Origin of the sequence: Autumnicola musiva, assembly GCF_031846585.1 — a bacterium.
Taxonomy (GTDB): Bacteria; Bacteroidota; Bacteroidia; order Flavobacteriales; family Flavobacteriaceae; genus Autumnicola; species Autumnicola musiva.
The window spans coordinates 230686-288356 of record NZ_JAVRHK010000004.1 but is presented as its reverse complement, the minus strand read 5'-3'; the positions used below and the strand labels follow the sequence as shown (position 1 = coordinate 288356).

Below are 57671 nucleotides of genomic sequence, written 5' to 3'. Positions count from 1 at the left end.
TTTCGCATAGAAGGGCGCTATACCAGTCCAAATTTCACCATGAACTATTTTGGTGCGGGTAATGAAACTGAATATGACAGGTCTGAAGTAGAAAGAGACTTCAACAGAACACGTATTCAACAGCGGGAAATAGCTCCATCACTAGTTTGGCGTGGCAATAGCGGCGGCAGTTTTTATTTTAAGACGATGGTGCAGTCTATGGAGGTATCACACGATGATCATCGGTATATAGGACAAATTTTTTCAGAAGAAAATGATGTTTTTGACGAGCAATTTTATGCCGGTGCTGAGGTGAATTACAAGTACCTCAACCAGGACAATCCCGCATATCCAATGCGCGGAATGCGGATAGGACTAACTTCTGGTTATAAATCCAACATTGATGACCACAACAACCGGTTTGGATACTTAAGGCCATCATTTTCTATAGATTACCCATTGCATCCCAGTGGGATTGCTGTATTAGCCACAAAAGTAGCCGGAGATATTATTTTTGGCGATAATTATGAATATTATCATGCTGCCCGAATTGGCGGAAATGAAAGTTTACGGGCCTATAGAAACGAACGTTTTTATGGAAAATCAGCCTTCTATCAAAGTACCGATTTAAGAGTCGGACTAAGCAGGTTCAGGACAAATTTTGTTCCCATACAAATGGGCGTGAGCGCAGGTTTTGATTATGGCCGGGTATGGACAGAATTTGAAGATTCTAATAGGTGGCACAGCAATTATGGAGGTTCGCTTTGGGTAACTGCATTTTATGCCTTAACAGGTAACCTTGGTTTTTACCACGGCGAAGACGGCAACCGTGTAACATTCACAGTCGGTTTTAAATTTTAGGTCTACAAAATCAGAAAAACCGGGGACAGGCCACGAGGTGTGATTCAGGAAAAGAAATTCGAGTTAAGCCCCGGGGATTAACAGAAGTTTTAAAATATTTTTCATTATGAAATTTGATGCTATTGTTATTGGTTCTGGACAGGCGGGAAATCCTCTTGCAGCCAGTCTTGCTAAAAATGGGAAAAAAGTAGCCATAGTTGAAAAAGGCAAATTTGGAGGCACTTGTGTAAATACCGGCTGCACTCCCACCAAATCTTATATTGCCAGTGCAAGACGTGCTTTTGTTACAAAAAACAGCTTAAACCATGGTGTTGAAGTTCAAGGTGATATAAAGATTAACTTAGATCAAATCAAGAAGCGCAAAGATGAAATCATCGGTGAATCCAGGACAGGCATTGAAAAAATGCTGAATGAAAATGAACATATAACTATTTACCGGGGAACGGCAAAATTTAAAGACAACCACAGCCTGGAAGTTAACGGCGAGATGATTTCTGCAGAACGGATTTTTATCAATACCGGCGCACGCCCCAGAATTCCTAAGGTTTTCAAAGATATAGCTTATCTCACGCATGAAACGATGCTGGAACTGGAAGAAATCCCGGAACATTTAATTATTGTGGGCGGCGGTTATATAGGGCTGGAATTTGCCCAAATGTTTAGTCGATTTGGGAGCAAAGTAAGCATAATAGACCATGGTAGCCGCCTAATGAAGCAGGAAGACAAAGATATTTCAGAAGCCATTAAAAAAATTCTTGAAAAGGAAGCTATTCAAATTTATTTTAATGCTGAAGTTATAAGTGCAGAAGCATCAGCAAACAAGGCTGAAATCAGTATTAAAACTAATGGTTCCGAAGAAAAGATTGAAGGCACTCACCTGCTCGTGGCCACTGGCCGAATTCCAAATACACATAATTTAGGGATTGAAAACACAGATATTCAGCTGGATGAGAAAGGATACATAAAGGTAAATGAAGAGCTGCAAACTTCTGTTCCACATATTTGGGCTTTGGGAGATTGCAATGGCGAAGGTGCTTTTACCCACACGTCCTTCAACGATTTTCAGATAGTGAATGATCATCTCTTCGGAAGCAAGAAAAGAAAACTATCAGATCGCTTTACCTGCTATGCAGCATATACAGATCCTCCCCTGGCCAGGGTTGGAATGAATAAAGCCATAATAAAAGAAAAGGGATTAAAGGCTAAAATTGCCAGTATGCCAATGAGCAAGGTTGCAAGGGCAAAGGAAATGGGAGAAACAGATGGAATTATGAAAATTTACATCGAAGCTGAAACCGATAAAATTCTTGGCGCCAGTTTTCTGGGAACAGGAGCCGATGAATACATTCATGCCATTATAGATGCAATGTATGCCGGTACTCCTTACACTACCATAAGGAATGCCGTTCATATTCATCCAACTGTGAGTGAATTGATTCCCACCATGCTGGAATCCCCTGAAGAATTAGAGCTATAATAACAGTTTTTCGGCTAAAGTCGTGACAGAGGCTACCTGCAAATCGGGTTTTTCAGCTAGAGGATAAGCACTTTTTCCCGCTCTTTCAATAAAAGCCGTTCTCAAGCCAGCGCTTTTTGCACCTGCAATATCCCAACCATGAGCTGCAACCATCATCGAGTTTTCTGCGGAAGTACCTGTTTGCTCAAGCACATAATTATATGTAGCCGCATGCGGTTTATATTTTTTAACTACTTCCACACTTAAGATCAGTTCAAAGAACCGGTCAATATTGGCAAATATTAGCTGGCCTTCTGCAACCTCAGGTTTACCATTGGTGAGTGCGACAAGAATTACATCTGCTTTTTTCAATTTTTCCAGTCCCTTCGGAACATCGGGGTAAGGAGGCAATTTTTTCACCGGCTCCAGAATTTTTTTCATTTCTTTTTCGGTATAAGAAAACCCCCATTTTTCAGCTAACATTTGAAGGCTAGCTGCGGCTATTTCAGAAAAGTCGTGATATTGCCCGGTTATTGTTTCAACCAGGGAATACTGTAGCAGCATGGGAAACCAAACATCAAAAGCATTTTCATTTTGAAAAGCAGAATTCACAGATTCCTTCAGCGGATTCATATCCAGAAGGGTTTCATTTACATCGAAAATAAGTAGTTGCGGTTTTTTATTCATTATTTTGTTCTTTTAGTTTTATTGAAGAATTCCAGTCTTTATAGAATCTTTTTAGGCTATCGGCTGAAAAACCAATGTGGTACAAACCTACCAGGAACACATCGAGAAAAAACTGCTTCACGGGCCCGGCTTCCACAAATCTTCTTGCTGAAGTTACCACTCCCACTGGTAATTTTACAAATTTCCCTTCCCTCTTTAAACGAAACTGAATTTCTATATCTTCCATAAAAGATAAAGGTTTATAGCCTTCAATCTTCTTAAAAACCGAATTACGTATAAAAATAGCATGGTCTCCGTAAGTAAAAAAGGAACTGTTGATTTTGCTAAGTCCGGTGTAAAATGATAAAATCCAGTGTTTATGATCAAACTTCAGGAAAAAGCTACCGCCCACGAGTGATTCTTTTTTCATAACTGCCATAATTTTCAGAAGTGAATTATCTGGCAGGAAAGTGTCGGCATGCAAAAAAAGGAGAATTTCACCCTTGGCTAGCGCCGCTCCTGCATTCATCTGGTGGCTTCTTCCCCTAACCGAACTACAGGTTTGCACTACAGGAAAAGAATCCACAATTTTCATAGTTTCGTCCTCAGAGCCCCCGTCTACCACAATAATTTCAAAATCTCCAGCCAGAGAAAGTGTATGGTTCAGCACCTCTTTAATATGGGAAGCTTCATTAAGTACCGGAATAACAATAGAAATCATCTTTTTCAGAATTTATAAAATTCGCGGACGAATTTCTTCATCCATTGTTTCAGGTCCTTTAATATCCTGTTACGAAAAAGGATTTTATGCATATTCGCCGCCGTAGGATAAGGATAAATTTTATCCATGAGCTGCTTTATTGAGATTCCGGCAGAATTTGCCAATACCAGTTCCTGAAAAATCTCCCCGGCACCGGGAGCCAATATGCTCCCTCCCAGAATTTTAGCCGCACCGGAATTATACTTTTTTTTCTCAATAAACAACAGGATTTTTGCATCCTCAAAACCGGCGGTTACTGCACGGTCACTTTCAGAAAAATCACTTTCCAGCCGTTCGTAAGAGATACCTTTTTCCTTTAGTTGCTCTTTATTCCACCCGAAGGTGGCAACTTCAGGATCGGTAAAAGTCACCCAGGAAAAATGACTAAAATCAAGTTTCTTCTTCAGTGGAGAAAGAAAATTATTCAGCAATAACATATTATTCATTTCAGCCGCATGGGAAAATTTCATATTGCCGGCCGCATCCCCACTTACAAAAACATTTTTATTCGTGGTTTGTAGCTTTTCATTCAGCTTAATTCTGTTTCCATCCATTTCTATTCCCGCGGCTTTTAAATTAAGATTATCAAAATTTAATTCCCGTCCCAGCCCCATAAAAATGGCATCAATAGGAATTTCTATTTTTTCTCCTTCTGCCGTTTTTATAACTGCCACAGAAGAGGAAAGGATTTCTTCAATTTCGGCATTAAGAATGAACCTAATATCCTCTGCCTCGAGCTTTTGCTGGAGGACATTGCTGATAAAGGGATCTTCTTTTTTCAAAATTCTTTCTCCCCTGTCAACAATGATAACTTTAGAACCCAACCGGGAAAAAGCCTGTGCAAGCTCAATACTTATAGAGCCTGCTCCTATGAAAATAAAATTTTCAGGCTGGGAAGAAATTTCAAAAATATTTTCATTTGTATAGCAATCGGTAAATTCCAGGCCTTTTATATTAATCTTTCTGGGAGAAGAACCGGTTGCAACAACAATATTTTTGGCGCTGTATTCTTTTCCATTCACCTCAACAGTTTTTTCTGAAATGAATTTTGCCGTGCCTAAAATTACATGCAATCCCTGTTTTCGTAAATAACCGGCATTTTCATGCTCCCTGATAACTTCCTGTTTTTGTTTTACATATTCCAAAATCTTTAAAAAATCGGTTTTACCATTAATTTCCAATCCAAATTCCCTCGCTTTTCGTGCTTCCTGAACAATTTTTGCCGCATGTAAAAAACTTTTACTGGGAATACAACCGGTATTAAGACATTCGCCGCCAATTTTTTCCGCAGATTTATCTACGAGTAAAACCTTAAACCCAAACTCCAGCATACCCAGCGCAATTCCCAGTCCGCCGGAACCCGAACCAATTACAATAAGATCAAATTGCTTTCTATTCATTTTAGTTTATGATAAAAATGCGCGTTTATAAAAAGAAACAAAAAAGCCGGCTTTTGAAAGAAACCGGCTTTAACTTATCTTCTTCAAAATAAATTAATTATTGGGCATCACGATATTCGAACTTTTGTCCCCCTACAGAAATTTCTATCATAGCACCGGCTTTGGGCATGGTTACTATAGCTCTTCCTTCTTTAAAATCTATACTTTTAGCTTCACCCTTTTTAATAATAACCGCGGAAGCACTTCCGGAAAGACTATACTCCCCATCCTTGAATTCTTCCAGCTCCTCCTGGGTTTGGAAAAGGATAGCCTGCCGGTAAGCCTGACCACCAAACTGGAGGCCTATATCTACCTGGCGCAATTCTGCATATCCCTGAATTTCTCCATTTTCATAAAGCACCCCATTACCGGCAGCTCCTCCCAGTATATAAGCTCCGGCTCCTACATTGGGAAAAATCACATAGCCTGCTGCTTTTTGAAAAAGATCATTCAGATCCTTGCTGTTTTCAATAAAAGCGGCTTTGGATTCGTTGGCATCATTAATTAGTTCATCTCTCTTTTCCTGATCTACAATGGCTTCAGATCCATCTTCTTCATAATCATCATTTGTTTGGGCTATAACTCCTCCCGTAAACAAAATGAAGCTTAACATCAGTAAATTCCTGTACAGTTTTTTTTCAATTGTTCTCATTATAACTCGTTTTAGAATTTCAATTCAAGTTAAAAATCCAGAAAATAAATTGCTGTTAAGCTTCTGTTATTTTAGAAATAGGCTGGAAAAAGACCGCATTGGGAATAATGCAGCCATATCATTTTCTTTCTAGTGTTGCTGGCCAAAGTTTTCTCTTTTTTACCAGCTCAAATTTTAGAACTATATTGTAAACCACAATATTTCAATTTCTTGTAGAATATTTTGATAAGGTAATCTTCTTTTCTCCGGGTTCATTTTATTAATATGAGCATAAAATATAAATCTTTATTTCTATTTATATTCTGTCTTCAGTCTTTTCTGAAGTTACATGGGCAGGCTTATACTGTTTTTGACAAAATTGATAATTCAAATGGGCTTTCTAACGGCAGGGTTACAAGTATTGTTAAAGATGCCGGTGGTTTTGTGTGGATAGCTACTAAAAACGGACTTAATCGTTATGACGGTTTTGAAAGTAAGGTTTACACCAGACAAAACAGCAGTATTAGTTCCAATGACATTTCTGATCTTTTCCTGGACAGTAAAAACCGGCTTTGGGTGGCTACACTGGGTGGCGGACTTAATTTTTATAATGCTGAGCTGGATAAATTCCAGGTATTTAAATCTTCTGAAAGCCCTACCAGTATTGCATCAAATCAGGTAAATACTATTTTTGAAGATGCCAAAGGTTACATTTGGCTTGGTACTGAAAATGGCCTTTCCTTATTTGACGAAGCCAGGGGTAAATTCTTCAATTATCACCATTCCAAGAATAAAAACAGTCTTAGTCATAATAGCGTTACAGGTATTTTTCAAACTGAAGAAGGAACGCTTTGGATAGGAACTTTTGGTGGCGGTTTAAATAAATTCGACATCAAAAATCAACAATTTCAGCATATAAATTCCGGCGAAACTTATTTTTCTTCCTTTATCTACACAATTTATGGGCGGGATAAAGAGAACATATTATTAGGGACCAGCGGTGCTGGCCTGCTCATGTACAATATCAAAAGTGGAAAATTTTCAGATTATCTGCAGGATTTAGGTGTAGAAAAAGATGTGAATATTGTTAGGGCAATTACCCGTGACCGTTGTGGAGACTTGTGGATTGGAACTGATGGTAACGGACTTTTCAAAATTGAAGGAGAAGCTGAAAATGTACCAAAAATTCAAAATTCTCTATATAACTTTCAGTTACGTTCCTCTTTATCGGGTAATGCCATCTATGAGATAATGGAAGATAACAAGTCCAATCTTTGGATTGGAACTGCCTGGAATGGTATTAATATATTGGTAAATGACAAAGATTATGAGTTACTCTTTAGCGATATAAAAGGAGAAAATCCTTCGCCGGTGCTTTCGGTATTTAAGGATAAAACCAGGCTTTTCTTAGGGCTGGACGGGAATGGACTTACAGTTTATAACGCTGAAGATAATAAGGTTTCCTATTTTAATAAGGAGAGCGAAAACTATATTGGCGGGAGCTATTTCCAGCATATCGTGAAGAATAGTACCGGCAATAAACTGTGGCTTGGTACTTTTGCTAATGGCCTCATTTCCTTTAATCCGGAAAATGGCAATTTTCAGCAGTATACCCATGAATCGGAAAATTTAAATTCTCTCAGTTATAATGACGTTCGGTATATAATTCCTGAAGAAAACGGTAATTTATGGATTGCCACCTGGGGAGGCGGACTCAATTATTTTGATCATCAAACTGAAAGCTTTAAAAGGTTCAGGGCCAGTGAGAGCAACACCAACGCGTTAAACAGTGATAACATACTTGCGCTTCAGAAGCAAAAAGAAAAATTATGGATTGCCACTTTTGGCGGCGGGCTGGCATTATACAACCTCAAAACTGAAAAATTCCAACATTTCGAGTTTAATGAAGAAAACAGTAATTCCCCCTCCGGTAATAACCTTTTTTCATTATTACTGGATTCTTCACAAAAACTTTGGATAGGAACATCTGGCGCAGGAATAAATATATTTGATCCTGAAACTGGAAAGTTTAACAGGTTTCCTAAAGAGGAAAATTTAAGATATGCCACCGTTACTGCAATAATTGAAGATAATAATTCCAATATCTGGTTCAGCACAAAACAGGGAATATGGCAATATAACAGGAAACAGCAGGAGTTTAAAAGCTTTCCCGGGCTGAATGGGGAATTTCATATCAATTCTGCGTTTAAGGATGCTGAAGGACTGCTTTATTTTGGAGGAATAAATGGAGTGGTAAGATTTGATCCCGCAGAGGTACAATATTCCAGTAATGCCCCGGCTGTGGTACTTACCAACTTCAAATTATTTAATAAAGAGCTTCCTGTTGGTGAGAATGAGGTGCTGGATAAAAATATAGCTTCTGAAGAACAATTGGTGCTAAAGCACAATGCCGATGTTATTACTTTTGAATTTGCCGCCCTGAAATTTCCATTTTCAGATAATTGTGAATATGCCATCAAAATGGAAAATTTTGATGAAACCTGGCGTAATATTGGTAAGGACAGAACGGCCACTTTCACCAATCTTGCTCCCGGGGAGTACACTTTTAAGGTGAAAAGCAGGGAAACCTGGGCTGAATGGGGAGAAGATTATGCTTCCATAAATATAACTATTCTTAAACCTTTCTGGCTTCAGTGGTGGGCATTTTGTATTTATATTTTACTTATTCTTGCGCTGTTTTATCTCTTTAGAAGATATATAGTTGCCTGGGAGCAAATGAAGGCAAACCTGCGCCTGGAGAAGTTTACACATGAAAAGGATACCGAACTTTATACCTTAAAACAGCAGTTTTTCACCAATGTTTCCCATGAAATCCGTACACCGGTCACGCTTATTTTGGGCGCTACCAATCGTCTTATGGAAAAAGGTTCTTTTGTAGGTAAAAAGGAATCTGCGCCGGTAAAAACAATTCATAAACACGGTAAGCATTTGCTGCACCTGGTGAATGAATTGCTGGATTTCAGAAATCTGGATTTGGAAAGTGTAAAATTAAAAGTAGCTGAAGAGAACTGGATAAGTTTTTGTGAGGAGATTTTTCTTTCTTTTACCGAAAACGCACAACAAAAGAAAATCGATTTAAAGTGGGAAACTTCTGCTGAAAAAATATCGCTATGGTTTGATGCCAACCAGATGGAAAAAGTTTTATACAACCTGCTTTCCAACGCCCTAAAGTTCACTCCGGAAGGTGGTAGCATAAAAATGGGAATTTTTATACATGAGGAGGAAGCGGTGCTGAAGGTGAGCGATACCGGTATTGGAATTGGAAAAAAGCAGAGGGATAAAATTTTCCGAAGGTTTTATCAGACGAAGAAATCGAGGGAATTTAATGAAACCGGATTTGGACTGGGTTTATCTATTTCTAAAGAAATTATAGACTTGCACAAAGGTCAATTATACGTAGAAAGTCAGAAAGGTAAAGGAAGTACCTTTATCCTGAGGCTGCTGAGAGGGCGGAAACATTTTAAGAAAGATCAGATAATCAAAACACTGTCAGGAAACAAAGATTATATAGAACATATCGCAGAAGAACCTTCACCTGTTTCTAAAGATGTGGATTTATCAGATATCAATGGTGAAACTGTTATGATTATTGAAGATAACTTCGAAGTGCGGGAATACATTGCTGGTCTATTGAAGGATTATTGCATTATAATAGAGGCCGCCAATGGAAAAGATGCCATAGAACTTATTACAGACAAACAACCGGACCTGATAATTAGTGATATTATGATGCCGGTAATGGACGGGGTAAGCTTTACCAGATATTTAAAAACAAACCCTGAAACCAGCCATATACCAGTAATACTTCTAACAGCCAGGGCAACTTCAGCACAGCGAATGGAAGGTTATGAAACCGGTGCAGATGCTTATATTACAAAACCTTTTAGCGAACAAATATTAAAATTGCGCATTAAAAATTTAATTAACAGCCGCAATTTGCTCAGGGCGAAATTTACTTCTGAAAAAGCTGTACTTCCGGCAGACCTGGCGATTAATTCCCTTGATGAGAAATTTCTGGAAGCTCTTATAAACACGATCCGGGAAAACATTGATACCGAAAGCCTGAATGCTGATTTTTTATCAAAAGAATTGGCAATGAGCCATTCAGTAATTTATAAGAAAGTAAAATCGCTAACGGGAATGACCCTTGTTGAATTTGTTCGGGATTTTAAACTAAAAATAGCCAGGGAACTAATAGCTGAAAAAGGATTTTCAGTTAGCGAAGCCTGCTACCGGATTGGATATTCCGACAGAAAATATTTCAGCAAACTTTTTAAAAAGAAATTTGGCAGCAATCCTTCTGAATATTCAAAGAAATAGTATATCATTTTAATGCTCTAACAGGTATGCTATTTATTATAATCGCGACCAGACCCCTCTCCTACAGGGGAAAACGAAAAACTCCCCCTTTCTGAATTAATTTTTCACCCCTAAAATTTTACGCAAACGTTTTATTTGCAGTACCTAAATATTCATAAATTAATTGCCCGATTTTTAAGGCTAAAGATAATTTAGGAGTGATTAAATAATGATCTATTAATAATACTAAATAATCAAAGAACTTATGCGGATAAAAATACCAGACTTTATTATCAGCCGGCCGCTTCAAAAGTTATTATTGGCTTTCCTTATTTTTCTACCTCTTATCTCATTTTCACAGGAAATAACCGTATCCGGAACTGTAACAGAAGAATCGACGGGAAATCCATTACCCGGTGTAAATGTTATTGTAAAAGGTTCCAATACTGGAACCACTACAGATTTCGACGGGAATTATGAGTTAGATGTTGAAAGCAGGAATATATTGCAATTTTCTTTTCTTGGTTTTGTTACTGAAGAAAGAACAGTTACAGGTCCCACTTTAGATTTACAGTTAACAGAAGATGCCGGCCAGCTGGAACAGGTAGTAGTAATTGGATATGGAACCACTACTGTAAAAGATGCAACAGGCGCCGTAACTTCTGTTACCGAAGAAGATTTTAACAAAGGAAATATTGTTACGCCTGAAAACCTGTTGAGTGGGCGGGTAGCCGGATTGAGCATTAATACAGGTGGGGCACCAGGCTCAGGATCTACGATAAGGATAAGAGGAGGTGCATCCCTTGGAGCATCTAATGATCCATTAATCGTTATTAATGGTTTACCTGTAGACAACAACACTATTGGCGGTTCCCGATCGGTTTTAAGTACAATTAATCCTAATGATATTGAATCCTTTTCGGTTTTAAAAGATGCCTCGGCAACAGCTATTTACGGTTCCAGGGCTTCTAATGGAGTAATTATAATTACAACTAAGCAGGGAGGTCGCGAATTTCGGGTAAACCTGGATACCCAAATAGGGATTAATACCTTAAGCAATAAAATTGATGTTTTTTCTGCTGATGAATTTAGAGAAGTTGTCGCCGAACAACGTCCCGATCTGGTGCCATTACTTGGCGATGCAGATACTGACTGGCAGGAGGAGATATATAGGACGAGCCTTAACTCCAGTCAGAATCTTTCCGTTTCGGGATCAATTTTCGAAAATACCCCTGCACGACTATCAATAGGAAGAACCCTTCAGGAAGGGCTGCGACTTACGTCCAGGTTTGAAAGAAATAATATTGCTTTCACTCTTAATCCGCGATTACTGGACAATCATTTAAAAATAAGTCTTAACGCGAACGGAACCTATGAAAAGAACAGGTTCGCGCCAGGAGAGGAAGGTAATGCGATTACTTTTGATCCTACCCAACCGGTCTATGACCCTGAATCACCTTTTGGGGAATTTTTTCAGTACTATAATATTAATGATGATGGTGTATTGGATATTAATGACCTTACCCCCGATGCTCCTTTAAACCCCGTAGCCAATATACTTCAGCGAAATGATAGAAGTGAGGTAAAGCGTTTCTTCGGAAATGTAAAAGTTGATTATCAATTTCACTTTTTTCCAGATTTAAGTGCTGTGGTAAATTTAGGGTATGACGAGCAACAGGCTGATGGCTTTGTCATAATATCAGATGAAAACCCCATAACGCAACCAAATGGAAGCTTTTTGGGTTCAGAATCTACATATGAAAATTATCAAATGAACAAGCTTTTTGATGGTTACCTTGCTTACGAAAAAGAATTAGGTGAATTTGAACTGGAAGCTACAGCTGGGTATTCATTTCAAAAATTTGAAAGTAATCAATACATTTCAGGCGAACTGCGCAACGATCAGGTGGATAGTGAGCCTGTAAGAACTATTAATACTGATTTGGTGTTGATAGGATTTTTTGGAAGAACAAATTTTTCTTTTCAGAACAAATACCTGCTTACCCTCTCCCTTAGAAGAGATGGTACTTCCCGCTTTAGCAACCAAAACCGTTGGGGAAATTTTCCTGCCGCTGCTTTTGCCTGGAAAATAAACGAGGAATTTTTCCCGGAATCAGAAACTGTTTCCACGCTTAAGTTAAGAGCTGGCTATGGAGTAACCGGGCAACAGGATATTGGCCGTGATAACGCAGATCTTTTCCTCCAAAGATACGCCCGCGGATTGCCAGCTTCACAATATCAGTTTGGAAATGAAGTGGTTCAGATTGGAATTCCCGAATATCGAAATGAAAACCTTAAATGGGAAGAAACTTCAACTTATAATATGGGATTGGATTATGGAATTTTACAGGATAGGTTTTCAGGTTCTGTAGAAGCTTTTTATAAAGAATCCAAAGATCTTCTTGCCAATGTGGCAATATCAGATGGTTCAAACTTTAGCAATGCCGGATTCCAGAATGTTGGAAATTTTGTCTCGAAGGGAATTGAATTTTCTATAAATGGCGATATTTTTCAAGGTGACACCGAGAGTTTTTCCTGGAACGTTAATTTTAATAGTACCTTAATTGATACTAAGATTAAAACCCTTGCATTAAACCAGGACCAGCAGGTAGGGGAAATAGGCGGGGGAACCGGAAACACTGTCCAAATCCACCGGGTTGGGTACACCCCGTATTCCTACTTTGTATACAAACAAGTATATAATGAAGAAGGGCTTCCTATTGAGGGAGGTTATGCCGACCTTAATGGGGATAATCTTATCAACGATGATGACCGTTATATTTATAATAACGGAACACCAGATGTTACTATGGGCTTTCTTTCTAATATGTTCTATCGTGGATTTGACCTCTCCTTCAACCTTAGGGCAAACCTAGGGCATTATGTTTATAATAACGTAAATTCTTCCAGGGCGCAGTACAGGCTATTAGAAAATAATGCCGTGGTTTCCAACTTGCCGGTTTCAGTTCTTAATACCGGATTTACCACTACTGAAGATGTTATTTTATCAGACCATTATATAGAAGAAGCTTCGTTCCTGAAAATGGACAATATTACCCTGGGATATACTTTTGAAAATGCCTGGAGCAATAATTCCTCTGTACGCATCTCTGCCGGTGTTCAAAACGTTTTTATCATCACCAACTATTCCGGCCTGGATCCTGAGGTTTTTGGAAACGGTATAGATAACACATTGTACCCACGGCCAAGAACTTTCTTTTTAGGAGCAAACGTAAGATTGTAAAAAGCAAACTATGAATAAATTTATAAGAAAAATAAACAAATTAAGCATCCTGAGCATTTTCATACTGCTTTCAGGATGTACAAACGAACTGGATGTGGAACCAGGAGATCCTAATGCATTTCTTGCAGATGATTTTTATTCTGACCCGGAATCTTACCGGGAAGGCCTTGCCGGGGTTTACGCCAATTTAAGCCTTACAGGAACAGACGGCGCAGATAATTCAAATATTGCCGGCCTGGATGCCGGTACTAGCCAGTATGGCCGTGGTTTGTGGAATTTACAGGAATTACCTACAGATGAGGCCGTATGGTCCTGGGAAAATGATCCTGGTTTAAGGGAACTAAATAGAAATACATGGACAGCAGCAAACGTGGTGCTAAGGGGAATGTTTGGAAGAACAATGACTTCAGTAGCATTTGCCAACGAATATTTAAGACAGACTTCGGAAAGCGCATTGGATTCACGTGGGGTAGATAACCAATTGCGGGAAGAAATTACCACTTATCGTGCTGAAGCCCGATTTTTAAAAGCTCTTGCCTATTATCATATGATGGATTTATTTGGTAAGGCTCCGTTTGTAATCGTAGACGACCCTGTTGGCGCATATCAGGCTCCGGTTTATGAGAGAACTGAACTTTTTAATTATATAGAGTCAGAGCTTTTGGAGATCATTCCGCAGCTGGAAGAGCCTCTTGAAAATGAATATGCCAGAGCTGACAAAGCTGCCGCATGGATGCTGCTGGCAAAGATGTATCTTAATGCTGAAATTTATACCGGTGAAGCCCGCTATACAGATTGTATTGATTATTGTGAACAAATTATAGCTGCCGGATTTTCTCTTGCCCCAGATTATCTTACACTTTTTATGGCAGATAATGATGTAAGTGCAGCAAGAAATGAAATTATTTTTCCCTTAGTTTCAGACGGCGTGGTGACGCAAAATTTTGGTCCTACTACAGTGGCAGTAAACGGGCAGGTAGGTTCGGTTGAAGCGAATGCTGCAGATTTTGGGGTAAGTCCCGGCTGGAATGGAGCAATTAGGGTTACCCAGGAATTTTCTGAAACCATGCTCAATGGCAGTTATGATAGTGATGAACGCAATACACTTATTACAGAAGAAAGGAGCATCAACATTCCCGATATTGCTCAGCGGAATACGGGATATGTTGTTGCAAAATGGTCTAACCTTACCTCTACCGGGGAAGCGGGTTCTGCATTGGAAATTGTAGATACAGATTTTCCCATGTTCAGGCTTGGCGATGTTTACCTTATGTATGCTGAAGCCCATTTAAGAGGTGGCGGAGGTTCCCTGGACACCGCAGTAGATTATGTAAACCAATTGCGGCAACGCGCTAACAATCCATTAAGAGTAAGCGCAGGAGAGCTTTCCTTAGATTTTCTACTTGAAGAAAGAATGGTTGAACTTTATTGGGAAGCGCACCGCAGGCAGGACCTCATCCGCTTTAACAGGTTTACGGGCGGTGCCTATAACTGGTCCTGGAAAGGAAGTACTCCTAATGGGATTGCCATAGATCAAAATAGGAGGTTATATCCCATCCCAGGTGCCAGTCTAGCGGCAAATCCAAATCTTACTCAAAATCCCGGTTACTAACAATTAAAAAATAGAAAGATGAAAAGAGCATTTTTATACATAATTACATTCGTGAACTTAATTGGATTTACTTCCTGCGAAGAAGAAGACAGTCTCAACTTTACGGCAGTACCAGATCCTGAGGGAGTATCTTTTGAAAATTCATTTCAGCCTGAATATTTACTTTCTGAAGAAACCGAAACTAATATTGCTGAACGGTTCTTCTGGAATCCTGTTAACTTTGATGCCCCGGTTAATGTAAGTTATGATCTATTGGCTTCAACAGATCCGGATTTTGGCACCTCTGAAATCATAGCAACCACCACTAATACCAATCAGGCGGTTACTGTAGAACAATTATTAGGTTTTGCTGAAGATATGGGATTGGATAATGATCCTGAGACTACAGGAGACGATGGTTTGCCCAATAATACAGGTGAAGTTTATTTTCGTGTGCACGCCTACACCGGTACGGGAACAGCAAACAGCATAGATGTAATGTCCGATATTCAGCCGCTAACTGTGACATGGATTGAGCGAGCCCCTGTAGGCGCCGGCTGTGATCCCATTTATATTGTTGGGGCCGCTGCGGTAGATGCAGGCTGGGAATGGAGTTCTCCCATAGTTTTTAATTGCGATAGTAATGTATACACTTCCAACCTTGAGCTAACCAATGATACTTTCCGTTTCTTTGAGAATGAAGGAGATTGGGAGTCGGGGTTGAGTTATACCTATTATGTTGAAGAAGGATATACTATAGATCCATTATTGGAGAATGCAGAAGATGGGGACAGCAATTTCTACTTTAACGGCACTCCTGGCATTTATAACATAGTGGTTGATAATAATGCAAAAACTATTACTGTTGAAGAATCCGACCCTTATATTCTTGTGGGAGATGCAGTTCCCGGAAACTGGAGTTTTGACGGTGCGGTACAGGCAGAAGAAACGGCACCATACATAAGAACTGCTACTTTGCCATTTAACAGCGGAATCTTCAGGTTTTTTACTGAAAGTGGAAACTGGGACAGTAGCCTTAACTATGCCTATTTTGATGACCTGGGCTACACCATAGACGATGAAATTGTTTCAGCGGAAGATGCCGATGGTAATTTAAGTTTTATAGGGGAACCTGGTTCTTACACTATTACAATCAACAGCCAGGAAAAAACCATAACGTTGGAGTAGGACAAAATTCTAAACTATAGGGAATAATACACAAAGTGCATTACTATTCCCTTTTCAAAATAAATAATAGTATGAAGGTATTAAGTGTAATGTTGTTGCTTTTTTTAGGAACATCCTGTTCATCTGGTGATAATAATGATGGCGGAATTACTTCTGATGATGATCCAACAGGAGAAATACCCGGAAATGAAGAGGAAGAAGAGCCTGGAGAAACCCCTTCCGAGGAAATCAGTTTCTATTATGGGGCCGATTTGTCTTATGTAAACGAAATGGAGGATTGCGGCGCAACTTATTATAACCGCGAAGGAGAAGCCGAAGATCCCTACAGTATTTTTAAAAATGCAGGGGCCAATCTGGTGCGGGTGCGTCTATGGCATAATCCGCAATGGACTAATTACTCCAATTTTGACGATGTTAAAAAATCCATTAGCCGCGCAAAAGAACAGGGAATGCAGGTGCTGCTGGATTTTCATTATTCCGATAACTGGACCGATCCGGAGTCACAGGAAATTCCCGCAGCATGGGAAAGTAAAATTGATGATACAGAGGCTCTGGGACAGTTGCTTTATGATTATACATATAACACCTTGAATGATTTGGCTGAGGCCGGTTTATTACCTGAAATCGTTCAGGTGGGTAACGAAATTAACGGGATGATCCTACAAAAGGGAGAATTGGCGTGGCCTATAGACTGGGAACGAAATTCTTATCTCATAAATTCAGGAATAAAAGCTGTAAGGGATATTTCCGAAGAAAAAGAAGCCGATATTGGGGTGATGTTACATATCGCCCAGCCTGAAAACGGGCTTTGGTGGTTTGAGCAGGCTACCCAAAACGGGGTGACAGATTATGACTGGATTGGACTTTCCTATTATCCTATCTGGTCTGAATATGATTTAAACAACGTTGCTTCTGCTTTTAAAACACTTATTAATACGTACAATAAAAAATTGATGGTAGTGGAAACCGCATATCCATTTATCATGGAAGATATAGATGCCGCCAATAATATCCTCGGGAATGATGCTTTAATAGAAGGTTATCCCGCATCACCGCAGGGCCAGCTGGATTATCTTAACAATCTCCGGGAGGTAATAGTCACGGCAGGCGGAGAGGGCTTGGTGTACTGGGAACCTGCATGGGTTTCTACCGGTTGCAATACCCAATGGGGTACAGGATCACATTGGGATAATGCCACCCTATTTGACCATGACAACAAAGCTACTTTAGGAATGCAGTTTTATGAGGCTTCCAAAGATAATTAAGACTTAAACCATTGTTATAAATGAAATTCTGTACACCAGGGAAATTGACCCTAATTTTAATCTCCATATTTTTTTCAGCATTTTCCACAATTAATGCGCAGCAGCGGGAAATTTTTAATCTTCAGAAAGAATGGAAATTCATAAAAGGAAATCCTAAGCATGCCGCTACCCTTAATTTCGATGATTCCAACTGGGAGCAGGTAAGAATTCCGCACGACTGGGCAATTTCCGAAGATTTTATTATAGATGGCGACGGCAGCACAGGAAAACTTCCGTGGAAAGGAGAAGGTTGGTACCGTAAGGAACTGAAAATTCAGCCTTCATTTAAAAACAAAAAAGTGCAGCTTATTTTTGACGGGGTGATGGCCTTCCCTGAAGTTTATATTAATGGGGAGCTGGTTGGAAAATGGGATTATGGCTATAATTCATTTTATCTCGATATTACCGATCATCTCAACTTTGAAGGTGAAAATATCTTGGCCGTGCATGCCAGCACCAAAGAACACGACAGCAGATGGTATCCCGGGGCCGGGATTTACCGCAAGGTGCAAATGCTGGTAACCAATCCGGTTCATGTAAGTATTTGGGGTACCTATGTTACCACCCCAATTATAAAATCCCATTATGCAGAGGTAAGAATCAGCAATAATATTGTGAACAATTCTGCTGAATCCGATTCCATCCGGGTGGAGCAATTAATTCTTGATTCTCAGAAAAATGAAGTCGCCAAAGGAAGCATCACAAAAACTATAAAAGCAGGTGATGATAAAGATTTGGAAGTTACTTTACAAGTGACTAATCCTCTTCTCTGGGATACGCAAACACCAAACCTCTATACCGCACTTACAAACGTTTATCAGAATAATAAACTTGTAGACCAAAAAGAAACCACTTTTGGAATGCGGACTATTGAATTTACCGCGAATGATGGATTTTACCTTAATAACAAGAGAGTACAGTTAAAGGGTGTAAACCTTCATCACGGCCATGGGCCTCTTGGAGCAGCTTTTTATCCTCGTGCTGCTGAAAGGCAACTGGAAATCATGAAAGCTATGGGTGTAAACGCAATAAGAACCAGCCATAATGTTGCCGCTCCCGAATTGTTGGAACTCTGTGACAAGATGGGAATCCTGTTTTTTAATGAAATTTTTGATAAGTATGATGCAAAAGCAGGTATAACCGACACTACCGATTTTGATAATTTCGCCCACAGAAATATCCAGAATTTTGTAAGAAGAGACAGGAACCATCCATCGGTTTTTATCTGGAGCGTGGGCAATGAAATACACGATGTACAAGCCAATATCAACAACGGCTTTAAAAGGCTGCATACTATGCTGAATTATGTAGATAAATACGATCCTACACGACCTACAACTCTTGTAAATGACCAGATGGCAAATGCAGCTTTGCGACATTTTGATTATTACGACGTACACAGCTGGAACTACGGAAGGCGCTACAGGCTTGCCCGCCAGTTAGAGCCGGATAAATCGGTGATCATCAGCGAATCGGCATCTACGGTAAGTACACGCGGATTTTATGAATTTCCGCTTGCGGAAGAAAAAACCGATTTCACCAAATCACTACAGGTGAGTTCTTATGACCTGAATGCTCCTGAATGGGCCGAAATTTCAGATGACGATTTTATGTGGCAGCAGGAAGAAAATTATATCGCAGGAGAATTTGTGTGGACCGGATTTGACTATTTGGGAGAACCAACACCCTATACCAATGCAGAAGTGAAGAAAATGGGAATGAAGGATAAAGCTGCAGCGCGTAGCTCTTACTTTGGAATTGTGGATATGGTGGGAATTCCCAAAGACAGGTATTTTCTCTATAAAAGCTACTGGAAGCCTGAAGAAACTACTGTACATATATTGCCGCATTGGAACTGGAAAGGGAAAGAAGGAGAAACCGTCCCTGTTTTTGTATACACCAACGGTGATTGCGCCGAGCTTTTTATAAACGGCAAATCCCAGGGCAAAAAGTGTAAAGACCCGGTGTCTTCCAATTCTACAGAACGTTTTAGGTTAATGTGGAAAAACACCAAATATCAGCCTGGAGAGGTAAAGGCTGTTGCTTATAAGAATGGAAAGAAAATAGGAGAAAATACAGTAAAAACTGCCGGGGAACCACATCATATAAAGCTCTCGGCAGACAGGACCAGAATCCAGGCCAATGGAATGGATTTGTCTTACATTCTCGTGGAAGCTTTTGATAAAGATGGGAATCCGGCTCCCCTGGCCAATAATTCCATAGCAATTGAAGTGAGTGGTAAGGGGCATCTTGCCGGTGCAGGTAATGGAAATCCGCAGTCTTTCGACCCTTTACAAGACGATGAGGTAGATCTTTTCTACGGAAAAGCAATGATTATTGTGGGCTCAGATTTTGATGCCGGGACCATTAATGTAACCGCGCAGGCAAAAGGCATCGGGAAAGATTCGGTTAAAATAAATGTAGAATAAATTGAGGAGCATTACAGTTAAAAGGGATTAACATTCTCTATAAACTGCATGGAAATTTCAACTATGAAAAGAGAACAAAAAATATTACAAATAGCTGTTTTCCTGCTTCTGGGGATTTTCAGCAGACTTTCAGCTCAGGAAAACAAGCAGCATGGCAACGCTTATGTAGATGATAAAGGGGTAATACGCTGGGAAAATACGAATGAAGAAGTAAAAGGCTTTGGCGTAAATTATTCTGCCCCTTTCGCACATGCTTATCGAACTGCAGAAAAATTAGGCGTGGAGATAAAGGAAGCCATAGATAATGATGTATATCATTTTTCAAGGCTGGGATTTGACCTTTATCGCATTCATGTTTGGGATACGGAAATTAGTGATGAAGAGGGAAACCTGCTGGAAAATGAACATCTGGAAACCTTCGATTATCTCCTGAAACAGCTAAAGGACAGGAATATCAATTTTATGATTACGCCTATAGCCTACTGGGGCAATGGCTGGCCGGAACCCGATGAAGACACTCCCGGGTTTTCAGATAAATACGGCAAAGCAAATAGTTTGACCGATCCTGGCGCGATAAAAGCGCAGCAAAATTACCTGGAACAGTTTCTAAATCATGTGAACCCTTACACCGATGTTGCTTATAAAAACGAACCCAATATTATTGCTTTTGAAATCAGCAATGAACCTCATCACAAAGGAACTCCGGCTGAAGTGACCAACTTCATTAACAAAATGACGAAGGCTATGAGGAGTACAGGATCGGAGAAACCAATTTTCTACAATATTAGCCACAGCACTCACCTGGCCCAGGCTTATTTTGATGCCGACATTCAGGGTGGGACCTTCCAATGGTATCCAACAGGGCTTGGATTTCAGAAAGAATTGGAGGGGAATCTTCTTCCTAATGTGAATGAATACAATATCCCTTTTGACGATGTAATTACTGAAAATAATGGCGCAAAAATAGTTTATGAGTTCGATGCTGCCGATGTTTTTAAATCTTACATGTATCCCGCAATGGCCAGGAGTTTTCGGGAAGCTGGAATCCAGATTGCCACGCATTTTGCTTACGATCCCACTTTTATGGCCTATTCCAATACTGAGTATAATACACATTATATGAACCTGGCTTATACTCCAAAAAAAGCTTTGGCTTTGATGATTGCTTCCAAGGTATTTCATGAAGTCCCGATGAACAAAGATCTTGGAAACTATCCTGAAAATCTGAAATTTGGCAATTTCAGCATAGATTATAAAAAGGATCTGGCAGTATATAATTCCGCAGAAGAATTTATTTATACAAACCATAATGTAGCGGAGCCAAAATCAACAGAATCCTTGATCCATCTTGCCGGGTATGGAAATTCCAATCTGGTGGAATATGAGGGTACAGGAGCTTATTTTCTTGATAAACTGGAAGACGGAATCTGGCGTTTGGAAGTGATGCCCGATGCTTTTAATGTGAACAATCCATTTGGAAGTAACAGTTTGGAGAAGATTATCTCGGTTATAAACTGGGAAAGCAGAAATATGACTCTTAGTTTGCCGGGTCTCGACAATTTTTCTGTTAAGGCTTTAAATGAAGGTAATTCTTTTACTACTGAAGTCAGTTCCGGTACTTTTAACATCAGACCCGGAACTTATATTTTAACCGGCTCCGGAAAATCTTTTTCAGATGATATCTCTAATTTGACAAATATTGGGCTGCAGGAATTTACGGCGCCGCAAACTACGGTAGAACAAACATATGTTGTGCACGAACCACTTCAGGAAATTTCAGAAGATTCATCTTTAGGGATTTCAGCAGAAATTATTTCCAATACCAACATAGAGAAGGTAACCGCGGTGTTGAGAAATGGTAATTCCTTTGAGAATCTTGAACTTCAACATAAAGCACCCGATAATTATTCCGCAGAAGTACCCAAGAAATTGCTGAAACATGGTTTTCTCGAGTACCAGATAATCGTAAATACGCAGGAAGGCAGCCAAACTTTTCCTTCGGGAGTGGATGGTAGCCCGCGCGACTGGGATTTTTATGATGAGGCTTCCTACAGGCTGAAAATTGTAAAAAAAGAGAGTCCGCTTTATATTTTTAATGCTTCGGAAAATGCCGATGATGTGGTTGCCCCCTGGAATCCCGGAAACAAAGTGGTACCTGCAAATAATCCGGGCGAGGCAGAATATCAGGTAAAAGTGGAGCAGCTTTTTGAAGAAGATGCGGAAAATCTGGATGCTGAACCTGTTTACGATTATTCTTTCCGTTATAATTTCCAGGAAAGAATAAAAGGCAGGCTGGAAGAGCTGCCGGCGAAGCAGGAGTTAGTTATAAAAGCAAGGTCGCTGAATGATAAACCGGAAACACTGCAGGTTGCTTTGGTGATGGATAACGGAGCAGCATTTGGCAAAATTATTAAGCTGACTCCGGAAATTGAAGAATATCGCGTTAGTTTAGAAGAGCTTCAACCTGTAAAAACGGTTACTCTGCCACGACCATACCCGTCATTTTTGCCGTATTATTTTGACCATAATTATAAAGGAGAATTTAATCTGAAAAATACTGAAAGCCTCCAATTCTCTATTGGCCCTGGAATGGAAGGGGAAGAACTTAAGCAAGCGCACGCACTGGGCATTATTAATATTAAGCTGCAATAAACAGAGCTAATTTAATAGTCCTGATTCCAAATAACGTAAAATGGAAGAGCAATCTTATTAAAAATGTTGATCAAAAAAGCATTTTACGAAACCTCTATCCTAACTGAATTTTAAGAACACAGGTAATTGAAAAAGGCCAGCGACTTACATTTGAAACCATAACATTTAATCCTTTTAACATGGTTGTGGCGTAAACACGAAAGCAAATCCATCAGTTGTGCTGTTCCACAAGATATCAAGATAAAAATTTCATCTGAAAAAAAGTTGATGAGTTGTAAACTTTTGAGTCCATATCCTCTGATATCAACTGAAACTATTAAAATACAAACCCTGTAAATCATAAGATTAACAGGGTTTTAGTTTTGCTTAAAATGCTTCTAGTAGCCTCACCAGGTATAGGCTATGGCTTGGAAAGCCCTTATTTTAAAGGACTTTCACTTAAAATCTTAATTCATGTTGACGAATTGTGAACTTCTATTAGTGATTTTTTCATTCGCGCAGCAAAGATAATCAATTGATGCCGAATAATTGCAATAGGTCCAGAAATGAAAACGAAGGAGTATAAATCCAGTATTAGATGGACAAAACAAAATTACTTTTTTCTCTCACCAATTTTGGTGGAAGCTCCTAAATCAACCATTTTTTCAAATTCCTGGTAGTGGTTGGAGCCGGTGTAAAGATCCTCATAAAAGGTTTCATAGTAATTGGAAGGTTCTACTATAATTTCGATTAGATTTTTAGTTTTAGAAACCTTAAACTAGAAAAGTCAATCCGTTTGAAAAAATCAGGACCTTATCTTATTGATTAATGGGGAAATTGAAACTCTTATTACAAAACGAAAGCCCTCTCAAAAAATGAAAGGCTCTACATTTAATACCTTACATCTTAAAATGGAAATGCATACTGGATTTTTAGACCAAAGGCCAGTGTCCTGACTTCATCTACATATTGGCCTGAATTAATATCACTATAGGAGGATACTAGGCTACCGGATGCAAAAGCTGTTGGATTAGGTTCGGTTTCGGCACTGCTTGCATTCATAGCTCCATAACTTTTAATCCAAAAATGTTTGGAGTGGTCGCACCTTATACAGACCACACCGATCTTCTTTCACAAATCTTTTCGTGTTGATTACAATGGCTTTAGATTAATATTTCGACACAGCACCTTTATGCCTCCTCCATCGTGAATCTGTAATGCAATTTCTCCGTTGGCCTCTTCTATTTTCTCATCAGAAAAATCGATCATTTTTTCTCTATTTAGCCAAGTGATAACTGCATCTCCTTACACCTTGACTTTTAAGGTATTCCAATCTCCATATTTTAGAATATCTTCTTTTTCAGATTTCGTATTAGCCAACCACGTCCATATGCTTCGTAGATACTCCAGTATATAAGTTTGGTGGTGCTACTTCTACCTGCCACCCGGAGATTTTAGTTCCTTCTATCTCAGATCTAAAAAAACACCACTATTGCCATCGGCCTCCTGTTTAAACTCTACGGTTAATTCAAAATTTTTGTAATTCTCATCGGTAGCCAAATAACCGTATTGCGCATCTGGACCACTTTCTGAAACCAATAGCCCATCTTCCATATACCATAGTACCGTACCATTTACCTCCCAGCCCTCAAGATTTTTACCAATAAAAAGTTCATTCCCAGCTTGACAACCGGTAAAGATGATACTTAAGATAAGCGCTACTAAATTTTATTTTTCTCATTTTCCGTTTTTTTAAGAATTAACCCCTGGCTTTGCTAGAATAGGTAAAATTTATAATTTTTTTATTTTAATCTCTAAACCAGATTGGACTGGCGTGGTCTTGTAAACCAATATAACCAGATTTTAAACTTTGCATAATGAGGACTATTTTTCCATTTACCTGAATCTCTTTTTTTCTGCCAATCTTCAGGCTTTGGATTAAAAGATAGAACCAGTTCACCATTTAACCAATGTCCTACCCATTCCGGTGCGTAAACAATCTTACTGGAATTCCAATTCCCGGAGGGATTCACTTTTCCTACGCAAATACAGTTTATAGAGCAATAAAGAAGTTTCAGCTATGCTATAGCTACCAATTATTCCAGCCTAAAATGGAACTAAATGACTTTCAAAGACAAAGATACTACTTTTCTGATTAAACATACTTAATCAGTAATTATAAATGGAATTCCAATCAGGCATTGCTAGAGAAAAAGGTCTTTCTATTTAATTGGATTCGATGTAAAAAAAGTATCTTTTCAGTATGAGAAAAGCAGAAATATAGTTATATTTAAATAGTTGAAATCAAAAATATTAACTTATGATTTCTACAGATAAAATTACTGAAATTTTCTGTTCCATCGATGACTTTTGTAAAGTTTTCAAACCTGCATTAAAACAAAGAACAATTACAAGAGGTAAAAACAAACGAAATCAATCTTTTAAATGTCTACCAGTGATCTATTAACCATCGCGGTTCTGTTTCACCTGAGTAGTCATCGCACTTTCAATTTGCAACGTTTTAAGCCATTTGTAGCTTCTGGGTTCCGCCCACATAATTGAAATGATAGTACATGCCAACCTCCCGAGGTTCTTCATCAGGGGAGGGGAGCATGCGTACCTGGCCCCAATGATCATCAGCGAGTAACAAGGTAACATCTTCGGGAACGTTCATTCCCTTATCATAATACTCCTGAACTTCCTTTTATAAAGCCCAGACCTGAGGAGTTTCTTCCGCAGGTTTGCCGGTAACCTTAGCAATATTTCTCGTTGGTCTTTTACGATTTGTTAAAGAGGTTCAATATTGGTGCCTTCACCCATAACTTCATTACCATCTCCTCTCATAGCCAGAGTTTACCACTTTCTCCTGTCCTTTTGTCCTTTCCATTCCTTCTTCCCAAAACTGGCGTAGTTTTTCCGCGTTCGTTTGGTAGTTCCAGTCCCCTTCACCATAACGCCCCATTCCGCGTGAGCGCGCATCAATGATTCGTGGTGAGAGATAGAGAGTACTATCCCCCAGTTCATCTACCAAAGGTTCACTCAAAGAATCATCATCCTAGAGGGATTTACCCCACATAGCAGGCCATAGGTGATTTCCTTTCATTTTGAGAATAAGCTCAAATACCTTTTCATAAAAATTTTGGTTAAGACCACCAAACTTTTCTCTGGCCCAGTCCGAGAGGGCGGGATCTTCATCATTTATGAATATTCCTCTGTATTTTACCTTGGTAAAATAAAAATGCAATCGATTGCTAGTGTTTAGATATTGTATATTTGTATATCTATCTCAAATAAATTTTTAACAGAACTGACATGCTTCTGTATTCACATGGGAATTGAGAAAATAGTTTTTGAATTAGTTATAGCTATCTAGTGATGAGAACTAGAAACCGTCTTCCTCAATTGTGAAGGCGGTTTTTAGTTTTTAATTACTGCAGAAGGAAGATTGAAAATCTCAAAAAAGTTTCTACAACGGCTAAAATATTATAATCTAAAACTGCGGAATTTTTAAGAACAAGTACGACAGACGCATGAAGATATCGATTTTTGGAGTTGGAAATAAAATTCAGGATCCTTCTCCCGATGAAGATAATCCCGCAGAGATTTTATACTAACAGGTATTAGATCCTGATAATAGAATCCTAATTGCCGAAAATGATAAGAAAGGTTTCGAACAGGCCAGAAAAATATATTCCTGATGTGGTTTAGGATTTCACTTCAACAAAATCTTAAATAAGCCAACGGCCGAATTAATTTAGCTCAATATTTTCAGAACCTGGTACACATTTGTCAAAGCTATTGTTAAGTAGCTAAACAAATTATTTTCAGGATATTATATATTTCAAAAAAATTATTTAAAAAACTTATAATTTATTTACACAACCGATTCCGCCGAAAAGATTTTTTTTCCTATATTTATAACCGCAAAAAACCGTGGTTTTACGTTTCAGATTTCCCTTTTAAAAAGTGAAAAAAAATTAAAACAGTGAAAGCATGCTCTTGGTAGAGCACTCTAAGCTGGATTTGCTTAGTCGGAAAAGCAAAACGGGAAGACGATATTCGTTTTAAACAAAATTACATATGTTCTCGAACCAAAGTAAACTTATAATTAAAAGAAGCATGAAAAAATACAGACCTCTGATCGAAATCATCATATTCATACTCGCTGTAATTCTACTTAGTAGTTGTAATAATAAAATTATTAATCATCAAAATAAGTCAGATATTTCAGGTAGAGAAAAAGTATTGCTAAATAAAGAATGGCTCTTTATGCAGTACGATTCGGCAGAAGAAGCTGATGATCTGATTTACGATGTACGTCCTGAAGTAACAGATGCCAGAGATGATAAACCTGCAGATGCCGAGCCTACTGAAGCAATAGAGGTTACCACTAAGCAAGAGGTACTCAAACCGTGGATACTACCAACAGGAAATAAATTTATAAAAGATTCCACACAACACTATGATCGACCTACAGGTAATCCAGGAGAGAATTTTCCTTTTGTACAATCTGATTTCAATGACAGTAGTTGGCAAACTGTAGACTTGCCACATGACTGGGCAATTAAAGGACCTTTCTTAGAAGGGTGGGATACAGAGGTAGGTGGCGGAATGGGACGTCTTCCAAGTCCCGGTGTGGCATGGTATCGCAAGGAAATATACATTCCTGTAGCAGATAAAAACAAATCTGTTTTTCTGGATGTGGACGGAGCTATGTCCTACTCCATGGTTTGGATCAATGGGAAACTCGCCGGTGGATGGCCATATGGTTATACATCATGGCGACTAGACATTACACCATACTTGAATATAGGTGAAGAAAATCAGATAGCTATCCGCCTTGATAATCCACCAAATTCATCGCGCTGGTATCCCGGAGGAGGAATTTATCGTAACGTATGGCTGGTAAAAACCAATCCGATTCATGTGGGGCAATGGGGAACCTTCATTAAATCCAAAGATGTTTCTAAAGCATCTGCAAAACTAGAGCTGGAGGTTTCCATTGATAATGATTCAGAGAAAGAAGTCCTGGTTCAAACAAATACCCAAATATTTTCCTTTAAGAAAAATGGAGAGAAAGATAAAGATGCTATTACTACTTTTGACACATCGGAAAAGAGGGTTCCTGCAAAGAGCACCATCAAAATATTGGATTCAATAACCATTGAAGATCCTAATTTATGGGGGCCTCCTCCTACACAGACTCCTAATCTATACATTGCAGAAACCACCATCGCAGTGGGTGGTGAAATTGTAGATATCTACAAGACGCAATTCGGGATAAGGAAAGTAGAATTTAATGGAGAAAAAGGTGTAATTGTCAATGGAGAACCAATTTTTATAAAAGGTGTAAATCAACATCATGACCTGGGAGCTCTTGGTGCGGCTTTCAATAAACGCGCAGCTGAACGGCAACTGGAAAAATTAAAAGAAATGGGGGTAAATGCCATTAGGATGGCTCACAACCCCCCGGCTACTGAATTATTGGATCTAACAGATAAAATGGGCTTTCTGGTAGTTGATGAAATGTATGATTCCTGGGAACGAAAGAAAACCCCTTTGGACTTCCATCTGATATTCCCTGAATGGCATGAGCAAGATTTACGTGCTCTCATTCGCCGAGATAGAAACAACCCATCGGTAATAATGTGGAGTACTGGTAACGAAGTTGGAGAGCAATATACTGGAGAAGAAGGAGCTAAAGTTGCGCGCAGATTACGCGAAATTGCTAACGATGAAGATCCATCACGTCCCACTACCGCTTCCTTTAATTACGCAAAACCCGACATGCCTATAACTGAAGAATCAGAGGTCATAAATCTAAATTATCAAGGCGAGGGCATCAGAAACGCCCCTGCTTACGCTCATTTAGAAGGGATCAATACTCCTCCACTTTATCCGGCTTTCCATGAGAAGTATCCCAACAAGGTGATTATAAGCAGTGAAAATGCCGCAGCGGTTAGTAGCCGGGGCACTTATGTCTTTCCTGTAACGGCAGGTATAAGTGCACCTGTTAGCGACACCACCGGTGGTGATCCTGAAAATAATTATGTAAGTGCCTACGGTCTTTATACAACATCCTTTGGAGCTTCACCAGATAAGGTATTCACGTCTGTTGATAAGCATCCATATGTTGCCGGAGGATTTGTATGGAGTGGATGGGATTATTTAGGAGAACCGACCCCATACTATTTATCCCGGAGTTCCTATTTCGGAGTTATAGATCTCGCAGGCTTTAAAAAAGACAGGTTCTATTTATATCAATCCCGCTGGAGACCTGATCATCCAATGGCTCATATTCTCCCACACTGGAACTGGCCGGACAGAAAAGGAGAGATAACGCCTGTTCACGTTTTTACATCGGGTGACGAAGCAGAATTGTTCCTAAATGGGAAATCCATGGGTAGGAAGAAAAAAGGCAAGTATGAATATCGCCTAAGATGGGATGATGTTGTCTATAAACCCGGAGAGCTAAAGGTAACTGCCTATAAGAATGGTAAAGAATGGGCTGAAGATGTAGTAAAAACAACAGGGCAACCTGCTCGTCTCAAAATTTCCGCCGATAGAAATAATATAAAAGCAGATGGTAAAGATCTTGCCTTCATAACCGTCGAAATTGTTGATGAGGAAGGTTTAACTGTCCCTACCGCTATAAATAACGTCCAGTTTGAAGTAGAAGGTCCTGGAGAGATAGTTGCTACAGATAACGGCGATCCTACTAATATGAATCCTTTTCCTTCCCATCAGCGAAAAGCCTTCAACGGGAAAGCATTGGTAATAGTACGACCAACAGCTGGAAAACCCGGAGCAATTAAAGTAAAGGCGAGGTCTGAGGGGCTTAGTAATTCCGAAATAACTATTGAAAGCCATTCCGACAATGAATTATAGAGCTAAAAAAATTTCGTATTCGAAAATGTTTTTCAACGAGATTCCCGCCTGTAAAGAAAAAGTTCTGTGCTTACTCCTTGGTACGATTATTTGCCAATTCTCCAGCAGAAAGGACCGTTAGGATTTATACACAAAGTGCAGATCCTTAGCTCGGGAAACCTCATAATCTGCCTCCTTATCTGATTAATTCCAGACCTTTGATTTAGAAGAAAGAATGATGGACTTTCAAATTCCGGCGAGAAGACTTTTAAATAATGGTAATTGATTTGTCATTCCCTTACGAATAGAACATGAGTAGGTCTCCAGAAACTTTATCAGGCTATCGGTATCCAAAAACTGGTAAATAGCAATTAAATGTGGCAAGGTGCAGAACTGCGGGTAGGATGTTCTTAGTTTCCAAATGAAACCGCCAATCAATCCTTCAGCTGCATCATTAAAAAACTTATTGTTCCCGTAGTTCCAGATTCCGCTGTTCCAGAAGATTTTCAGTTAGCACTCGTGAAATCTCATTTACGCTTTCTTCGTTTTCCAGGTATCGTGGTGCAATCGGATTTACCCTATGAATGATTTTATCAAATGAGATAATGTAAAAAGATATATCCGGATTATTAAAAAGCGGGTACGCCATCTCCGTTAGCTCAAAATCTTTGTAGTCGTGAATGATCCCGCAGAAATTGTGTTTCCGGAAATGGTTTAAAAATCCGTAGACAACACTTTCAGTCTTTCCACTTCCGGCAGATCCAATAATAGATGCTCCCCGCTTGATATTTTCAATTTTAAAGTCATCGGCTACATACCTTCTATCATATTCCTTGCCAAATAATTTCAATTACATCCATCCACTGTCACACTACCTGTCGCGACCTTTATATCTTCTGGTAAGTTTTTTACGGGGTTCTTTCAAAATAATCGGCTGGAGTTAAATCGGTACTGCACCTCCATAAAATAGGGACAGCAGTATACCACTGCCCTGTTAACGACCGGATTCAGGACAATCTTCACTTTGCAGTACCTGAAATCCTTTGTTCAAAATAGTATCCTGAGCCTCAATCTTAGCGTCCCCTCGTATGTTAGTCTGGAAAAAACTCAAAAAAAATATAAAAGTTCGGATCCTGTGCAAAAACCGGTGAAACTAATAAGTAAAATTCCTATAAAAAAGGTTGAGCTTATCATTTTATAAGTTTATTTATTTCCCTTCCGGTATGGCATCATTTGCAGATGTTGCATACAAGCCTATAAGAGCACCGGTAAAACCACCAGCGACATTTGTAGATAAAATATCGCCAGATATAGTTCCTCCTAAATTCTGGAAGTCGCCTTCATTTAAAGCATAACTAAATTTATATTTATCGCCATCTGCTTCTACTCTAAGCTGAAGCTCATCATTAAATTCTATTTCTTTACTCGCGACTATTTCAGAAGAACCTTTCTCGGTCCTCTCTAACACTACATAATGTTTTCTCTCCTTTTTGGTGATGCCAAAAACATAGTTAAATCTTTCGTTTTGTAAAGCTGTGATCCCAGCCAAATCACCTTCAGACTTAGGTTTATAATGCATGGTCGTTGTGAAGGAAAAATCCTTATGCTGTTGCCTGTGAAAAAGGGTGGAAGTAGGTTTCACTTCTTTAATATTTACGTCAAAAGGAGTGATTTTCACACCATTTTTAGTGATCTCCATAAAATCTTCACGCGGCCCTCTTAAACCAATCCATCGATAATCCAATTTTTCAGAATCGAAATCTTCGGTATAAGTGAAATTTCCATTTGGGAAATATCGACCTTCTCCTGTCTTATTTTCTACTCCTTCAGGCATTTCAAGTTTTGGTTCCATCGGAACTAATCCGTTTTCAAAAACCGGAAATTTACCAGACCAGTCTACTGGTAAAATGAAAGTTTCCCTTCCGGTATTAACTCTATCTTTCTCATTTGGTCGTATTCCTAGAAATACCCCGTAATATTTTTCATCCGGACCAACCACTAAATCGGCGTGTCCTACCCAATCTACTTTGTTTTCTCTTTCCCGAGGGAAATAACGTTGAGTTAGTATAGGGTTACTAGGTGCAGGTTCGTATGGCCCCATTGGTTTTTCGCTTACAAAAATGACTTCACTATGCCATCCTCCTGTACCGCCTTCGGCAGCCATTAAATAATAAAGACCATCTTTTTTATAAATATGAGGTGCTTCAATCCAAATAGGTTTCTTTGATAGATCTACTCCTCCATTAACAATAATCTTGTCGGTTCTTGGTACAACCTGATCTTTTTCCAAATCGTATTCCCAAATTTTAATTACACGATGGCCCTGATATAATTCTTCTCCCTTATTAGGTGCATCGTTATGAACTACATAAGCTTTCCCGTCGTCATCAAAAAAGATTGCAGGATCTATTCCTTCAAAATCCAATTTAATCGGATCGCTCCATCCTTCCATTGGATCCTTGGTTTTAACAATCATATTACCAAAACCGCCGGCAAATTGGGTGGTGATCATGTAAAAAGTCTCATTATGTGGGTTATAACGTATATCAGGCGCATAAACCCCTGCACTTATTCCTGTATCATGAACTTTTAACTGTGATTTGCGGTCCAGAACGTGACCGATTTGGGTCCAGTTTACCAGATCTTTGGAGTGAAAAATAGGTACTCCGGGAAACATTGCGAATGATGAGGCTACCAGATAATAATCATTTCCTTTCCGGGCTATGGCGGGATCTGGATAAGTACCCTGCAAAATCGGGTTATAGAACTCATCATCTTCCAATGGATTTTCATTATAGACATCATCATTTCCTTCGTATACTACTTTAGAAAAAACGGGAATATTTTTCTGCGCATTACAACCAGTAAAGATAAACAGCGTCAAAAAGGCCGTAATTAAAACAACTTGATTTCTTTTCATTTTTTACTTCTTAAATAATTATTTTTATCTTTTTATATTCAATTTTTTTCCGAAAAAACCGTCCCACTTTGGTAAATGAGACGGCTTCTTGTTAATATTCGAAGTCTAATTAAAAGATTTTGTTCTACCGTCCCTGAGCCTGAGCTGAGGGCCGGATAGTCTTTCACTATTCAATTAATCTATTGATTTCATTAAGGTAAACCTGTTTTGCCTCCTCAGTAAGTGGGAAGAAGTGCAAGGTTTCACCATCTTCACCGCCAAAACCGAAGTAGGTTTTAGGTCCGGCAGCTGAATCACCAGCTCCCTCATAAAACTCTTCTCCTGCATCAAATCGCACAAACAACACGGCTCCACCATCCGTGATTTCAGCCGCACCGGGGCCGGTTACTGCTAATACGTCTCCATTGGATTCGGTATTAATATAAAGAAAATCATCAGCTGGTGTGGTGGACCAAGGAAGTAAATCATCACCACCAATTGTCACACCTTCGAAAGCTTCATCTCCCGGCTCCTGAATCAGCGCATGAATTAAACTCTCAGGGGTATATCTGTCAATACGGTCATCGTCAAACCAGTTCAAAACAGTAGATCTTGCTCCCCATGGCGAGTTCAGGATTAACGGAGTAGTCAGATTATTATAGTCTGCTTTATTAATACTCCAAGAGGGATTTGAGCGTCCGATAATGACCAAATCAGCTGAATTTATTACGCTTTCATTGAATCCGCTCCCAACTATAACATTGAAACCCTGAGACTCCAACCATTCAATCTGCTCTTCCTCATTTGAACTTGTTACAAAATAAATTGTTGGGTCCTCCCCTGTTTCTGTCGCTTCAACAGTTACCTCCTGGGTCGATTCCACTTCTGTTCCATCTTCACCCGTGGTGGTCAGAATTACTGTATAAGTTCCCTCTGCTGCATAAGTATGAGTTGGATTCTCTTCAGTTGAGGTGTTCCCATCGCCAAAATCCCAGGCATAGGAAACCGCATTTTCTGAAGTATTGGTAAAAGTGGCTGTTAGACCATCTACTTCAAATGTGTATTCTGCTGTTGGTTCTGTCGCTTCAACAGTTACCTCCTGGGTCGATTCCACTTCTGTTCCATCTTCACCCGTGGTGGTTAGAACTACTGTATAAGTTCCCTCTGCTGCATAAGTATGGGTTGGATTCTCTTCAGTTGAGGTGTTCCCATCGCCAAAATCCCAGGCATAGGAAACCGCATTTTCTGAAGTATTGGTAAAAGTCACTGTCAGGTCATCTGCGTCAACAGTGAAATCTGCTGTTGGCGACGGCACTGGCGCTACCACTGTCACCTCATGAGTTACCACATCAGATCCACCATCACCTGTGGCAGTTAACTCAACTGTGTAAATTCCACCTTCAGAATAAGTGTGGGTCGGGTGTATCTGGTTAGATGTTTCGCCATCGTCGAAATCCCACACGTAAGTATGAGCATTTGCAGAGTTGTTGGCAAAGGTTACTGTCAGCTCATCAGCTTCAAAAGTATAAACTGCTGCAGGTTCCGGTTCTACATCGTCCTCGCTACACGAAGTGAAAACCATTGCCGATAAAGCAAGGATCATTAAGAATTTAAAATTTAGGTAAAGTGATTTCATAATTACTGATTTTTGAATATGAATAAATATTAAAGAAAATTTATGAATTAATATAGTAGTCAAACGACGATCTTTTTTCTCATTTTGAAGTGCTAATAGTTGATCTCACGACCACTCTGTCTTTGGACCAGGATTTATTTTGATGTCACTCTTTGCATCACCTTTTTAAGCCGACAAAAATAACTTCTATAAAGATGAAGCCGTATAAGAAAACCGCATCCGAAGGCTACACCCCCCACCGAATCCCTTATTATCTGCCGCAGTGTATTATTACTCAATCCTAGATCAGGAGGCATATTACGAGGTTCTACCAGTCGCGGAGCTGTACTCCATGGCCTACCCATTTTTCCTCACCTTGAGCCATTGGGGCTTGTAGTCCACTAAATCCCAAAAAGGTGAACGTGACCAGCAAGAGACCCACCGGTGCTATAATTGAGGGTCGACAAAAAAGACCGAGATCCTGCGGAAATCTGTTACAAAAGAAACGTAGTATTGAATGCATATCAGAGATATTACTTTGATTAGAATAAAGAAAAAAGTTGTCATGGTTTTCAAGAAAAATTAAAGTTCATACTCTTTCTTTAACTCTTAAGAATTTAAAATAGGATTTGATTGACTGAGTTTTTGGTTCTTTTAATTATTATTCTAATATAGTCTGAATATCTACTTCAGAAGCATTTAATGGGTGGGATAAGGTTCTTAGCCATTTTCCCAGGTTCACCCCAAATCGGCCGCACAATGACCAAAGCTTTGCCGTTGAAGGAATTGCGTTCATGTTTGTCTGTAGCGACTATTTCCCCCGACCCCTCAATTTCAAAATGAATACTATTATTGGAGGTCGGTACTGTTAAGCCATCTTCATCCGTGATCTCGACAGTGATGAAAATACGGCAGAGCTGTTCTTATACAAAATTGAATAAGTTGGCTTTCCGGCTTCGAGATAAACTCCAGTCTAACGTCTTCATCAGGACAGGTTATTACAGCCTCCTGGGCAAGACCAGAATTAAATCCGGCATTAAGAATGATAAACAAGGATATAATCCCCATTTTCAGGGTTTTAAAAATTAGATAATCTTGTCATTTTACACCTTTCATCCAATTTATACCCCACTGCCATTCAAAAGCCAAACAGACGGTTCCTTAATAACCCCCATCACTACTCCATTACGACAGTGGTAACGCTCCTTGCGGGAATGTTGAGTGAAGCTACTCGGTCTTCTATTGTCACATCTAGTTCACTTTGCCTGTGATTTAAGGATGTAGTAGTAGCCTCGACAGAATTAAAACCTTCCTGCAGCTCCAATTCAATGCCAGGTATACTGCTTTCCTCCTTATTGATCAAAACTACCACAATCTTTCCTTCCCCTGAGTAGGCAGTGATATTTACATCTCTAGGTTCACTCAAACCAGCGGATATTCTGGTGTAGCCGGGTCTGACATGTTTGGCATATTGTGCCATTGCATCACCTCGTCTCAGCGTCTCCCCCCTTGTAGTTCCCTGTTCACCGTCTCCGAGGAAAGAATAATACCGTCTGATGTACCACCAGATATAGGCATTCCAGTTGGAAACCATAGCGCCATGGATAGTTTCAACCATGTTCATGGATTCTTCCCAGATGGCAGCTTCTTCCCTGTTCCAATTATTGATATCTGATCCACTGTTTTGGTTCATGAGGTATTCCGTCATCCACACTTCTACATCTTTTTCCTCGGCCAAAGGATAAGGCGCCAGGCCTCCTCCATAAATATGACCCGATACAATATCCAAATTGGCCAAAGCCTCAGGATCATTGAGGATTTGATCCGTATAGGATTGATTGAAGTTAAATGATTCCGCAGCAGTCAACCGTGCTCCTTGAATCGTGCCGCCATGGTTTTTGATAAAATCATATACCTCGTCCGCTGTCCAGTCGCTGGATTCGTAGCCTACCTCAATATCCGGTTCATTCTGAATGGATACCACATCCACTGCAGCTCCCTGACCGGCCATAAATTGCACAAAGTCGTTAAGGTAGTTGGCATAAGCTGCATAATTCTCTTCTAACAGTTCTCCTCCTACCAGACTATTATTGCTCTTCAAAGCAGCAGGAGGAGACCACGGAGATGCAATAATGGTAGCTCCGTAATTTTTTGCTTCCTTCACCGTCTCTACCACTGCAGGCCAATCTTCCCTTACTGGAGACAATCGTACACGGTAAATCGATAAGCCCAGCTCTCCTTCTCCCGTACCAAATGCCAGTTCGATTTCATTGGAATTCAGAAAGTCTGTTCCCCACATCATGTTAGCACCACCAAACCCAGATATTGTTTGATAGGTAAAATCCTTATTTATATCAAGACTGATCGGAACAAGCTCCTTTCCGGCCTGGGAAAGTGTTCTTTGGAATTTTTCACCACTTCCGTCACTTGCTTCCAGGCTTATTCTAATTACATTTTTTTCATAATTTGTGTTTTCTTTGTAGCGTATACTAACGGTGGTATTAGTGCTACCAGCACTTTCACTCCCTGCTACTCTTGGAGAAATACTTTCTATGAAATCTTCGCCTTCCAACACCTCCTCAACTCTGATAATCCATTCGGTATACGCCCAGTTAACATCCAAGCTGATCGTGCCTCCATTAGCAGGCAAGTCCCCGGTTGCTACACTATCCAGATTCCAATTAAGTTGTGCAGTGTTTGCAACCTCGTCATCTTTAGCACAAGATATGATAAATTGAGACCCAACTAAAATCAGGCATAAAACTAACCACTTTATTTTCTTCATCTTACCCATAACTATATAATTTTAATATGGTTCTTATTCTATTTTAATTCCCTTAAACATCTCTTATCAAGAGATCCCATTGTTTGGCATATCTAACCTGCTAAAACCATTTAGCTGAAAATGAGGAAAAGCTATTTCCCGCAGCAAATAGGATTATCGCCAAGATGATATTTTTCGTTTTTAAATTCTACATTTTTCTATACGCTTTATTCTTCTGAAGCCAAATTAATGAGATTCTGAACCACTGTTTTCGGATTATTTTGGCGGTCAAATAACAAAGGATAATCAGTTCTTCCCCTTACCGGCCAATTGTTCTTCCAGGAATTTCCGTCATTAACTCCCCACAAACCCACCCGTGAAATCACTTCCTCATACTTTAAAAAAAGTTCAAAAAACTCCAAATACCTTTCATTAAATTGTTGCTCTACTCCTTCAGATAGGCCATCCGGAAATGGGTTCATTTTATCTTCATATTCATAATTATCTGAAATCTCTGCACCTGCATCGCCCCAGGGCGAAGGTAATACGCTAAGATCTAATTCCGTGATCATTACTTGTCCAAGCATTCCGTAGGCTTTCAGACTTTTTTCAAATTCAACAATATCCGGATGATTTAGTCCTATATGTCCCTGCATTCCTATTCCGTGTACAGGAACGTTTTCCTGTTGAAGCTTTTTGACCATTTTTACCACTCCTTCACGTTTTCCGGGATTAGCCATGGAATAGTCGTTATAGTAAAGCTCAGCAGCAGGATCGGCTTCATGCGCAAATTGAAAAGCCAGTTTTATAAAGTCCTCCCCAAGAATTTCATAAAATTTGCTTTCCCGGTAACTTCCGTCATCTTCGATGGCTTCATTTACCACATCCCAGGAATGCACCCGACCCTTATAACGTGTTACCACAGTATGAATATGATTTTTCATTCGTTCAATAAGAATTTCTCTTGAAACCATACTTCCATTTTCATCTTCAAAAAACCAATTTGGTGCCTGGGAATGCCATATAAGAGTATGTCCGTGAATATGCATATTATTGCGTTCCCCGAATTCAACAAATTCATCAGCTATCGCAAAATTAAATTCTCCTTCCCGTGGTTGAACCAAAGCACTCTTCATACAGTTTTCAGCAACTATAGAATTGAAGTGCTCACTTACCACCTCAATCGCTTCCGGTTCCCCACCCATTATCTGTCTGGTATTTAAAGCGGTACCTATAAAAAATTTGTCCTGAAAAGCTCTTTTCAAGCTTACCACTGTTGCACTCTCAGCCTTAACGGAATCAAGGGTTGCAGTATCTGGAATGTTTCCAAAGGTTAAGCTCACAACTAAACAAAAGCCAAGTGTTAATAATTTTCTTTTGATTAACATAAATCGTTATTTTATTTATCCTACCTTATCAATTGACCGGTGGTAATAAGGAAGTTTATCTTCCATGATTATTTGAGGTCATTCCTGGGACATTGGCATTCACAATGCATGCTCATCTGCCAGTAAGTGTTCCCAGGTTGCCATCACGCCTACCGCTCCATAACTAACGGATCAACCCTTTTGCAAAAGCCTCACCTCTTATTCCCCCAGAGCCATCTGGGTGCCAATTCCATCTACCGTAGCTCCCTGGCCTTCTATATACTCTACATAATCAATTATACCACGGGTTTTGTCCAGATTGTATTCCAGGTTATAGTCATTGATGAAGAGTAGGTCTTCGGGATCACCATATTCACGTGCCAATTTAAAGGCCTTAACTGCATAATCCTTTCCTAAATAATCCTGCCAACAGAAATGGTCGGTCCTTAACTCTTTTCCAACACCTGTTTTAAGTTCAAAAGGATTTCCGTCATCCATGGGCTCATTTACTACATCCCAGGCATGAACATAACCTGCGACGTTCATCATTCCAGATATCCATCTTTCCATTTCGGCGGTAATGATCTCCTCCTTTTCTTCAGGTGTTTTCTCTATAACACCCCCGGCATCGGGGTTTACACGCGATAGCGTTACGTCATCAATATAAACCGTTCCTGCAAAATCACCATAGCTAATAATCAGTTGCGAACAGTCCTCCTTGGTAATCGTTGTCTGCAAAGTATACTCCTCCCAGCCTTCCGATACATTAATATAAAGCCTAAGTAGCTTCATGTGATAATAGGTCGGTCATTTTCCGTAAAACCTCCAACTCCAAATTCAAAGATGGCAAAAACTGGCACCTACATTATAAGGTACTTTATATTAATGAATTACCTGATTAATCCTGAGTACTCAAACCTATAGCGAAACCAGCATACGGATGTTTTCTGTTATAGTTCGAATTCCATAAACCAGCATTGTCACTAACGGGCGCAGATAGTGAAATCCCATATTGTTGTGCAGCCGGAACCTTTGATTGGTATAAATCAACCACTTCCTGGTAAACTTCTGACTGTAACGCATACTCCTGAGAGGTATGCTCGGAAACCACAACTCTTAAGTCAGTGATGTAAATAAGTTTTCCGGTTTCAGCCAAAGCATCAAACATATCTCCTAACCCAACCAAACCGGACTCAAGATCCAAATTCAGACTTACAGCCACGCCATCAATATCTAAATTGTCAGTAACAGTACTGGTTATGGCATCAAGTTTGTCAGGGTTTGTATTTAAATTAGTTTCACTTATAAACAACTTAGTTCCCTCAGGAGCATTTGCCTTTGCAGTGCTAAACGCCTGGGCAATATAATCTGCGCCAATATAATCAGCCCAATAATATGAGCCTTCGACATCTTCTCCCCCACTTACCGCAACATTTCCATCTTCAGCAAAAGGATCCTTCACAACGGTCCAGGCATTAATATTATCACCTAGGCTATCTAAGACATGGGTTACATAATCCTCTAGTACTTTTTCCACAGCAGTTATGCGTACGTTATCAGAAACCTCCAGGGTTACTTCACTTTGTGAAATAACAGGAGACCCAAAACCTGATGGCTCATTTGAGGTCATTGTAAAATAAATTCTATCAAAATAATGACCCCCTTCGCGAATTCTAAATGAAACAGTATGTTCTCCTTCCTCTAAATAAAATGTATTACCTTCACCGGTATAAAGCTGTATCCATGTCCAATTAGTGGTATTTGATTTATCTCCCCATCCTGGCCATCCCGGAACAAAATATGTAGCGCCATCCACACTCAAAAAGAAAGAGTCACCTCCACCATTCGCTGCATATGCTTTTTGCCTAAGCCACAAATTATATGTACCTGAGGTTTTAACATCAAAGGTATAAGTAAACTGAAGATCCTCGTTATTAGGATCTGATGGAAGTCCACCACCTGTATCATCAGCCTCTATGTCACCATTTATAATCCCCACCAAAGTTTCTCCACCAGAAATGCTTGTTTCATCTCCTGTTTCTGATACCATCCACTGGCCGATTTGCTGTGCATCTTCAGCCTCCAGAAAAATCTCATCCGGATTTTCCACTAAGCCGTTTAAGTTGATTAAAGAAAGCCCTTGTACATTCATGAAGTAAGTGACATCAGGGGTGTATCCCAGCTCAATCTTAAATGAAAACTCTCCACTATCGTCGAAATCATCAATTTGAACCTGAATCTTATTCCACCCAGTTCTGGTTGTAAAAGTGGCACTGCTGGAATCATCTCCTGTCCAATCCATTTCCGGCTCATTGTTATCCAACCCACTAAAAATAACTCTTCCTTCTCCGACCTGCGTTGACAGCAAATAGAAAGTCAATTCAAATCTTGCATTTTCATCCACTGTGTAAACAGGAGATTGTAAAGAAGTTGCATCAGTGGTAGTTACCGATGCACCGTTCACTATTTTCACAGAAGGCTCCCCCATATAATCTTCCACTGAAACATCACCATTTACCTCCCAACCGTTAAAGGTTCCATCCTCAATGGAATTAAGATTTACTAGATTGGGATACAGAGGAGTCGAGTAAGTCAATGGAGCGGCAATGGTTTCTAAAAATGTATCATTTTGGTTTAAATTTGAAATAATGGCGTCACCATAAACGGAAAGTCCCTTTTCCAACGCAGTGTTAACATAGCTATTAATAGCAGTGAAGTCGAAAGCTCCATCATTTGCCAATATAACATTTGAATTAAGCGCTGTTAAAGGTGTTACTTGTTCAAAATTGGTCGATAATAGCGTAGCCATGTTGAAATTAGAAAGATCATTTGAGGACGCATTTGCTCCTAATATGAATGTATTAGCATAAGATTTAAGTACGTCATAAGTGCTTAACATTTCGTCAACAACTACGCTAGCCGGCTTCTCTAGTTCCAACCTTGGGCCAACTTCCTCATCTAATTTTGTACAGGAAAACAAAGCCACTGCTGAAACAAAAAAAACTATGCATTTTTTATTAAATATTTTCATGATTATTCTCTTTTTTTAAATTCAATAAACTGTACATTATATCCTACTCGAGTGTCACGTTGAAGTACTCAGGAACTATTCCTCTATTTCTAAGAACTAATGTGTCCTTAGTAGAATAGGTATAACCTAAATCGGTTAGCTCTACAGTATAATCCAGGTACAAAGCATCTCTGTCCAGACCACCTACGCTGTTTTCCTCTCCATCAGTAACAAACATGCCAGTACCAGTAGCGGTATAGGAAGGAGAATTGCTCGATATTGTAACACCGTTGTTTTCATCAAATGATAATAGCAACTCGATGTTAGCACGTGTGGTTAAGTCATCGTCCTCATAAATGGTTAAAGGAAGTGAAGCTTCTGTATAGGAGACAGTAGAAACATGAACAACCTCATCATATTCCACATATTCTTCACGTCGAACATCTGTTACAGTGGTAGAACCATCTGAAATCTGATCCTCTCCTCTCCTTAGGTAAATACCATGCCATGGATTAACATACTTAATACCATATAGCACATAATTCTTTGGAACAATTTCCCAGTCAGAACTAACAAAACGATTTGGATTCTCTACGGCAGGTCTACCTGAAAGGATGCTATCTATCTTTGTTAGATCTGTATTCCCTTCATCTGTCATCAACAGGGGTATAACATAATGTTTGTTTATCGAAAGTGAGTCTTCAAAAAAGGCTGGAGTTAATTGAACCTCCACTCCCCCAAGGATACTACCTGCCTCAATAACAATTTCATCGTTCAGTAAGTCGTAATATTCTCTTGGCAAAGGGTCCAAATCTGAACCGTCCGCAAAGGAAATTCCATCAGTTAATGATTCATCTACTACAAAATCTATAATTCTATCTTCTGTGTTTGAATATACACCTCCCATAGTAGCTGTAATCCTTACCTTATGCTGTTTGTCTAGCGTAAGGTCGACCAGCGGGTCATCTCCCAACTCCAAGGTTCTTAGGGGATACTGACTTGCAAAATAAACACTGGTGTAATCGTAATCCGGGAAATCGATTTCATCATTGTGGCAGGAGGACAAAAATCCAGCTGCAAAAAATATTAATAAAGCTCTATTTATATTCATATCCTTAATAATTAAATATTTCTACTACCAACCTCTATTCTGAATAAGATTGTTATACTTTAAAACTTCACTAAAGGGAATGGGACCATAGTTCATATGATCCGCATAAGTTCGCGGCTCAACATCGAAAATTTGTCCAGTACTAGCATCGTACCCTTCAGCAGTTACATTCAAGTCAGCTTCCCACCTGCGTAAATCCCAAAAGCGGAAACCTTCAAAACTAAGTTCAAGCCTTCTTTCATTTCGGATTAGTTCACGCATCATTTCCTTTGAGTTGGAAGCTTCATCAAGGTATGGATCACTTGTAACCCCAAGAGCTCTCTCTCTAATCGCTCTAATCACATCAATAGCTGAATAATTTGAGTTTGGTGCGGTTCCGGTAGGGCCATATGCTTCATTTGCCGCCTCGGCATAATTGAGAAATATTTCAGTAAAACGAACGCGTGGGACATAAGTGATTTTACCTTGCCATGAACCATCAGCATTATTAAAGTTAATATCTAGTCTCAGCCGCTTTTTCATATAATATCCCGTGCGGGTTGAAGTTTCAAGATTATTAATAGCGTCATCAGTTCCAGAAGCACTTCCGGTAAGGATCTGCATATTGTTTACCCCAAGGGTGCTACCATTGTAAACTATATAGTTTGATAAACGGGGATCTCTATTTACAAAAGGATCAGTAGGATCATAGCTACTCAATGGGTGAGTAATAGGATAACCATCACTCATCGGAAATACCTCAATCAGGTTCTGCGTAGGATTCATTCTACCATTTCCAAACAATGATGGCGGTAAGTGGGTCTCTTCCTGGGCCGATCCGGTTGTTGAAATATTTGTGCGCCACAAAATTTCAGCAGGGTTAATACCTTCTTGCAGACCATCAAGTTCAGCCGTATTGGTATAATAAGTATGTCCATTAGGCGCCAATCCCGCAACGCCACCGATATAATTTAAAACATCAGCTGAGTAAATTGCTGCATCTCTCCATCCAAGAGTCGATCCCTCTTGAAAAGCTGGACTTGCTGACAGCATAGCAACTTTTGAACGAAACGCCATAGCTATAAGACCATCAACTCTTTGTCTGAAAAAATTACCCATTGCCCTATTATAAGAACTGACAGTAGTTACGTCATCTTCAAATTTATCCGGTATTTCTTCCATAGATGCACTATTATCATACACTAGAGGAAGGTAATCAATAGCTTTATTTAAATCATCCATAATTTGATTTACAGTTTCCTGAAAGGTAGGACGAGAAGTATTAAAGTCTGCATTTGCATCTTGAAATTCCGTTAAAATAGGAACGCCTAACAATTCTCCACCAGGTGAATAGCCCGCATGGTTCCTTAAAATATAATACAAGAATATACCCCTCAAACCGTAGGCTTCGCCTCTCATCCGCTGCTTGAGCAGTTCTGAAACTTCAGGATCCTCAGCCCAAACAATATCATCACTTCTTTCTAAAAAAATATTTAAATATTGAATTGCACCATATCCAGCTACCCACATATCGATAGGATTATCTTGTGCTGTCCAAGAACCTGTAGCCATTTCCAAATATCGATGCCCCCTTTCATTTGTTACAGCATCGTCCGTTGCGTATTCAATATTTGGGTAACCATCAGGTAAATATCGGTATGCAGTTGTTAATATCCCCATTGCATATTTCTGATCAGCGTACATCGTATCAAGATCTTTAAAATTCTCAATATTAGGCTCAAAATTATCTTCGCAGTTCGTAAAAACAAATAAACTGGCCAAAAGTATTATTATATTTCTTTTCATTATTCTTAAATTAAATTTTCCCATTAAAATTTAGCCTTTACACCAAAGTTATAAAATCGGTACTGAGGAGCACTTCCAATATTCATTTCCATCATTTTTCGTTCTTTAGATATGGTGAAGAGATTTTGCCCGCTTAAATATAGGCTTAACTCACTCAGCAATGAGGTACCTTGGAAAACCGTTTCAGGAAAGTCAAAAGTAAGTTGGGCATGCGTCAGGTCAAAACGATTGTTATCATACATCCAAAATGAGGAGTTCCTAAAATTGTTGGTATTACCTGTAGTTGATAGGCGAGGATAAGTTGCAGTATTTGCGGTTTCAGGAGTCCAACGTCCTAACACTTCTTCAGAATACTTACGAGTTCCATAAACCCAAAAGTAGGAAGAGTTTTTATACCCGATTGCTCCGAACTGTCCTTGCCCCATTGCAAATAATGACCAGTTTTTATAATTTAATGTCAGGTTTAAGCCATAAGTAAAGGGTGAGCGACTTCTCCCAAGTTCAACCTGGTCACGCTGGTCAACAACCCCATCACCATTTACATCTGTATATTTAATGTCTCCTGGCTTAACATTTCCGAAAGTTTGGGTTGCATGATTTTCGATTTCAGCTAAATCCCCAAAAAAGCCTTCAGCAATGTATCCAAATGATGCATCCACAGGTTTACCAGCTCTATACTGGTAGGCATCTTGATATACCTCATCCCTGACAACAGCTTCTGAATCATATACCATGCCCGCAACACCAAAGTTATATTTGAAATCCCCAACTTCGTTTTGATGCGAGACAGAGAAATCATAGCCAGTTCTCCTATCCTTATTAAAATTCACATTTGGAAGAAAGGAATGGTCCCATCGGTTAAAATATGATGGAAAGAGAGTACTCGCACCTCGAGATAACAGACCATCAGTTAATTGGTTGAAGTAATTTGCATCAAACACTATACTATTACCAAATAATGAGCCGTCAAGACCAACTCGATATTCCTCACGAGTAATAAAACTTAAATTAGGATTTGCTCCCTGACCTGACAGTACAGCATTTCCCCCCATGGTTCCATCTCTCCATTGGTACCATGCATTGTCATCGAAATACCCCTGATACATGTAATAATCCTGAATATCAAGGTCTTGATGTAGGTTGGCATAGGATGCTGTTAATTTGAGATTATCAATAAACGAAGCCCCATCCATAAAACCTTCATCACTCATTCTCCATCCCAAAGTAACCGTAGGAGAAAAAGCAGTCCTATTTCCCTCTGGTAATTTAGGAGAATGAACAACTGCACTAGAAAAGTCTACATAGTATTTATGAGCGTAATTATAAGCAAGTTGCAGACCTAAATTAGTATTGACCGTACTCTGGTAATCACTGCCATCGTGTCCTTCATCTACCGAAGCTCTTGACTGAAAACCCCATCCAATTAAGTTACCAGTAACATTATGAAGGTCGCTAAATGTTCTCAAGTAATTTAATTGGGAAAAGAAAGACATTGTTTGGGTGTATCTTGAATCGCCTACATACTCATTTGAAGAGACTACATCATCTCCATAGGTGTTAAGGTCAACGATTATATCTTCCCCATTCATGTTTGACCAAACAGGATTATACGTTCTATATTCTTCTCTATAGGCTTCGGAAAAATAATTGTCATAATCCAAACTGAATGAATTGTTAAAGGTAAGACCTTTTGTAATTCCACTCAAATCAGCCATTGCGCTCACTTTATACAAAAAGGTACGTGATTTGTACCTAATATATCCAGCACCTAACATGTCAGCAAGAGCATTCGTTTGCACCGCATTGTTACCTCCCAATAAATATTGCCCATCGATAAGAAAGTTACTGTTATCAACAAAGCTCTGTAATCTTTCATTTTCAGTCAGGGAGCTGATAGGCACTAAAGGAGTGAACCAGTTTGGCCTCATTGAAGCACTAGCCCCCCAAAAATCACCGCGGCCGATGTAGTTATTATTAAAAATAACAGATGCATTAGCTTCAGCAGAAAGCCATTCTGAGAGCTTCATATCAACATTTCCACGTAAACGTAAATTAAGGTCGCTATTATTTCTCTGTTCACCATAATCAATAATATCGTCATTATAACTAGCTCCGAAGTTCGTATAATACTGCGTCTTTTCATCCCCACCGGAAACCTCAACAGTTGCATCGCTTCTGTTATAGTATTCTTTTAAATAATCGGAAGAGATATAATCGATATCCGGATACTTAAATGGATTGACACCTTCAGCCGTGTTATAAATAGTGGCTTCATCATATATGCGGGCCACTCCATCATTATCTGATGCCTCATTATATAATGTCATATATGAGGCGGCATCTAAATAATTTGGATAACTTTTTGGAACAAAAATCCCGGTATTAGCACGTGCCTCAATTGTCAATGGCCCCTGCTTTCCGCGTTTAGTGGTAATAAGAACTACTCCTTTGGCAGCCCTACTCCCGTAAAGAACAACCGCACTTGCACCTTTTAAAACAGTAACAGTCTCTACTTCAGTGGCGTTTACGTTGTCAAGACTTCGGGGTACACCGTCTATCAAGATTAAAGGATTTTGGCCCCAAATATCTCCTGTATATCCGCCTACGAAGCTTTCAACTCCATCAAGTGCATTGGTTTGGTAGTTTTTTTTCAGTAAATCTTCAATATTAACAGTGGAAACTGCTCCAAGAATATCTTTCTTCGATTTAGTACCAAAGGGAACCTGAACAATACTATCACGTTCTTCCTCCGGCTCATCATTAAGCGTAACATTTGTTTCCTCCTGCGCCTGAACACTTACCACTCCTAGACAAAGCACGGTAAATACAATAGTGAAGGTCTTTATAAATATTTTCTTCATTTCATTTGAAATTAAGTTTAATTAATTAAGGCTGTATCATAAATAAATTTACCATCCTGGGTTTTGCGGAAATTCAGGATAAAGATTAACATCATCAAGTAAGAATGGGAACCAGTAGTGTTTTGATGTTAAATTCCTTTCAAAAATGGTTTCCATGTGCAAGTTCAAGACTTTTGCATCCTTGTAATTTTCAGCCAGTGCTGCACCGGTTAAACCATCTGGATCTCTTTCAAATTGCAAGGCACCTTTTAAAGTATAAGGTTCTTCAGTCAACAATTTCCACCTGCGTAAATCATTAAAACGATGTCCCTCGAAAGCCAGCTCAACCGCTCTTTCCCGTTGTACCTCGCTTAAGAAGGCATCCAGAGAAACTTTATATTTATCTGCAACTTCTCCTACACCGGCTCTTTCTCTCACTACATTTATCGCATTAACAGCTGTCATGGCATAAGTATTCGCACTTGCATCTACTCCATAGCCTACAGCTGTTGCTTCTGCATACATTAAATAAACATCTGCCAGTCGCATTAAGCTCAGCACTACGCTGTTATTATTCATTGTTGTACTCTCTTGATTTCTTTCAGCTATTTTAGGCTTCCATTTGGTAAGGGCCAAACCTGTAAGGTTTGATCGCCCCCCAGCTGAAGTTCTATATAAACCTCCCGTATAAAGACTCGCAAACTGTTGGTCTTGCGGTAAAGATTCGGTTGCACTAATCCTTTCACCATCCAAAATAATATCTTTATATAGCCTTGGATCCCTGTTTTTCCACGGAAATTGCGGATCGTATCCCGATTCAGGGTCAGCCTGTTCAATATCTCTACTTTCATTTATTCGCAAGCCATTAGCCATCCCATAATTGTAAAAAACATAATTAGCGGTCGGGCTAATATAATAGCCTCCCTGACTCAGGTATTTAGGAATATAGTCATTAACCTGATTCCATCTGAACCTGCTCGTAGCGCCCGATGTATTTTCCCAGAAAATGGTTTCTTTTAAACCAGGGATTTGTCCATTGCTGTTTTGTAAGTAAAACAATTCCGAATAACGGCTAAAAGGAGCTAACTCGTATCTTCCGGTTGCATCTATTACGGAAAGTGCTTCACCTAAAGCATCAGCGGCCAAGCGTGCGTATTCTGAATTGTAAGTAGCTGAGCCACCAGAAGCTTCATTCATCAATGGACTTGCTGCATACAGGTAATTTTTTCCAAGGTATGCCTGGGCCATAACTTTGTTTGCCCGTTGATTATTATTACCCAAAGTTGCCGCACCAACAGCTGTTGCATCCCAATCAACCGGCAATAGTTCAGCAGCTTTTATGAAATCTTCAGCTACTTTATCTGCTGTTTCCTGATAGGTTAATCTTGGAAGTCGAACAGGTTCGCTAGCCGGAATTAAAACATCAACATACGGAAGGCCTCCCCAATATTTCATAAGTTCCAAATGAAACCAAGCCCTGAAGAAATATAGTTGACCCGCTATCACATCTTTCTCCTCCTGAGTAGCGTCTTCTAAAAGATCTAAGTTTGCAATTCCAACATTCGCTTTCCGAATAGCATACCAAGACATTCCCCACAGACGCCCTTTGTTCTTCGGATCATGAGAAGCTACAACATCGGACGAAACACTGGCTGAAAAAGGGGATCCATAAGCATTCCAATCCCAATAATTACCCCGGTCCACATCAAAAGCAAACTCACTGGTTGCTGATTGGTCCCAGTGCACATCATCTCCCAAATTAAAGGAATTATGATAGGCATAGGCAGTATATACTGGTATAGCACCATACAACTCTTCCACAAAACCCTGAAAATTTCTGAAATTCTCAAAGGGTTCCGTTGCGCTTATATCGCTATTCGGAGCTTTATCTAGATAATCTTCACAGGAAACCAATCCCAATACACTCGCGAAAAGCAAAGCATAAATAAAAATATGCTTTATTCTCATTTTTAATTTCATAATATTAATTTTAAAGTGTTATATCAAATCCTAGAGTAACCCGACGCATCGTTGGATATGCACCGGTTCTAGAGTTACCACTAAAGTTACTTTCACGGTCATCCGGCAATTCTGTCCATAAAAACAGGTTATTACCGCTTAAAAAGAACCTAAGAGATCTTATACCTACTCGGTTTGTCCATTCATTCCCAATCGTGTACCCCAACTCAGCTGTTTTTAGTCGAACATATGAGCCATCATACCAGTATCTGGTACCCCGAGCCTCATCCCCTTTTTTAGCAAGCCATCTTGGCATGGGATATTCGCCTCCACCATCAGCAGTCCAATACGACCCCTCCACATATGCATTATTATTACTTTCGAAAAAAGTAGGAAAAAACACCTCTCTGTTAACATTTGAGACACCGTAAAATTGCATCGTGAAGTTTAAACCTTTCCAATCAAGTCCTATCGTTGAGCTATATGTATTTTGGGGAGTAGTAGTATATTGATAAGGAGCCACATCATAATTATCAATAACCCCATCTGCATTAAAGTCCACAATATTATAGTCTCCTACATATTGGGCGTCGTTATTAATACTCCGAAGAGTGCTTCCAAGCACATCATCCCAGCCTGATAAATATCCTGCATCAATGTATGAATGTGTTTGATTAATGTGATATCCTGCTCTTTTCTGATAATCTGGATATAATTCCGGATCGTCAGCAAACAGGATCTTACTTTTAGCATGTGTAAAGTTCGTGTTTGCCCATAGTGTAAGGTCGCTGTTTATCTGTTTATTCAATCTTATTTCTAATTCGTATCCCGAACCCTTAGCTTCACCAATATTTCCGGTTGGGTTTACAGCCCCAAAATATGTGGGAACTGCGCGGGAAGCTCCCCCCATTACAATGTCAGTTCTGTGATCCCAAAAATAATTCGCCTCTCCTTCTATTAATCCACTCAGGATGGAAAAATCTGCACCAATATTTACCTTTTCTACACTTTCCCAAGATATAGAAGGGTTACCAATGCTTGAATGCACAAAGTAAACATACGGCGATTCATTTGTTGCATTTTGACCCAATAAAGACCTTCCGCCATAATTCCACTGATCAGCATAGAGAAAACGACCTCCAGCAGATTCGTCACCGATTTGACCCCATGATCCACGAATTTTAAACATATCGATGAAATTTAAAGACTGCATAAAATTTTCTTCTGTTAGCATCCATCCTGCTGAAAGCGACGGAAAGAAAGCGAAGCGGTTCGCAGGCCCGTACTTCTCCGTACCATTGTATGCGCCGTTAACTTCAAAGAAATACTTTCCTTCGTAAGCATATGTACCACGGAACACCCAATCTTCCCGAAAATGAGCAAATTCACTACCTAATGAATATTTCTCGCGACTCATCATGCCAAGTAATGTTATATAATGTCCTCCGAAATCGCGTGCATAATTTAAGCGTGGAGAATAATATTGTCTTCTGTAGGTTCCACCAATATTGACGACACCCGGATTGGTATTCCAAATTCTTTGATTAACAAAATCAAGCTGTGTTGATGCATCAATCGGATAAGCATAAATTTCCTCTCCGGTATCAGGGTTGACCCACATACGTTGGGTCGTCTGAAATGAATTATCTGATATACCCCTATCGACCTCCTGAAAAGTATTATCGTAAGAGTATAAAGCTTCAAAACTCAGTCCTTCCGTAAGAAAATCAAGATCTTGTTCTAACCTAAAATCAGTAGTGATTTTTGCCTGAGTTATTTTTTCACGACCACCACGCCCTAGAAAATATAACGAATTTGGTTGTGCCGCATCATGTGGTTGATAAAACCCCCAAGTGTTAGTAGAAGTATAATAAGGAATCATCGCATCGGGTGCAGTTGTATAGGCTGCTCCCCATGGGGCACTACCGCTAAAATTCCAAGGCTCCTGGCGAACCCCATTAGAACCAAACAAGTTCGTGCTAAATTTAGTGGTGTTCGTTAATTGAAAATCCAGATTCGTACGGACATTAATCCTACTGAAATCAAACCCTGGTTGATACCCTTGTGCATTATCCACTGTCTTAAATAAATCTCCTTCATTTAAGAAATTAATATTTGCGAAGTATTTCACTAGTTCTGTTCCACCGGACACATTGGCACTTGCATTATACGCCATTGCGAAATCTTTAAACAAGACATCTTCCCAATTAACGTTTGCATATCGCTCTGCCTCTGTTAAATTTGCAGGGTAACGATATTTGCTAATAATATCAACCGGCGTGTAATCCTCCCAGCTAACAGGGGAAAGGGCCAGTTCTCTTTCAATAGCCTGGTTGCGTAGCATTAATGCGCCGTAGGAGTCGTATTTTTCAGGAAGTTTGGAGGCCATTTTCATGGTAGAGTTTACACGCACCCCAATACTGGCCTTCCCTTCTACACCACGTTTTGTAGTAATAAGAATAACACCATTAGCACCACGGACACCATAAACTGCCGTGGCAGAAGCATCTTTAAGTACAGAAATTGTAGCTACCGACGATATATCCACATCACTCATAGAACGCTCAATACCATCAACTAGAATAAGAGGATTACTATTGTTCCACGAGGTTTGTGCACGAATAACTATATTGGGATCTTCAGCTCCAGGTTGCCCTGTAGATGAAGTTGTAATAACGCCAGGTAGTTGTCCTGTAAGAGCTTGTCCTATATTTGTTACACCACCGGTTCTTTGAAGAACTTCTCCGGTTGTTTGCGTAATTGCCCCAACCACACTTTTCTTAGTCTGCCTACCATAACCCACTATGATGACCTCCGCTAGGGCTTCCTCGTCAACTTCCAGCTGCACATTAATTTCAGATTTGTTATCCACTGGAACTTCTTCTGTTTGAAAACCAACATAGGTAAATTGTAATGTCGCATCTACAGGTACATTATTTAATTCATAATAGCCATCCAAATTGGTAACGGCTCCATTGGATGTCCCCCGTACTAGAACGGTAACCCCTGGGAGAGTTGCATTAGCATCCGAGACAACCCCGCTTACTGTTATGTTTTGAGCATGTACGGTAAACGCAGAAATCAAAAATAGGAAGAGGAAAAATTTCTTCCGAGGCAGATGACCATTGAATAGGATTTTTTTGATCATTATATCAGAGTTTAGAATGTTAGGAAAAAATGAGTTTTATTCTATTGATTTTTATGTTAATGCATCATGACTTTCACTTTCTTTGAATCAGCAAATTGCAAAAATAATTTTAAATACGCAATCGATTTCCTTAAAAAAAACTAAAAAAGTTTTTTTAATTTCAAATGCTAATGAAAAATCACATCAACATTTACAATAAAAGCTGCTCTTAAAGAGAGGCAGACCATTCAGGAATCAAAATAATATTTGCTCACATTCTGCAACTTCTTTTGGTCAATTTTCAAGAAGTGACAGAATAATATCTTAATCCTAATTCGTTTTGCGCCACTTTGAAAAATCAAGTAAATTACCTTATCGCTAAAATTATGCGATTTGGTAAATACCCTAATTCTATGTACTTAAAGCAACATTTCATTGCTCCAAGATAGCCTTAGTTACCACAATATCAGTACCACTTTAGGAATTGCAGGTAATACCGTAAATAATTATATGCAGGCTTTTAAAGCCAGCGATTATATCTCCAAAGAGTTTAATAGTGTGTCATAATGCCAATTTAGAAGCCTTATTCATCTCTCACACCACTTTTGATAATCAATTGTTTGATCAGGTGACGCGGTATTTTGAGCGAATGAATAAGGCCAAAAACCATCCTGGGTTTACTTTTCTTTTTCACTATTAGATATATTTGCATCCTTTTAGCTACACGCAGTTTTTTGGAACATTACTACCAGAAGTATGCAAAGCTCAAATGCTCTATGAAGCTCGATCATGCCCTTTGTTAATAGCTTTTAATTGATTTTGCAGGTATGAAACTTCAGATCGCAGATTGATTTTCAGGAGAAATCATGGCTGTGGAAGTCTTTGCCCCGATTCTCCCTAAGAACTATTAAATTTTGTCTCCTCGGTAGAATATAATCCTACAAGGTTTATTTTATGCTTATCATTAAAAGTTCGATCATACGTGACCAAATTTTCAATTAAGTATCTAGTTGTAGTAGAGTTACTAATTGATGCACTGGATGGCGTATCGCCCTGAGCACTAAATACTCCTACACCTGTATAATTACCTCCATTGGTATTTCTATAATTAAGACCAAGATTGATTCGGTAACTAAGGCCATCAACACCAGGTATCTTAACTTCTCCAAAGAAATTATTAAAAGAACCGAATTCACGGCTTTGATCAATCCAAGAATCTCCTAAGTTTTCAATACTTTCTCGGGTATAAACCCACTGATCATCCAGTGGCATGCGAATTATTCTTTTGAGACCTCCATCTTCATTATATGGGTCAGCAATAGGAGAGGCTGACAATGCACTAAAAAAACCTTGATTCATACCATTTCGTATAGAAAAATTACTATTAGAAGAGAGTCCTACCCGGATAAAATCCCCAATGTCTTGGTTTAAAGCAGCATTGAAAGAGAATCTCTCAAAATATTGTTCTGGTAGAACAGCTTCATCTTTCGTATAACCAAGGCTTGCATTGTAGCTACCTCCTTCAGTACCTCCAGTAACACCAAGATTATGATTAGTTATTATACTATTTTCATATAGTAAGTTCTGCCAATTGGTATTAATATCGTTGGATTCATCGGGCCCGTTGGTAAATCGCCCAGCAGTTTCCCTCAATTCAATAAATTTCTCAGCCCCCATCATAGCATACTCTCCAAATACCGTTTTGAGTCCATAAAATGCATCGTAGCTAAACTGAGCTTCCTGCCCTTTTTGACCGCTATTTGTCGTTATTAAAACTACACCGTTAGCTCCCCTGGATCCGTAAATTGCGGTTGCAGAAGCATCTTTTAAGATATCAAGACTCTTAATATCGTTGGGATTAATATCATTCAGCGAACCAGCAAATGGCACTCCGTTAAGCACAATTAATGGGTCATTGCTGGCTGTTAAAGAGCGTGCACCTCTTATACGAATCTGCTGCGTAGCACCCGGCTGAGAAGATGTTTGGGAAAGCTGAACTCCTGGAAGTCGCCCCTGCAGGGCTTCAGAAATGTTTGCGGAAGGAACTTCTCGTAATTCTTCACCTCCTATAGAAGACACAGAACCTGTAACCGCTTCTTTTCTTTGCGTACCATATCCGACTACCACAACTTCGCTTAGAGCTTCAGCATCATCTTGCATAGTGATATTAATTTCTGTTCTTCCATCCACAGGAATTTCTTGGGCTTCATAGCCCATAAAGCTAAACCTAAGGACAGCATCGGAAGGCACCCCAGATAAATTAAAGTTTCCATCAAAATCTGTAGTTGTACCATTCCCGGAACCATCTACAAATACATTAACACCTGGTAAAGGCATATTTCCATCAGTAACAGTTCCAGAAACTGTTAGATCCTGAGCATATATTGAACCTGCCATCAATAAAATGATTGGTATCAAAAAATTATGCTTAATTCTTAAACAATAACTTAATAACTTTTCTTTCATTTTTTCGAATATTTAATCACTTGTGTGTTAGTTTACTTAGTTTTAAATAATTGGGTAATGATTTTAATACAATGATAAATATACAAGAAACTCTTATTTTTCGAAATCGTTTGCGTGAAAAAAAATAATTTTTTCTTTAATAGACTTAACTATAAAGTTTAACTTACTGATTATAAATAATTTATATTATAAAATATTCACGGATTCGATTATGTATTAGTTAAGAGACTACATTTTGAAGTAACTATTATTTAATTTTTAAAAATCTCAACTTTTTTAAATCGTCAGAATTAAATATTTAAATTCCAATTTTTATTGTCACCTCCGTATCTTCAAATTCACCTGAATGTTCTTCAGACTATTTGATTGTGCTATTAGTGTAAGTTTATCGCTACCTTTAGCATTTTATTCGTCTTAACAATTATTAAAGCTTTCCCGTTCAATGCTTTTCTTGATTTACTAACAAAAGGTGTCATATGATCAGCATTTCCATTATCAGTAGCCACTATATCACCGGGACCCGATAATTGAAACTGTAGAAGTGCATCAGAAGTAGGTACAATTCTCCCTTTCTCGTCGGTTATATTAACGGTAATAAATACTAGGTCCTCTCCATTAGGCTTCAAAACTTCACTGTCAGGAATTAATCTTATTCCAGTAGGCTTATCAGTAGCACTACAGAATCCCTAGCCCATTCCTTTTCATTTTTATAAGTAACCACTTCCAATTTACCAGGCCTACAGGAAACTTCATCCCATCTAAACCTATACTCATAATCGTATTTCTTTTTACGACCTAATGATCCCCATTTAGAAATAATTCTGCCTCATCAGCCGAAGAAAAAACTTGAACAGGAATATTCTCACCTTCTTTACCTTCCCAATTCCAATGCAGGATTAAATGCGCTGTTGTTAGTTCCGGTCTCCAACGGGCCTGGTAGTGATAAAACCTGCTTTGCCCCCTTAAATAATCCCATCCGTGCCAAACAAACCCGCCACCTACAAACGGATTTTGATCTTTAGCTTTAAAAACCTTATCGGGAGATGAACCAAAACTCTACAGCATAAAATCCGTAATCGCTACCATATTTATTTTGTGAATCTCCTCCAAGGCTATCGGTAACAGGATAACTTATCCCCTCCTGTACCGGCAATAGAAATTCATCCCTTGTACTAAGGGTTGCAGCATTTTTCAATACTTAAAATTAATTTTTGAGGCAAAGTATTATGGAATGTACCGTATAGCGGTTCTGCACGAATTCCATCTAAATGTGCTTGTGCAGGCGTATTTTTTATCCCTTCCCCTTATAGTTCAGATTTATAGCATCCGGTACTTTAGAAAATGGCATATCTGGTTTCGCAAAATCCACTGAAACGGTTGTAGGACGTGTGGTATCTTCTTCCTTCACTATTTTTGCAGTTTTTTATACGAAACAGCTCCTTCCTGTCCAATATAATGTTCCCCTACTTTGTCTCCACAACTTCATAAAATTATAGAAGGGTGATTTCGATCCCATCAAATGAATGCCCTTACATCCTGCTCATACCAATCGGGCAAAATAAGGTGAAAATCTAATGGCGTTTTCTTTCGTTCCCATACGTGAAAAATTTCATTTACTACAAGGAAGCCCACTTCATCAGTTAAATCTAAAAATTCTGGTGCAGGTGGTTTATGTGCCATTCTAATTGCATTTACCCCCATTTCTTTTAGAAGGTTTAATTGATGTTTTGCTTCGTCCTTATTAAATGCGACCCCTAAAGCACCGAAGGTCATGATGTAAATTCACTCCTTTTATAAAAACTTCTTTTCCATTTACTACCACCCATTTTCAGGATCAAATTCTAGGGAGCGTAAACCGAACTTGGTTTCATATTCACCAATTACCTCTCCGTCTTTGTATATTTTAGTGAGCAGGACGTACCGGTTTGGTTCCTGGTGAGGAGGGGGACCCCATAACTTTGGATTTTGAATATTCACCTTATCTTTTAGGGTTTCACTCGAACTTGCAGGAATATTCAAATTAAGCCTGTCAATCTCAGCAATTGCAGAACCTCTTTTTTCCCATCATCATTTAAATCGTAAATTGAATTCTCAACGGAAACTTCAATTGCATCATTTAAGGTATTATTGATAGAGATATTCAAATTAACATTAGCAGAATCTTTAGTAATATTTTCTCTAGTCTCAAAGGTGTCCCACTGCCCCACGTGTACCGGAGCTTTTTTCACCAACCAAAAATTCCTATATATGCCACCTCCAGGGTACCATCTGGAAGAAGCCAGAGGATTATCTATACGAATAGCCAACTGATTTTCCCCTCTTTCTAATAAGGAGTTAAATCTACTTGCCAGGAAGCATATCCGTAAGGCCAATCACCTACTATTTTTCCATTCAACCAAACCATAGCGTAAGACATAGCGCCATCAACTTCTCCTTTTATAGCCCAGTCAGGAGACAAATCTATTGTTTCCCAATTACCATTATAAATTCTGGCTGAATGATAGGGAAATACGAAAACGGTTCATGAGTTGGTCTCATATATTTTTCTTCTTCACTACTCAAAAATTTATTGCCTGTAGGCAAAATCCAGGGTTTTAATACTTTCGCATCGCTGTCCACTTTTTTGGCTTCAGTAGGTTTTGCATCTGCATCTTTTCCGTCTTCATCATCTTCAAAACTAGGACGCAAGTCATAAATTAAGTTATCGGAGTCTTCTGCCATTTGGTACTTAAAAATTTCCAGTTTTCATTTAAAGATTTTCTTTCTCTTACATTAGATTCCTGCGCGTTAATATTAAGATATGAAATGTAAAAGCAACTAGGAGAATTGGAGATTTAGTTATTTTTTTCATCCGTAAATTATTTAAAGCAATCGTTTGCTTTATAACCGATTATTTTAGTGTACTAAAAAACTCAAATCATTACTTATTAGGCATATATTATCAAATATAATCACGAATACGATTGATTTTTATATTTTTACCCGAAACATTAAAACCAATTTTAAAATGAAATTAAAACAAAGCCTTCCAATTTTATTACCGGCGCTTATCGCCTTTGGCTGTAAGGATAACAACAAACAGGAGGAAAAAGATGAGACATCTGAAGATTCTATAGCACAACAAGATACTATTAAATATCACTCAGAGCCATTAATTACCGACCATTTTACTGCAGACCCTTCAGCTCACGTATTTGAAGATAAAATATTTATTTACCCTTCACATGATTGGGATTCCGGAGAACCTGAAATGGACGACGGCAATCATTTTAACATGAAAGATTATCACGTGTATTCTATGGAAGACCCTGATGGCGAAGTAACCGATCATGGTGAAGTTCTTAACGTAGAAGACGTAGCCT

General features: G+C 39.1%; 38 protein-coding genes and 4 pseudogenes (2 of these 42 only partly in view). 12 read left to right on the top strand and 30 right to left on the bottom strand.

Features of this window, described 5'->3' with window-relative positions:
* Nucleotides 1-840, top strand: partial view of a bifunctional metallophosphoesterase/BamA family protein gene (locus RM539_RS08220; protein ID WP_311502903.1) — the 3' portion only. Its footprint begins 2748 nt before the window's first position; the window shows 840 of its 3588 coding nt (coding positions 2749-3588); the start codon falls outside the window, past its left edge; the stop codon is at nt 838-840.
* A 106-nt stretch (nt 841-946) separates the two neighbouring features.
* A complete protein-coding gene (locus RM539_RS08215) occupies nt 947-2317 on the top strand; it encodes a mercuric reductase (RefSeq protein WP_311502902.1) in 1371 nt (456 codons plus the stop codon).
* Here RM539_RS08215 and RM539_RS08210 read toward each other — a convergent pair.
* The 4 genes from RM539_RS08210 to RM539_RS08195 all read right to left on the bottom strand — a co-directional run bounded on the left by RM539_RS08210 (nt 2312) and on the right by RM539_RS08195 (nt 5813).
* Entirely contained in the window at nt 2312-2983 is a 672-nt protein-coding gene (locus RM539_RS08210) for a haloacid dehalogenase type II (RefSeq protein WP_311502901.1), read from the bottom strand. The genes RM539_RS08215 and RM539_RS08210 overlap by 6 nt on opposite strands.
* Nucleotides 2976-3683: a TIGR04283 family arsenosugar biosynthesis glycosyltransferase gene (locus tag RM539_RS08205; protein ID WP_311502900.1), complete on the bottom strand. Its 708-nt coding sequence runs from the start codon at nt 3681-3683 to the stop codon at nt 2976-2978. The genes RM539_RS08210 and RM539_RS08205 overlap by 8 nt, the downstream gene beginning before the upstream one ends.
* A gap of 5 nt (nt 3684-3688) precedes the next feature.
* A complete protein-coding gene (locus RM539_RS08200; RefSeq protein WP_311502899.1) occupies nt 3689-5122 on the bottom strand; it encodes a dihydrolipoyl dehydrogenase family protein in 1434 nt (477 codons plus the stop codon).
* Between the two features lie 97 nt (nt 5123-5219).
* Complete coding sequence (locus tag RM539_RS08195; protein WP_311502898.1) at nt 5220-5813, bottom strand: lipid-binding SYLF domain-containing protein; 594 nt, start codon at nt 5811-5813, stop codon at nt 5220-5222.
* 264 nt (nt 5814-6077) lie between these two features.
* Here RM539_RS08195 and RM539_RS08190 point away from each other — a divergent pair, with 264 nt between their 5' ends.
* From RM539_RS08190 to RM539_RS08160, 7 genes are all read left to right on the top strand, one after another.
* The gene (locus tag RM539_RS08190; protein ID WP_311502897.1) at nt 6078-10133 is read left to right on the top strand and encodes a two-component regulator propeller domain-containing protein; all 4056 of its coding nucleotides are present in this window, start codon (nt 6078-6080) and stop codon (nt 10131-10133) included.
* A gap of 244 nt (nt 10134-10377) precedes the next feature.
* Nucleotides 10378-13356, top strand: a complete 2979-nt coding sequence (locus RM539_RS08185) for a SusC/RagA family TonB-linked outer membrane protein (RefSeq protein WP_311502896.1) — start codon at nt 10378-10380, stop codon at nt 13354-13356.
* 10 nt (nt 13357-13366) lie between these two features.
* Nucleotides 13367-14968, top strand: a complete 1602-nt coding sequence (locus RM539_RS08180) for a RagB/SusD family nutrient uptake outer membrane protein (protein ID WP_311502895.1) — start codon at nt 13367-13369, stop codon at nt 14966-14968.
* Nucleotides 14969-14986: 18 nt separating this feature from the next.
* Nucleotides 14987-16135 (top strand): SusE domain-containing protein, encoded by a 1149-nt coding sequence (locus RM539_RS08175; RefSeq protein WP_311502894.1) that lies wholly within the window; start codon nt 14987-14989, stop codon nt 16133-16135.
* Between the two features lie 71 nt (nt 16136-16206).
* Nucleotides 16207-17400, top strand: coding sequence for a glycoside hydrolase family 53 protein (locus RM539_RS08170; protein ID WP_311502893.1), 1194 nt, complete (start codon nt 16207-16209; stop codon nt 17398-17400).
* Between the two features lie 20 nt (nt 17401-17420).
* On the top strand, nt 17421-19868 hold the full coding sequence (locus tag RM539_RS08165; protein WP_311502892.1) for a glycoside hydrolase family 2 TIM barrel-domain containing protein: 2448 nt from the start codon (nt 17421-17423) through the stop codon (nt 19866-19868).
* 63 nt (nt 19869-19931) lie between these two features.
* Complete coding sequence (locus RM539_RS08160; protein ID WP_311502891.1) at nt 19932-22520, top strand: cellulase family glycosylhydrolase; 2589 nt, start codon at nt 19932-19934, stop codon at nt 22518-22520.
* 885 nt (nt 22521-23405) lie between these two features.
* On the opposite strand, the gene RM539_RS08155 is transcribed toward RM539_RS08160, so the two are convergent.
* The 3 genes from RM539_RS08155 to RM539_RS20035 form a co-directional block, all read right to left on the bottom strand.
* Complete coding sequence (locus RM539_RS08155) at nt 23406-23561, bottom strand: hypothetical protein (protein WP_311502890.1); 156 nt, start codon at nt 23559-23561, stop codon at nt 23406-23408.
* A gap of 402 nt (nt 23562-23963) precedes the next feature.
* On the bottom strand, nt 23964-24164 hold the full coding sequence (locus RM539_RS08150) for a 3-keto-disaccharide hydrolase (protein WP_311502930.1): 201 nt from the start codon (nt 24162-24164) through the stop codon (nt 23964-23966).
* A 149-nt stretch (nt 24165-24313) separates the two neighbouring features.
* Entirely contained in the window at nt 24314-24532 is a 219-nt protein-coding gene (locus RM539_RS20035; RefSeq protein ID WP_349254716.1) for a 3-keto-alpha-glucoside-1,2-lyase-like domain-containing protein, read from the bottom strand.
* A gap of 287 nt (nt 24533-24819) precedes the next feature.
* Between RM539_RS20035 and RM539_RS20085 the strand changes: the two are divergent.
* Nucleotides 24820-25007: pseudogene (locus tag RM539_RS20085) on the top strand (IS982 family transposase); the annotation flags it as partial.
* A 13-nt stretch (nt 25008-25020) separates the two neighbouring features.
* On the opposite strand, the pseudogene RM539_RS08145 reads toward RM539_RS20085, so the two are convergent.
* Nucleotides 25021-25743, bottom strand: a pseudogene (locus tag RM539_RS08145) (glycosyl hydrolase 115 family protein).
* A gap of 875 nt (nt 25744-26618) precedes the next feature.
* Between RM539_RS08145 and galB the strand changes: the two are divergent.
* On the top strand, nt 26619-29387 hold the full coding sequence (galB, locus tag RM539_RS08140; RefSeq protein ID WP_311502889.1) for a beta-galactosidase GalB: 2769 nt from the start codon (nt 26619-26621) through the stop codon (nt 29385-29387).
* 285 nt (nt 29388-29672) lie between these two features.
* Here galB and RM539_RS08135 read toward each other — a convergent pair.
* The 22 genes and pseudogenes from RM539_RS08135 to RM539_RS08035 form a co-directional block, all read right to left on the bottom strand.
* Nucleotides 29673-30171, bottom strand: a pseudogene (locus RM539_RS08135) (type IV secretory system conjugative DNA transfer family protein); the annotation flags it as partial.
* A 402-nt stretch (nt 30172-30573) separates the two neighbouring features.
* Nucleotides 30574-32286 carry a glycoside hydrolase family 43 protein gene (locus tag RM539_RS08130; RefSeq protein WP_311502888.1) on the bottom strand — a complete coding sequence of 571 codons (1713 nt, stop codon included), beginning with the start codon at nt 32284-32286 and terminating at the stop codon, nt 30574-30576.
* 166 nt (nt 32287-32452) lie between these two features.
* Nucleotides 32453-33901 carry a PKD domain-containing protein gene (locus tag RM539_RS08125; protein ID WP_311502887.1) on the bottom strand — a complete coding sequence of 483 codons (1449 nt, stop codon included), beginning with the start codon at nt 33899-33901 and terminating at the stop codon, nt 32453-32455.
* Nucleotides 33902-34569: 668 nt separating this feature from the next.
* Nucleotides 34570-34782, bottom strand: a complete 213-nt coding sequence (locus tag RM539_RS20080) for a hypothetical protein (RefSeq protein ID WP_432264617.1) — start codon at nt 34780-34782, stop codon at nt 34570-34572.
* Nucleotides 34783-35057: 275 nt separating this feature from the next.
* Nucleotides 35058-36674: a glycoside hydrolase gene (locus RM539_RS08120; protein ID WP_311502886.1), complete on the bottom strand. Its 1617-nt coding sequence runs from the start codon at nt 36672-36674 to the stop codon at nt 35058-35060.
* A 197-nt stretch (nt 36675-36871) separates the two neighbouring features.
* Nucleotides 36872-38032, bottom strand: a complete 1161-nt coding sequence (locus RM539_RS08115; protein ID WP_311502885.1) for an endo-1,4-beta-xylanase — start codon at nt 38030-38032, stop codon at nt 36872-36874.
* A 198-nt stretch (nt 38033-38230) separates the two neighbouring features.
* Nucleotides 38231-38803: an endo-1,4-beta-xylanase gene (locus tag RM539_RS08110; protein ID WP_311502884.1), complete on the bottom strand. Its 573-nt coding sequence runs from the start codon at nt 38801-38803 to the stop codon at nt 38231-38233.
* Between the two features lie 106 nt (nt 38804-38909).
* On the bottom strand, nt 38910-41042 hold the full coding sequence (locus tag RM539_RS08105) for an endo-1,4-beta-xylanase (protein WP_311502883.1): 2133 nt from the start codon (nt 41040-41042) through the stop codon (nt 38910-38912).
* A 43-nt stretch (nt 41043-41085) separates the two neighbouring features.
* Nucleotides 41086-42087: a DUF5627 domain-containing protein gene (locus RM539_RS08100; RefSeq protein ID WP_311502882.1), complete on the bottom strand. Its 1002-nt coding sequence runs from the start codon at nt 42085-42087 to the stop codon at nt 41086-41088.
* Nucleotides 42088-42156: 69 nt separating this feature from the next.
* On the bottom strand, nt 42157-43917 hold the full coding sequence (locus RM539_RS08095; protein WP_311502881.1) for a RagB/SusD family nutrient uptake outer membrane protein: 1761 nt from the start codon (nt 43915-43917) through the stop codon (nt 42157-42159).
* Nucleotides 43918-43940: 23 nt separating this feature from the next.
* The gene (locus tag RM539_RS08090; RefSeq protein ID WP_311502880.1) at nt 43941-46778 is read right to left on the bottom strand and encodes a SusC/RagA family TonB-linked outer membrane protein; all 2838 of its coding nucleotides are present in this window, start codon (nt 46776-46778) and stop codon (nt 43941-43943) included.
* Between the two features lie 48 nt (nt 46779-46826).
* Entirely contained in the window at nt 46827-48737 is a 1911-nt protein-coding gene (locus RM539_RS08085) for a RagB/SusD family nutrient uptake outer membrane protein (RefSeq protein WP_311502879.1), read from the bottom strand.
* A 10-nt stretch (nt 48738-48747) separates the two neighbouring features.
* Nucleotides 48748-51864 (bottom strand): SusC/RagA family TonB-linked outer membrane protein, encoded by a 3117-nt coding sequence (locus RM539_RS08080; RefSeq protein WP_311502878.1) that lies wholly within the window; start codon nt 51862-51864, stop codon nt 48748-48750.
* 876 nt (nt 51865-52740) lie between these two features.
* On the bottom strand, nt 52741-54240 hold the full coding sequence (locus RM539_RS08075) for a SusC/RagA family TonB-linked outer membrane protein (protein WP_311502877.1): 1500 nt from the start codon (nt 54238-54240) through the stop codon (nt 52741-52743).
* 443 nt (nt 54241-54683) lie between these two features.
* Complete coding sequence (locus tag RM539_RS08070; protein WP_311502876.1) at nt 54684-54935, bottom strand: hypothetical protein; 252 nt, start codon at nt 54933-54935, stop codon at nt 54684-54686.
* A gap of 23 nt (nt 54936-54958) precedes the next feature.
* A pseudogene (locus RM539_RS08065) lies at nt 54959-55167 on the bottom strand (DUF4982 domain-containing protein).
* A 175-nt stretch (nt 55168-55342) separates the two neighbouring features.
* Nucleotides 55343-55504 carry a hypothetical protein gene (locus tag RM539_RS08060; protein ID WP_311502875.1) on the bottom strand — a complete coding sequence of 54 codons (162 nt, stop codon included), beginning with the start codon at nt 55502-55504 and terminating at the stop codon, nt 55343-55345.
* Between the two features lie 320 nt (nt 55505-55824).
* On the bottom strand, nt 55825-56010 hold the full coding sequence (locus RM539_RS08055; protein WP_311502928.1) for a glycoside hydrolase family 2 TIM barrel-domain containing protein: 186 nt from the start codon (nt 56008-56010) through the stop codon (nt 55825-55827).
* Between the two features lie 114 nt (nt 56011-56124).
* The gene (locus RM539_RS08050) at nt 56125-56286 is read right to left on the bottom strand and encodes a hypothetical protein (protein WP_311502927.1); all 162 of its coding nucleotides are present in this window, start codon (nt 56284-56286) and stop codon (nt 56125-56127) included.
* A gap of 38 nt (nt 56287-56324) precedes the next feature.
* Nucleotides 56325-56615, bottom strand: coding sequence for a hypothetical protein (locus RM539_RS08045; protein WP_311502874.1), 291 nt, complete (start codon nt 56613-56615; stop codon nt 56325-56327).
* A gap of 17 nt (nt 56616-56632) precedes the next feature.
* Entirely contained in the window at nt 56633-56767 is a 135-nt protein-coding gene (locus RM539_RS08040; RefSeq protein ID WP_311502873.1) for a hypothetical protein, read from the bottom strand.
* A gap of 2 nt (nt 56768-56769) precedes the next feature.
* A complete protein-coding gene (locus RM539_RS08035; RefSeq protein ID WP_311502872.1) occupies nt 56770-57030 on the bottom strand; it encodes a hypothetical protein in 261 nt (86 codons plus the stop codon).
* 286 nt (nt 57031-57316) lie between these two features.
* Here RM539_RS08035 and RM539_RS08030 point away from each other — a divergent pair, with 286 nt between their 5' ends.
* On the top strand, nt 57317-57671 hold the 5' portion of the coding sequence (locus RM539_RS08030) for a glycoside hydrolase family 43 protein (protein WP_311502871.1). Its footprint extends 749 nt past the window's final position; 355 of the gene's 1104 nt are visible here — the first part of the coding sequence; the start codon lies at nt 57317-57319; its stop codon lies off the right edge, out of view.

Bases quoted from the DNA above. Each gene is read 5' to 3' on its own strand.
- RM539_RS08175 (WP_311502894.1), top strand. From the start codon at position 14,987: ATGAAAAGAGCATTTTTATACATAATTACATTCGTGAACTTAATTGGA.
- RM539_RS08105 (WP_311502883.1), bottom strand. From the start codon at position 41,042: ATGAAAATATTTAATAAAAAATGCATAGTTTTTTTTGTTTCAGCAGTG.
- RM539_RS08200 (WP_311502899.1), bottom strand. From the start codon at position 5,122: ATGAATAGAAAGCAATTTGATCTTATTGTAATTGGTTCGGGTTCCGGC.
- RM539_RS08160 (WP_311502891.1), top strand. From the start codon at position 19,932: ATGAAAAGAGAACAAAAAATATTACAAATAGCTGTTTTCCTGCTTCTG.
- RM539_RS08165 (WP_311502892.1), top strand. From the start codon at position 17,421: ATGAAATTCTGTACACCAGGGAAATTGACCCTAATTTTAATCTCCATA.
- RM539_RS08080 (WP_311502878.1), bottom strand. From the start codon at position 51,864: ATGATCAAAAAAATCCTATTCAATGGTCATCTGCCTCGGAAGAAATTT.
- RM539_RS08170 (WP_311502893.1), top strand. From the start codon at position 16,207: ATGAAGGTATTAAGTGTAATGTTGTTGCTTTTTTTAGGAACATCCTGT.
- RM539_RS08090 (WP_311502880.1), bottom strand. From the start codon at position 46,778: ATGAAGAAAATATTTATAAAGACCTTCACTATTGTATTTACCGTGCTT.
- RM539_RS08180 (WP_311502895.1), top strand. From the start codon at position 13,367: ATGAATAAATTTATAAGAAAAATAAACAAATTAAGCATCCTGAGCATT.
- RM539_RS08210 (WP_311502901.1), bottom strand. From the start codon at position 2,983: ATGAATAAAAAACCGCAACTACTTATTTTCGATGTAAATGAAACCCTT.
- RM539_RS08195 (WP_311502898.1), bottom strand. From the start codon at position 5,813: ATGAGAACAATTGAAAAAAAACTGTACAGGAATTTACTGATGTTAAGC.
- RM539_RS08055 (WP_311502928.1), bottom strand. From the start codon at position 56,010: ATGGGGGTAAATGCAATTAGAATGGCACATAAACCACCTGCACCAGAA.
- RM539_RS08120 (WP_311502886.1), bottom strand. From the start codon at position 36,674: ATGGGTAAGATGAAGAAAATAAAGTGGTTAGTTTTATGCCTGATTTTA.
- RM539_RS08035 (WP_311502872.1), bottom strand. From the start codon at position 57,030: ATGGCAGAAGACTCCGATAACTTAATTTATGACTTGCGTCCTAGTTTT.
- RM539_RS08095 (WP_311502881.1), bottom strand. From the start codon at position 43,917: ATGAAAAGAAATATAATAATACTTTTGGCCAGTTTATTTGTTTTTACG.
- RM539_RS08130 (WP_311502888.1), bottom strand. From the start codon at position 32,286: ATGAAAAGAAATCAAGTTGTTTTAATTACGGCCTTTTTGACGCTGTTT.
- RM539_RS08125 (WP_311502887.1), bottom strand. From the start codon at position 33,901: ATGAAATCACTTTACCTAAATTTTAAATTCTTAATGATCCTTGCTTTA.
- RM539_RS08215 (WP_311502902.1), top strand. From the start codon at position 947: ATGAAATTTGATGCTATTGTTATTGGTTCTGGACAGGCGGGAAATCCT.
- RM539_RS08190 (WP_311502897.1), top strand. From the start codon at position 6,078: ATGAGCATAAAATATAAATCTTTATTTCTATTTATATTCTGTCTTCAG.
- RM539_RS08205 (WP_311502900.1), bottom strand. From the start codon at position 3,683: ATGATTTCTATTGTTATTCCGGTACTTAATGAAGCTTCCCATATTAAA.
- RM539_RS08075 (WP_311502877.1), bottom strand. From the start codon at position 54,240: ATGGCAGGTTCAATATATGCTCAGGATCTAACAGTTTCTGGAACTGTT.
- galB (WP_311502889.1), top strand. From the start codon at position 26,619: ATGAAAAAATACAGACCTCTGATCGAAATCATCATATTCATACTCGCT.
- RM539_RS08085 (WP_311502879.1), bottom strand. From the start codon at position 48,737: ATGAAATTAAAAATGAGAATAAAGCATATTTTTATTTATGCTTTGCTT.
- RM539_RS08155 (WP_311502890.1), bottom strand. From the start codon at position 23,561: ATGAATGCAAGCAGTGCCGAAACCGAACCTAATCCAACAGCTTTTGCA.
- RM539_RS08115 (WP_311502885.1), bottom strand. From the start codon at position 38,032: ATGTTAATCAAAAGAAAATTATTAACACTTGGCTTTTGTTTAGTTGTG.
- RM539_RS08185 (WP_311502896.1), top strand. From the start codon at position 10,378: ATGCGGATAAAAATACCAGACTTTATTATCAGCCGGCCGCTTCAAAAG.
- RM539_RS08110 (WP_311502884.1), bottom strand. From the start codon at position 38,803: ATGAAGCTACTTAGGCTTTATATTAATGTATCGGAAGGCTGGGAGGAG.